Origin of the sequence: Paeniglutamicibacter sp. ORCA_105 (assembly GCF_045798545.1) — a bacterium.
Classification (GTDB): Bacteria; Actinomycetota; Actinomycetes; order Actinomycetales; family Micrococcaceae; genus Paeniglutamicibacter; species Paeniglutamicibacter sulfureus.
Window position 1 is genome coordinate 1 of sequence record NZ_JBIXLM010000013.1, and the last position, 56,200, is coordinate 56,200.

Here is a 56,200-nt window from a genome sequence, read left to right on the forward strand (position 1 = left end):
CCCGCGTCACGCTGACTTCTGAGCCAAACCTCAGTCCTGGTGGAACTTCCGGCCGTTGACCCGCTCGGAGGCGCCCACCTGGTCGAGGTACGGGGTGATGCCTCCCAGGTGCATGGGCCAGCCGGCTCCCATGACCATGCACAGGTCGATGTCCTCGGGTCCCGCGACCACGCCCTCGTCGAGCATCAGCCCGATTTCCCGGGCCAGTGCGTCCTGCGTGCGCACCAGCAGTTCCGCTTCAGTGCTCGGGCTGTTGCCGAACTCCAGCAACCGAAGCGTGGACTCCGGGATTTCCGCTCCGCCGTCCGCCGTGGGTGTCCAGAGCGAGGTGATGCCGTGGGAGATGAGCACCTGCTGGTTTTTGGAGACGTGGAAGCGCTCGCCGAAGGCCGCGTGCAGTGATTCGGAGACGTGGTGCGCCACCGGGATCCCGACCATGGCCAGCAGCGTGAACGGGGTCATCGGCAGGCCCATCGGATGCAGTGCGCCATCGGCGGTGGCCGCATCGGTCCCGTCGTCAAAGGCCTGGGCGATCTCGCCCATCAGGCGCAACAGGATGCGGTTCACCACGAAGGCGGCCTCGTCCTTGACCAGCACGCTGGTCTTGCGCAGTGCCTTGCCAGTGGCGAAGGCGGTGGCCAGGGCAGCCTCGCCCGTCTGCTCGGCCCGCACGATCTCCAGCAGCGGCATCAGCGCGACGGGGTTGAAGAAGTGGAAGCCGACCAGGCGCTCGGGGTGGGCCAGGTCCCGGCCCATCTCGGTCACCGAGAGCGAGGAGGTGTTGGTGGCCAGGATGCATTCGGGCGAGACCACGGCCTCGACCTCGGCAAATACCTGTTTCTTGACGGCCAGTTCCTCAAAGACCGCCTCGATCACGAAATCGGCATCCGCGAAGGCCTCCTTGGACACCGCGCCGGTGACCAGGGCCTTGGTGCGGTTGGCGGCATCGCCTGAGATCCTGTCCTTGGCCAGCTGTTTGTCGACCTCGCCGTAGATGTGGGCCAGGCCCTTGTCCACTCGTGCTTGGTCGATGTCGGTGATGACCACCGGCACCTTGAGGTTCTTGGCGAAGAGGAGGGCCAGCTGCCCGGCCATGAGCCCGGCGCCGACCACCCCGACCTTGGTGACGGGCCGCGCCAGCTTGGCGTCCGGGGCGCCGGCGGGGCGCTTGGAACGCTTCTGGACCAGGTCAAGGAATGCGTACACGGTGTTGTGGAAGGCGTTGGTCTGCATCAGTTCGGTCAGTGCCGCGATTTCCAGTGCTGCGGATTCCTTCTGGGTGATGGAGGCGCCGGCCTCGAAGACCTCGAGCACCTTGGCCGGCGCCGGGGCCGCGTTGGAGGTCTTGGCCTCCACGAAAGCCCGGGCCTTGGCCGCGGCGGCGGCCCAGCGTGCGGCAATGGCCGGGTTGCCGTTCGGTTCCACCGCGTTCGGGCGCTGCACCGTGGTCCCGCCGCCGAGCACGCCCTCGGCCCAGAGCAGGGATTGCTCCAGGAAATCGGCAGGCTCGAACAAGGCGTCGGCAATGCCGAGCTTCGCGGCCGCGATCCCGTCCAGCGAACGGTTGTTGTTCAGCGGGTTTTCGATCATGACCGTCATGGCGGCCTCGGGCCCGGTGAGCCGCGGGAGCCGGTAGACCCCGCCCCAGCCCGGGACCAGCCCGATGAAGGCCTCGGGCAGCCCGATGCCGTTGGCTCCGCTGGAGACGGTGCGGTAGGTGCAGGCCAGCGCGATTTCCAGTCCGCCGCCCAGTGCCACGCCGTTGATGAACGCGAACGTCGGTACCCCCAGGTCCGCGAGCAGGTCGTAGGCTGCGTGGCCCAGTTCCGCCATGGCGCGCCCGTGCACCGGCTCGGTGAGGTTCTTGACCCCGGAGAGGTCGGCGCCGGCGACCAGGAAGTGCGGCTTTCCGGTGACGGCCAGGGCCTGGATCTCCCCGGCGGCGGCGCGGCGCTTTTGCTCGGTGAGCGTGGCGTGCAGTTCCAGCAGGGTGTTGGGTCCGAGGGTGGTGGGCTTGGTGTGGTCGAAACCGTTGTCAAGGGTCACCAGCGCCATCCTGTGGCCGCCGGGCAGCTGGACGTCCTCCACGAGCGAGTGGGTGATGATCTCGTGGGGGACCAGCGAGGCAAGGGAAGCGAAATTTTCAATGGTGCTCTGGCTCATGGCCTTAGGCGTCCTTTCCGTAGTCTGCGTGGTGCGGGTTTTCCCAGATCACTGTGCCGCCCATGCCCAACCCGATGCACATGGTGGTCAGGCCGTAGCGCACCGTGGGATCCTGCCTGAATTGGCGGGCCAGCTGGGTCATCAAGCGCACGCCCGAGGAGGCCAGCGGGTGGCCCACGGCGATGGCGCCGCCGTAGCGGTTCACCCGGGGGTCGGTGTCCTCGATGCCGTAGTGGTCAAGGAACGAAAGAACCTGGACCGCGAAGGCCTCGTTGATCTCGAACAGCCCGATGTCGTCGATGGAAAGGCCTGCCTGGGCCAGGGCCTTCTCGGTGGCCGGGACCGGGCCGATGCCCATGACCGAGGGTTCGACACCGGCAAAGGCGTAGGAGACCAGGCGCATCTTGACGTCCAGGCCCAGTTCCGCCGCGGCCTCGGCGCTGGCCAGCACCGCGGCGGTGGCCCCGTCGTTCAGGCCTGCGGCGTTGCCGGCGGTGACCCGGCCGTGGGCGCGGAAGGGGGTGCGCAGCTCCGCCAGCGACTCGAGCGTGGTGCCCGGGCGGGGCGGCTCGTCGGACGTGTGCAGCTTGAAGCCCTCACCGGGGCGGCGCGCCGCGACCGGGACCAGATCCGGCTGGATGTCCCCGGCCGCGTAGGCCGTGGCGAGTTTTTGCTGGGAGGCCACCGCGTAGGCATCGGCGCGATCCTTGGTGATGGCGGGGAAGCGGTCGTGCAGGTTCTCGGCGGTGTTGCCCATGTTCAGGGCCGCCGGGTCAACGATGCGTTCGGCCAGGAAGCGGGGGTTCGGGTCGGCCCCGGCGCCCATGGGGTGGTTGCCCATGTGTTCGACGCCGCCGGCGATGACGACGTCGTAGGCCCCGAAGGCGATGGAACCGGCGGTGGATGTCACCGCGGCCATGGCCCCGGCGCACATGCGGTCGATGGCGAAACCGGGCACCGAGCGGGGCAGACCGGCCAGCAGCGCGGCGGTGCGCCCGATGGTCAGGCCCTGGTCACCTCTCTGCGTGGTGGCGGCGATTGCCACCTCGTCGATGCGCTCGGGTGGCAGTGAGGGGTTGCGGCGCACCAGCTCGCGGATGCACTTGACGACGAGGTCGTCGGCGCGGGTGCCGTGGTAGATTCCCTTGCCTCCGGCCTTGCCGAAGGGGGTGCGGACGCCGTCGACAAAGACCACGTCGCGGACCTGACGCGCGTTGCGCGTGTTCACTGGCTGGGGGCTCACCGGTACTCCTTGAGATGGATGATGGGGATGTGATCCACCCCATACGCTACTGGTGAGTAACTTAGAGTGCAAGCCGGGTGCACGAGGGCAAGAAAAAGCCGGGCAGGTAATTCCCGATCCCGGAAAAAACCTGCCCGGCCCTTCATCAGCGCTTGGCCAACTCGTCCGGGTCCAGCAGCGCCACGGTGAGCACCGGGCCCACCAGCTCGATCTGCCACTCGCGGGCGCCCAGGCCCCGCAGCGTCGCCGACACGGTGTCCGGATCGATCTCCGCCGGCGGGCTCCAGCACAGCCGGCGCAGCGTGTCGGGGGTGAGCAGGTTCTCGGTGGGAATGTTCATGGCCTCGGCGGTGCGGGCCACCCGCGCGCGGGCCGTCTGCAGCCGCGCGGCAGCCACCGGGTCCTTGTCGGCCCAGACCTTGGGCGGCGGGGGCGAGTTCGACGGCACCTGGTTGGGTGGTAGGTCGCTGGTCGCGGCCGCGTCCTGCAGGGCGCGCAGCCACTTGGGGGCGTCCTTGGCGGCCGAGCGGCCGTGGAAGCCGGGGGTCTTCAGCAGCGCGGGAACGCTCTTGGGCATGGCCTTGGCGGCGGCGACCAGCGCGGAATCCGGGATCAGCCGGCCCGGGGCCACGTCGCGGGTCTGGGCCAGGGACTCGCGGGTCTCCCACAGGGCGCGCACCGCGGCCAGGGTCCGGCGGTCGCGGATCTGGTGCAGGCCGGAGGTGCGGCGCCACGGGTCCACGCGGGGTGGTGCCGGGGGGGCCTTGCGCACCGCCTCGAACTCCTCCTCGGCGAACCCCAGCTTGCCGTCGGCCTGAAGGATCTTGATCAATTCCTCGCGCAACCGGTCAAGGACCTCGACGTCAAGGGCGGCATAGCGCAGCCACGGTTCAGGCAGCGGGCGGGTCGACCAATCGGCGGCCGAGTGTTCCTTGGCCAGCCGCAGCCCCAGCAGGGATTCCACCGCGGGGCCCAATCCCACGCGCGGCAACCCCGCGATGCGGGCTGCAAGTTCGGTGTCAAAGAGCCGAGCCGGGTCCATGCCCAGCTCGCGCAGGCAGGGCAGGTCCTGCGAGGCTGCATGCAGGATCCAGGTCTCGTCGCCGATGGCCTCCTGGATCGGGTCCAGGTTTTCGAAGGACACCGGGTCGATCAGCCAGCTGCCCGAACCCTCGCGGCGCAGCTGGACCAGGAAGGCCCGCTGGCCGTAGCGGAAGCCGGAGGCCCGCTCGGCGTCAACGGAGACCGGGCCGGTGCCTGCGGCAATGGCGCGCGCGGCACGGCGCAGGCCGGGGTCCGTGGTGACGACCTCGGGAACCCCGTCGCGCGGGGTGTCCAGCAAGACGGGTTCGGGGAGAACCTCCTGCGGCGCTTCGTCGGTTTCCGGGGCGTGCGCCGGGGCGGACGGATCGTCCTTCACGGTGCTGTGGCTGGGGTTCGAGGCATGGGGGGTGCTGGTCATGGTCTATCGATTCTAGTACCGATTGCGCCGGGACCGGGTTTGACGGGCCGCGGGCGGATGGATCTAGGAGAGCCTGCGGTGCGGAAGTGCCGTGACTCCGCTGGGCAGCGGGGGCAGGCCGGCAAAGGTGCAGACCATGTCGGCCCAGGCCTCAAGGTGGGTGGAGATGTGGTGGTCGCCGGGGGTCCAGGAGGCGCGCAGTTCGATGTCGATGGTCTCGCTGCGGTCCTCCAGGGTGCCGTAGCTCTCCGACAGCACGCGGGTCGCGGTGCCGCCGGCTTGTCGGTAGTCGGCGCCGGATTCGTTCAGTGCATCCAGCAGCCAGGTCCAGGCCACCGAGCCCAGCATGGCGTCGTTGCCCATTTCCGAATCCATGCGGGCCCTGATGTAGGTCACGATGCGGAAGGTGCCGTCCCAGAGGGCGGAACCGGCCGGATCGTGCAAGAGCACGAAGCGCCCGGTGGCCAGTTCCTCGGCGTGCACCGGTGCCGACTGGTCCGTCCTGCGCGGGACGCGTTCGAGGACATCGGCGGACAAGGCCAGGGCGTAGGGCGCCAGGCGTGCCGGTGCGGGAATTTCCTGGAGGTGGATCTCGCGCCGGCAGCTGGCACGGCGAACTGCGGCCAGGGCTTCGAGGAAGGCCGGCGGCACTGCTTGGACTGGTCCGTTTGAACTCACATGGCCACTCTAAAGTGTGGCCGTCGCCATGCCGCCTGCGGCACGCCGGGGAGCGGGACCCCGTTGCGCCCCGCCCTCCGGCGCCCGGTTGGGGACCACGCCCCCCTAGTTGGCGGCAAGTTCCTCGGAGAGTGCCGCGACGAAGGAATCGACGTCCGCCTCGGTGGTGTCGAAGGAGCACATCCAGCGCACCTGGCCCGCGGCGCGGTTCCAGTCGTAGAAGCGGAAGCGCTCGCGCAACCTGTCGGCAACGGCATTGGGCAGCTCGGCAAAAACGCCGTTGGATTGCGTCGGGTAGACCAGCTCCACGCCCTCGGTTGCCTCGACCGCCGCCGAAAGCCTGGCGGCCATCGCATTGGCGTGCGTGGCCGAGGTCAGCCACAGGTCGGAGCCGTAGAGGGCCAGCAGCTGGGCGGAGATGAAGCGCATCTTCGAGGCCAGCTGCATGTTCATCTTGCGCAGGTACTTCATCGACTCGGCAGGGCCATCGGAGAGCGTCACGATGCCCTCGCCGAACATGATGCCGTTCTTGGTGCCGCCCAGGGTCAGGATGTCGATTCCGGTGCCCGTGGCCATCTCGCCCAGCCCCACGCCCAGGGCGGCTGCGGCGTTGGAAATGCGTGCCCCGTCCATGTGCACGCGCATGCCCAGCGAGTGGGCGTGGTCGGTGATGGCCCGCAACTCCTCCAGGGTGTACAGGGTGCCCGTCTCGGTGGACTGTGTCAGCGAGACTGCCAGCGGTTGGGCTCTATGCTCGTCCCCCCAGCCCCAGGCCTCCATGTCGATCAATTCGGGGGTGAGCTTGCCGTCGGTGGACGGCACGGAGAGCAGCTTCATGCCGCCCATGCGCTCCGGGGCGCCGTTCTCGTCGACGTTGATGTGGGCGGTGGCGGCACAGATGACCGCTCCCCAGCGCGGCAGCAGGGACTGCAGCGCGATGACGTTGGCGCCGGTGCCGTTGAACACCGGGAAGATCGTGGCGCCCTCGCCGAAGTGCCCGGCGACGACGGAACCGAGTTCCTCGGTGTACTGGTCATCGCCGTAGGAGACCTGGTGCCCGCCGTTGGCCTGGGTCAGGGCCGAAAGGACCTCGGGGTGGACACCGGAGTAGTTGTCCGAGGCGAAGCCGCGCACAGAAGAATCATGAATCGAAGTAGTCACTGGCATTGCGTCCTAACAGGGTGGGATCGTGGGGGGAAGTTAGCGGGTGGGCAGGTGGATGCGCGCACCGTTGAGCGTGGCTGCCTCGCCGGAGAAAAGCTCAACTGCAGCCGCGCCCAGGGCCGCGACGTCGGTGTGTCCGGCGGTGTTGCGCTCCGGGTGCGCCGCGCGGGCCTGGGCGTCGGTGAACGCCTTGATGACCCAGATGGCGGCTGCGGCGCGCTGGGGAACCGGGTTGTCCTTGTTCCCCGCCTGCGCCGTGCGCAGCTCGGCGGCCACCGCGCGCATCCAGGCCTCGGCCCCGGCCTTGGCCGTGGTGTAGTTGGCATTGGAGCCGGCCGGCGCATCGACGGCGGTGGCCGAGACGATGGCCACGCGGCCGCGGCGCGAGGCAACCAGGTCGTCGCGGAAGACCCTGGTGGTGTTGCGCAGCGTGGTCACGACCTGCGTGTGCAGGAATTCGTAGTCGTCGTCGCTTTGCCCGGCCAGGCCCTTGCCGCCGCGCCAGCCGCCAACCAGGTGCAGCAACCCGTCGACGGGACCGCGCTCCACGTCGATGAGCTGGCGCAACTCGGTCACCGCAGCGTGGTTGGCCAGATCGACTTCGTAGCGCCCGTGCACGAAGGGCAGCCGTTCGGCAAGCCTTTCGGCGTTGGAACCTGCCGCCAGCACCGTGGCGCCGGCGGCGCACAGTGCATGGGCAGCCGCGACGCCCGAGGCTGAGGTGGCCCCGGCAATGAGTACCTTCAAATCAGTGAGGTCAGCCATGGAAGCGAGTCTAGCCTTTGCTGGTGGTTTCGGCGGCGGGATCAGATGGACGAGGTGCCGGTGATGCCGATGGTGGAGTCGATGACCGGGCGCAATTTCTTGGCCAGCGCCTCGTAGAACATCGAGTGCGGGAACTCGTCGTCGAGGACCTGGTTGGTCATCTCGCGCAGCGGGGAAGAGAGCGGCAGCGCGTCGGCCCCCTTGGCCCACACCGAGCCCGGGTGCGGGACCAGGGTCGCTGAGACCAGCTCGTAGGCGGCCAGCCAGTGGGCGATCTTCGGGCGGTCGATCGAGCGCCAGTACAACTCGTCGATGGCGTCTCCCAGGGCCGAGACCACCGCGGGGACCTGGTTCCAGTCGATGGACAGCTTGGTGTCGGTCCAGTGCAGCACGTGGTGCTGGTGCATCCAGGCGAAGAGCAGCTGGCCGCCCACGGCGTCGTAGTTGCGGGTGCGGGTGCCGGTCATGGCGAAGCGGAAGATCCGGTCGAAAATCACCGCGTACTGCACCAGCTGGGCACGGTGTCGCGTGGTGGGGTCGGCCGAGGTGTCGTGCTGGATCTTCACGCATTCACGGAAGGCGGTGAGGTCGCAGCGCAGCTCCTCGAGCGAGTAGAGGAAGTAGGGCATGCGCTGCTTGATCATGAACGGGTCGAAGGGCAGGTCCCCGCGCATGTGGGTGCGGTCGTGGATCAGGTCCCACATCACGAAGGTTTCCTCGGTGAGGGCCTGGTCCTCGAGCATTTCGGCGGCATCCGCGGGCAGCTCCAGGCTGGTGATCTGTGCGGCGGATTTCAGCACGCGGCGGAAGCGGGCCGCCTCGCGGTCCTGGAAGATCGCGCCCCAGGTGAAGGACGGGGTCTCGCGGATGGAGACGGACTCGGGGAAGAGCACCGCGGAGTTGGTGTCGTAGCCCGGGGTGAAATCCAGGAAGCGCAGCGGGACAAAGAGCTTGTTGGAATAGTCCCCGGCCTCAAGCCCGGCGATGAACTCGGGCCAGATGACCTCGACGAGGACCGCCTCGAGCAACCTGTCGGTGGATCCGTTTTGCGTGTACATCGGGAAAAGCACCAGGTGGCGCAGGCCATCCTCGCGCGCCAGCTGCGGGGCGAAGGCGCGCAGCGAGTCAAGGAAGTCGGGAATGCCGAAGCCCGAGGCACTCCAGGTGGCCAGGTCGGAGACGAGTCCCTCGAGGTAGGCAGCGTCGTGCGGGAATTGCGGGGCCAATGCGTGCAGCGATTCGGCGATGGCCACCGCCAGGGCCGCGGCGCGCGGCTTGTCGGCAGCCTCCGGCACCGAGCCGTCCTGCCCCTGGAGGCCCTGGAACTCGGTGGCCGCGGCCTTCAGCGCCAACCACGGCGCGGAATTGACGAGCTCTGAGTTGGACAGCGGCTTGGGAAGAGTTGCCTGTGACATGGTGGGAGACCCCTTTCGGTAAGGCTGGATGCGCCGCGCGGATGCTGCGGACCTTAGCTTGGTTCCAGCGTACTGAGGGGTCGTGGTTACTGATTGAAAAACGGTGTGAGCATCAGCAATGCTGTTGCATGTGCCATGCCGTGCTCACCAAGGCATGTGTGCAGGGAATGCTCGGCCCCGGGGGCACAACAGTGCCCCCGGACCCGGGGATCCGCACGTGTCGCCGGCTAGCTCGTCTTGAGCCGCAGCGAGACCGAATTCATGCAATAGCGCTGGTCGGTGGGGGTGTTGAAGCCCTCCCCCTCAAAGACGTGGCCCAGGTGCGAATCGCAGGCAGCACAACGCACCTCGATGCGGACCATGCCCATCGTGGAGTCGCGGATGTAGCGCACCCGGTCCTCGGCCAGTGGGGCGAAGAACGATGGCCACCCGCAGCCGGCATCGAACTTGGCGTTGGAGGTGAAGAGCTCATGGCCGCAGGCGCGGCATTCGTAGACGCCCTCGGTGGTGGTGTCCCAGTACTCGCCGGTATAGGGACGCTCGGTCCCGGCCTTGCGCAGGACCTGGTATTCCTCCGGGGTCAATTCGGTGCGCCACTGCTCGTCGGTCTTGGTGACGACTGGGGTGTCGGGGGTGCTGGATTCTTCTGGGGGCTGGATTTCACTCACACAACGCACAACACCGGCATGGTCCTGCCCATTCCCGGCACGATGCCGACCAGCCAATTCCCTTCGTGCCAAAACCACTGGGTGGCGGCTTTTATTTGCAATGATGGTAGGCATGAAGGAACAACATTCCCCGATGCCCCCGCGCGCCCGATCCGCAGGCAAGGGCCTGAGCTGGGCGCTGCTGGGCGTGGGCATCGGCGCGGCGGCGGGATCGGTGTTTGCCGGCAGCGTTTCGGCGCTGGCCGCCTACTTTGCCCGCCGCGTGGTGACGCCCGACGCGGAGCCGGACCAAAGCCTGGAGATCCTGGCATTGGTGCCCACCGCGGAGGGCAGCGACGTGATCCTCTCGGCGAACAAGGATTCCACGGCCCCGGGACGATACTCGCTGTTCTTCTCCGCAGACACCGGTCATGCACGCCTGGGCGAGCCCAAGGGCTACCGCCTGGGTGACGGCACCGTGACCCGGGCGGTGGAAAAAATCTACTTCGGAGACCTGTCCACCGCGGCCCGCGGACGGTTCTCCGGAATCGTCTACGATTCCCCCGAGGACCTGGACGTTGAATACGACGAGGTCGAGATCCCCATCCTGGGCGGTATGGCCCCGGCATGGTTCGTCGAAGGCAGCTCCGAGGCGGACACCTGGGCGATCTGCGTCCACGGCCGCGGCGCCAACCGCAAGGAGGGGCTGCGCGCGATCCCGACGCTGCAGCGGCTTGGGCTCAGCGCACTGCTGGTCTCCTACCGCAACGACGGGGTGGCCCCGGCAGCAGTTGACGGTCGCTACGGGCTGGGGGCCACCGAATGGCCCGACATCGAGGCGGCCATCGACTACGCGATTGCCCAGGGGGCGAAGGAAATCCTGCTCTTTGGCTGGTCCATGGGAGGGGCCATTGCCTTGCAGGTGGCGGACAGGTCGCGGCACGCACGCAGGATCGGCGCGCTGGTGCTGGACGGGCCGGTGATCAACTGGATCGACGTGCTCTCGCACCAGGCAAAGCGCAACCGCATCCCCGAGGCAGTGGGCAGGTTCGGCCAATGGCTGCTAGTCAACAAGGCGGGACGCTGGATCACCGGGCTTGCGGCGCCCCTGGACCTGAAGATCCTGAACTGGGTCGAGCGGCACGACCAGCTGCGCCTGCCCACCCTGATCCTGCACAGCGAGGACGACGACTTCGTCCCCATCGGCCCTTCCGAGCAGCTGGCGGAGCTGAACCCGGACATGGTGGGGCTGCGGCGCTTCAGCCGGGCGGGCCACACCCGCGAGTGGAACGTCGATCCGCAGCGCTGGGAGGCGGAGGTCGCCTCCTTCGTCCGGTCAGTGCTGGAGGCCCCGCGCCCGGGCGGCTGGGCAGCCACGGAAGACTAGTGGGAAATTGCGGCGACCTCTGCCTCGGTGAGGCGCTGCAGGTCCGCCGGGGCCAGCTCGAGGTCAAGCCCGCGGTGCCCGCCGGAGACATAGACGGTTTCATGGGCCAACGCGCTGGCATCAAGCAGCGTGCGCGAACGGTTGCGCTGGGCCAGCGGCGAGATGCCGCCCACCACGTATCCGGTGCGGCGCTCTGCCACCGACGGGTCGGCCATTTCCACCTTCTTCAGCCCCAGGGCCACGGCCATGGCCTTGAGGTCCAGCGACCGGTCGACCGGGACGATTCCGACCACCAACGCCGCGGGCCCCGGTTCCCCGGTGGACACCAACAAGGTCTTGAACACCCGGGACGCTGGGACGCCGATGGCCTCCGCCGCTTCCATCCCGTAGTTCTCCACGGACGGGTCGTGGACGTATGAGTGCACCGTGTAGGGGACCGACTCGCGGTCCAGCAGCGTGGTCGCGGGCGTGCCGGTCGAGTGTGTGTTCTTTTTCTTGGACATGGCTTTCCCCAATCCTCCGTTAACCGCGTTTGGGCGCCGGCACGTGCCGACGCCCAAACTTCTTCGATCGTTTCGGCCTACGAGCCGGCAGCGGCAACCCGCTCGCTGACCTGCCGCTTGATACGGGCAAGCATGGCACTCATGCCACGCAAACGCAACGGTGTCAGGGCCCGGGTCAACCCCAGCTGCTGCGGCATGTCGTCGGGGACGGCCAGAACCTCGGCGGCCGGCAGTCCGTCGAGCCCCTGGTGCAGGACGGAGGCAAACCCGCGGGTGGTCGGTGCCTGCGGGGGAGCGGAGAAGAACAGTGATACCCGGTGCTCGCCGGCGGGCTCGACCTCGATGTTCAGGAACAGCGGGGTCTGGCACTCAACGACCTGCTCCAGCAGGTCGGGGTGTTCGGCCAGGCGTTGGGGAAGCTCGGGGAGTTCCTCGGAGAAGTCCAGCAGCATCTCCAGGCGCTCGGGCTCGGTGACGGACTGGAAATCCTCGACGATCTCGGCCAGGGCCTGTGGCAATTCGCTCATGCTGCTACGCCCCCGTATCCCACAGGCACGGCACCGGGCTCGATGCCCTTCACGATGGGCACGCGCACGGCGTTGCCCCATTCGGTCCAGGAACCGTCGTAGTTGCGGACGTTCTCGAAGCCGAGCAGGAACTGCAGGGCAAACCAGGTGTGGCTGGAGCGCTCGCCGATGCGGCAGTAGGTGATGATGTCGTCGCCGGACGCCAGCCCGGCCTCGCCGAGGTAGATCGCCTCGAGCTCGGCGCGGGACTTGAACGTGCCGTTCTCCTGGGCGGCGCGGGCCCAGGGCACCGAAGCTGCCGTGGGGATGTGCCCGCCACGCAGCGTGCCCTCCTCGGGGTAGGCAGGCATGTGGGTGCGCTCGCCGGTGAACTCCTCGGTGGAGCGCACATCGATCATGGGCTTGCCGAAGTGCCCCAGTACCTCGGGCAGGAACGCGCGGATGACGGTGTCGTCGCGCTCGATGACCGGGTAGCTGCCCGGGATGACCGACGGCTTCTCGCGAGTGGTCTCCCGGCCCTCGGCGATCCACTTGTCGCGCCCGCCGTCGAGCAGGCGGACATCTTCGTGCCCGAAGAGGGTGAACACCCACAGGGCGTAGGCGGCCCACCAGTTGGACTTGTCCCCGTAGATGACCACGGTGGTGTCGCGGCTGATGCCCTTGGACGCCATCAGCGCGGCGAAGCGCTCACCATCGACGTAATCGCGCGTGTCTTCGTCGTTGAGCTCGGAGTGCCAGTCGATCTTCACGGCATTGGGGATGTGGCCCGTGTCGTAGAGCAGGATGTCCTCGTTGGATTCGACAACCACCAGGCCTTCGGTGGAAAGGTTGGCGGCCAGCCAGTCGGTGGACACCAGTCGTTCGGGATGGGCGTAGTCGGCGAATGACGGATTGGAGTCGATGGGAAGGCTCATGCTGAATTGACCTCGCAACAAAAAATCGTGGGATGGTGTTTCTCCAAGCCTAGCGATCCGGGGGGTCGCCGGCGGTGAAACAGGGTCATTCGACGCCATATTTCGCTCCAAGCGTCGGCCTTTGTGCCACCGGCAGCGAGGCGGTGGCACACGCGAACGAGCCCCGTTTTAGTGGTTGTCGATTCTGTGGGCGTAAAATGGCGGGGGCGTGTCTTCGCGCTGCGCACGCACACCATCATTCGAAGATTTAAGGACCGTTCCGCCGTATGGCCACGATTACGCATCTTTCCCAACGGACCCCCACGGTCTCCATCGACGACCTGCTCGCCGGTTTCCACCCGTCCTACCGCTTTGGCGAGGTGTCGTTTGACACCTACCGGCCGGACCCGGCCTGGCCCACCCAGGCCGAGGCGGTCACCAAGCTCAAGCACTTCGCCTCGACCATCGGCAATTCCAAGGGCGGCTTCCTGGGCAAGCTCTTTGGCAAGAAGAAGGTCGAGAAGTCGGGGATGTACCTGGACGGCGGCTTCGGCGTGGGCAAGACCCACCTGTTGGCTTCGCTGTGGCACCTGGCCCCGGGCCGGAAAGCGTTCGGCACCTTCGTGGAGTACACCAACCTCGTCGGGGCCCTGTCCTTCCGCCAGACCGTCGAGGTGCTGAGCACCTACTCGCTGGTCTGCATCGATGAATTCGAGCTCGATGACCCGGGGGACACCGTGCTGATGTCCCGGTTGATGCGCGAGCTTTCCGATGCCGGCGTGAAAATCGCAGCGACGTCCAACACGCTTCCGGGCGCACTGGGCGAGGGCCGCTTTGCCGCCGTGGACTTCCAGCGCGAGATCAAGGTGCTCTCCGAACAGTTCGACGTCCACCGCGTGGACGGCGTTGACTTCCGCCACCGCGGGCTCCCCGACGCCCCGGTGCCGCTGGAGGACGCGGGCATCCAGGAGTTCGCCGTCGAGCGCTACGGGGACAAGACCTTTGCCGTTGACGAGTTCGCGGACCTGGTCGGGCACATGTCCAAGGTCCACCCCAGCCGATACCGTGCCTTGCTGGCCGAGACCGACGTGCTGGTGCTGCACAACGTCGAAACCATCACCGAGCAGGCGGTGGCGCTGCGCTTCGTGGTGCTGGCCGATCGCCTGTACGACAAGGACGTGCCGATCATCGCCTCGGGCAAGCCGTTCAGTGAGTTGTTCACCCCGGAAATGATGGCCGGCGGATACCAGAAGAAGTACTTCCGTGCCGTTTCGCGCCTCACCGCACTGGCCCGCGAAGGCCAGACGGGGGAACCGGCGCTGTAAACCCAACGCACGAAGGCCGTGACGGCCGCCATCCGCAACCACCTCGTTTCCGAGGTGGGAGCGGGGGACGGGCCTCACGGCCTTTTTCGTGCGCCAAGGGGTCCGCAAACCCAGGTCGCCGACCCGCGGGTTGGAGCTGTGCTGGGTCAGTGGCGTTTGCGCTCGATGAGCAGGCGAAGGGTCAATCCGGCGACCAGCGCCCAGAATGCCCCGCCGATTCCGGCGAAGCTCAGGCCCGAACCGGCAATCAGGAACGCGACCAGGGAACTCATCCGGCTGGAGGGATCGGACAGCGCGGAGGACGCGGAGGAGCCGAGGGTTGCCAGCAACGCCAGGCCCGCCGCGGCTTCCAGCAGGCCCTCGGGACTCGCGGTGGCCAGCGCCGTGATTGCGGCAGACGCCAATCCGAGCAGGATGTAGAAGCCGCCGGAGGAAACTGCCGCGATCCACCGCCTGGAGCGGTCTTCCCCGGCCTCGTCCCCGGCGGCGAGGGCGGCGGAAATCGCCGCAAGGTTGATGGCATGCCCGCCGAGGAACGCCGCCGCCGAGCTGCCGAGCCCGGTGGCCAACATGGAGGCGCGCCACGGTGTTTCGTAATTGAAACTGGCCAGTACCGCAACGCCCGGAACGTTCTGCGAGGCCATGGTGACAACGAAGAGCGGCAGGGTGATTGCGGTGAAGGCCGCGAGGCTGAATGCCGGTGCCGTGAATTCGAGACTCGGCAGCAACTGTCCCATCACTCCCGCGGCGTCGGCCCGTCCCATGGAAAAGCCTGCGATGCCCAAGGCCGCGGCCATCGCGGCCGGAACCGCCCAGCGGGGACTGAAGCGCAGGAAGAGCAACCAGACCACGATAACCGGGGCGACATGCAACGGGATAGTGGACAACGCCACGAAGGGCGCTAGGCAGAGTTTGAGCAGTACTCCGGCCAGCATGGCTTGGGCCAGGGGGACGGGGATTGCTGCAAGCGTCCGGCCCAGCCAGGGGATGGCACCGGTTGCGGCAATCAGAACTCCGGTCATGATGAAGGCACCGACCGCTTCGTTCCAGCCGAAGTTCACTGCTGCCGCTCCGGCCAGCAACGCTGCACCGGGTGTCGACCATGCGGTGGTGATGGGTCGCTTGGTGAACCACGCCAGGCCAACTGCGCAAATGGCCAGTGCAATGGTGAGGGCGAAAAGCCCGGAGGCGGCCTGGGCGTCAGTCGCCCCGACGGCCCTGAGTCCTGTCAACACCACGGCAAAGGACGAGGTGTATCCGACCAACGCGGTGACAAGACCGGCCATGATCGGCTGTGCGAATGTCGATCGCCGTGGAGCGCTGGGGATGGCGGTGGAGGTCAAATCATTTCTTTCCGTGCAAACGACAGGTGCCGGTTCCGCCTCACGGCGGTACCGGCACCCGTTTGTCGTGCCTAGGGCAAGAGTCCTAGTGAACCAGGCAGGAACCTAGACGGTCGGCGTGCCGCCGTCTTCCTTGTTGAGGAGGCCCTTTGCGCCATCCTGAACCTTGTCGACGTGCTCGGAGAACTTTCCCCCGGTCTTTTCGTCGATGAAGTTGCCGGCGTTGTCGATGGCACCGCCGATCTTGTCCGAGTTTTCGTGAATCAACCCGGCCGCCTTCTCCTTCAGTCCTTCAGCCTTGCCCTTCAGCTCGTCAAAAATAGACAAAAGGCACCTCCTCTCAGTAATGGGGGCCCGAAAAGCCCCGTCTAGGAATCATCCTATGCTCAGTCGCGATCGAATCAAGGGCATTTGGATCAATTTCTTCTCCGATGCGACTCTGACTTGTATGTACATACTGGCAGCTGTGACAGCGCTGCCATCAGTGGTATCGCAGGAGTGGGCCCGCTTTCCGCGATCTGAACCGAAACACGGGGCACCGTTGGGCGTTGGGGGCCAACGGTGCCGGGGGATTGTTCGGCCCGTAATTCGGGCCTTGGTCCGGGCCTGGTACAAGAGGCGTTAAACAAGTAGATCGTGTGATTTGGAGTAATCACACGATCTACTATTTGGAGTGGACAACGAGGTTCGAACTCGCGACCTCAACCTTGGCAAGGTTGCGCTCTACCAGCTGAGCTATGTCCACATGAACAATCAATACCTAAAGTATAGACTCTTCGTGGGCGATACTGGGTTCGAACCAGTGACCTCTTCCGTGTCAGGGAAGCGCGCTACCGCTGCGCCAATCGCCCATAGGGGGGTGCTGCACCTGAACTATAGCTTGGATTCACGATCTGCAAAATGGCAATCCAACTTTTCATGCGGGTGCTGCGTGTTCTTACCCGGGGGTAAAAGAACAAAGAACAAGGCCTCTCTTCGAAAAGGAATTGAGGCCCGATCTTCAGAGTGGACAACGAGGTTCGAACTCGCGACCTCGACCTTGGCAAGGTCGCGCTCTACCAGCTGAGCTATGTCCACGTGAAAAACCAACACACCAGGTGTGGATTCTTCGTGGGCGATACTGGGTTCGAACCAGTGACCTCTTCCGTGTCAGGGAAGCGCGCTACCGCTGCGCCAATCGCCCATACTGCTTGCAATGTTCCTACGAGGTGGGGACGGGATTCGAACCCGCGTAAACGGCTTTGCAGGCCGGTGCCTCGCCTCTCGGCCACCCCACCATAACCACTTGGTAAAATACCTCGTGGTTAGGTCGGCAAGCCGACCCGGTGATTCAAATGCGAGTGGACAACGAGGTTCGAACTCGCGACCTCGACCTTGGCAAGGTCGCGCTCTACCAGCTGAGCTATGTCCACATGAAAGAATCGCAATCCGCCCGGAATGTTTCGTTCCGTTTGGCTGCGTTCCAACGAGTAAAAACTCTATACGACGTTTCACCAAAGTTCCAAATCGACACATTCCCGCGCCGACATGCGGCAAAGATCCTTGTGATCCCGCGGTTTTTGACTGGCCCGAAAACGCCCGAAAACAGCAAAACGTCCCCTGGACGTGGAAAAATCTTCCTATGACTTCACCAGCGTTGGCCCAACAGACCTCTTTTGGGCGCATGTATGCCAGAAAAATCGGCGCCCTTCCGGAGGTTCCATCCATCACCACAGTCATTGGGCAGGAAAAAATGGACATGGACGGTTGGATAGGTCACATGGCGGCCACGGCCGTGGTCCAGGATGCCAGGCTGGGTGAGTCCGTAGGGAATTCCGCCAAGCTCAAGGCGCTAGCGCGCCAGGCATCCAACGCGGCTGCGGAATATCGTGACTTGGCCGCGGCCCGCGGGGACCGGGTGCACCAATACTGCGAGCAAATAGCATTGCGCGCCATGGGAAAGCCGCACCAGGCGGCCCAGGCCCGTGAAGCGCTCATCGCCAACAACGAAGAAGCCTTTGCCGGGCGCTTCGACGAGTGGTGGGAGACCTACCAGGTGCAACCACTTGCCGCGGAGGTGACTGTCTGGAACTCGAGCATCGGGTACGCCGGCACCCTTGACCTGGTTGCCACCATTGGCGGCCGGCTCTGCCTGATCGACTACAAGACCCGTGGCACCAATCGCGACGGCCGGGTCAAGCCACTTGACCCCAAGGTGGTCATGCAGTTGGCTGCAGGCGCAAAAGCCGAGGAAATGGTCATTGATCCAGCCGCCGGAACCTGGGAACCGTGGAAATACTCACAAGACCCGATGCTGTTGGGCGTGGCAATTGGCGAAACCGAAGTCCAGACCGTGATGGCCAATCCTGAGGTCCTGCCCGCGTACTGGTCGAAGTTCTGGTCGCTTCGCCAGGTATGGGGAGCCACCCAGAAGGTCGGTGATGCAGGGATGCCCCTGCGCGAGGTGGGCCCACCACCGCCACCGGCGGCATGAGGCGGTCGGTAGACTGGTGGGCAGGGGATAGGCGCGCAGCATTAGCTTGGCCGCGCCCGTCCGCCTCCATCCACAGCACATTGCCGGAACCCAGCCGGCCGAAGGGAGACCGGACCGCATGGCCGTCTTAGGCATTCGCATCGTTGGCGACCCAATCCTCCGAACCCGCGCAGACGAGGTCACCGAATTCGGGCCCGAACTGCGCAAGCTCGTCGCGGACATGGACGAGACCATGGAAAACGTTGAGGGTGCAGGCCTCGCCGCACCCCAGGTGGGAGTCTCGCTTCGGGTCTTCACCTACCAAATCGGCGGGAACCGCGGGCACCTGATCAACCCGGTGCTGGAACTCGGCGAGGAATTCCAGGACGACGTGACAGAAGGCTGCCTGTCCATCCCCGGACTCGGCTACCCGGTGCGCCGCCGCCAATGGACCCGGGCCACCGGGGTTGACGTTGACGGCAACCCCGTGGTCGTGGAAGGCGAGGGATTCCTCGCCCGCTGCCTGCAACACGAGACCGACCACCTCGACGGAATCCTCTACATCGACCGGCTTGAGGGCGAACTGAAGAAGGACGCCTTCCGCAAGCTGCGCGACTCCAGCTACAACTCGGTTGCCGCAAACACCGTGACCAAGCGCAGCTCGGCGCTGGGATCCAGCTTCGGCGCCGGTTCGAGCTTCGGGAACCTGGCATGAGGGTCCTGTTCGCCGGGACCCCGCAGGTCGCCGTTGCCTCCCTCGACCAGCTCGTGAAAGACGGGTTCGACGTGGTTGCCGTGCTCACCCGCGAAGACGCCCCGGTGGGGCGCAAACGCGTCATGACCCCGTCCCCTGTAGCCGCACGGGCCGCGGAGCTCGGCATCGACATCATCCATGCCAACCGGATCAACGAGCCAACCCAGGAACGCCTGGCGGCCCTTGACCTGGATATCGCCGCAATCGTCGCCTACGGGGGACTCGTTCCGGAAAAGGCGCTGACGATCCCGCGCCTTGGTTGGATCAACCTCCACTTTTCGTTGCTCCCCGCCTGGCGGGGAGCGGCCCCCGTGCAGCACTCGATCATGGCCGGGGACGACATCACCGGTGCCGTGACCTTCCAGCTCGAAAAGGGACTGGACACAGGCCCCGTCTTCGGCACGCTCACCGAAACCATCGACGTTGCCGACACGGCCGGCGAGTTGCTGGGCCGCCTGGCAATCTCCGGTGCGGTGTTGCTCTCGCAGACCCTTTCCGGCCTTGAGGCCGGCAAACTCGTGGGTGTCGAGCAGCAGGGGGACACCTCCTACGCGCACAAGCTCACGCTCGTTGACGGTCAGGTTGATTGGTCGCTTCCGGCCCTGGTGATTCGCCGCCGCATCAACGGAACCAGCCCGGATCCCGGGGCCTGGACCGAACTCGATGGCCAGCGTTTCAAACTCGGGACCTTGGTTCCGCAGGCAGATGTCACGGATCTTGCACCCGGCGAGGTTCGCATCGAACCAGGCAAGAAACCGCGAGTCCTGGTGGGGACGGGCTCGTACGCCGTTGAACTCGGCCTGGTGCAACCACCGGGCAAAAAGATGATGAATGCAGCAGATTGGGCGCGGGGCATTCTCGCGTCCGGAACCGTGGATGAGGTGAAATTCGCATGAGCGAATTCGGACAGGGACGTTCCGACCGTCCGCGACGCAGCGAACCGAACCGCGGCGGAGGCCAGGAACGCCGCAGCGACGCCGGCCGCACCCGCAACCGCGGGGGAGCGGGACCACGCCAATTCAGTGCCTCCGCACCCTCGGCCCGCAACCGCAGGGCCGACCAGGCCCGGCTGACCGCCTTCGAGGTGCTGCGGGCCGTGGCCGAAAACGACGCCTACGCCAACCTGGTGCTCCCGGCCCGGATCCGCGAACACCGCCTGGATCGCCGCGATGCCGGATTTGCCACAGAACTGACCTACGGCGCCTTGCGCGGGCAGGGCCTGTACGACGCGATCCTGGCCCGTTGCGTCGACCGCCCCCTGGACCAATTGGACCCGGCTGTCCTTGACGCGTTGCGCCTGGGCGCCCACCAGCTGCTGGCCATGCGAGTGCCAAGCCACGCGGCACTCGACGAAACCGTGTCGCTGGCCCGCATGGTGATCGGCGCCGGCGCGTCCGGCCTGATCAACGCGGTGCTGCGCAAGGTCTCGCTGAAGGACCTGGAGACCTGGAGCGAGGAACTGGTCGCCGGGATCGCCGATGAAAATGCGGCAGCCGCACTGGTGCATTCCCACCCCGAATGGATCGTTCGCGCCCTGCGCCAGGCGCTGGTGGCCCACGGCCGCGACGCCGCCGAAATCACCGACCTGCTGGTCGCCGACAACCTGGCCCCGGTCGTCAACCTCGTGGCACTGCCCGGCGTCGGTTCGCTGGACGAGGCGCTTGACGCGGGCGCCGAACCCGGAACCCTCGTGGCCGATTCGGCCTATTACCAAGGCGGGGACATCGCCCGGCTGTCCTCCGTGCGCGCGGGCAGCACCCGCGTCCAGGACGCCGGTTCCCAGCTGGTCGCCCGGGCCCTGGCCCAGGTGGCGCTGCCCGAGGACGGCGATGACACCTACTGGCTGGACCTCTGCGCCGGCCCCGGCGGCAAGGCTGCATTGCTGGCAGCCTTGGCTGCCGAACAGGGCGCGAAGCTTACCGCCAACGAACCCGCCCAGCACCGCGCCGAACTGGTGAACAACGCCTTGGTGGCCATCGATCCCGAGACCTGGATGATCTCGGTTCGCGACGGCCGCGAATACGGTGAAAGCGAATACGCCGGGGGCTATGACCGGGTCATGGTCGATGCACCGTGCTCGGGCCTGGGCGCGCTGCGCCGCCGCCCCGAGTCCCGGTGGCGCAAGAGCCCCCGCGACGTCGCCGAGCTGACGATCCTGCAGGGCGAGCTCCTGGACGCGGCGCTCAGCGCGGTGCGCGTGGGCGGCGTGGTCGCCTACGTGACCTGCTCGCCGCACCCGGCCGAAACCGTTGCAGTGGTCGATGACCTGCTGTCCCGGAACAAGAATGCGAGGCTGCTGGACACCGGGGCGGCACTGGAATCCGCAGCCCTGCCGGGACTGGCATCGGCCGCCCGCCCCGTGGGCGAAGGAAGCACCATCCAGCTGTGGCCGCACATCCACCGCACCGATGCCATGTTCATGGCGCTGTTCACCCGCACCGCCTAAACCCGCCGGTCCACCCAGTCGGACCGTCGGCCAGCAGCCAGAAGGAAACCATGCGTACCTGCCAGATCAATCCGTCGATCCTCTCGGCGGACTTCACCAACCTCGAACGCGAACTCACACGGATCCACACCGCCGACGCCGTCCATGTCGATGTCATGGATAACCACTTCGTGCCCAACCTGACCATCGGCTTGCCGGTGGTTCAGCGATTGAACGAAGTCAGTGAGCTGCCGCTGGACGTGCACCTGATGATCAGCGACGTGGATCGGTGGGGACCGGGCTACGCCGAGGCCGGAGCCGCCTCGGTCACCTTCCATGCCGAGGCCTCGGCCGCCCCGATCAAGCTGGCCCGGGACCTGCGCGCCGCCGGTGCCAAATCGTCGATGGCGCTGCGCCCGGCCACGCCGATCGAGCCGTACCTGGACATGCTCCCGGAGCTGGACATGGTGCTGCTGATGACGGTGGAGCCGGGCTTTGGCGGACAGGCCTTCCTGGACATCGTGTTGCCGAAGATCCGCAGGGCCCGAAAGGCCATTGACGGGACCGGCCTGCCCATCGCACTGCAGGTCGATGGCGGGGTCACCCGCGAAACGATCCTGCGGGCGGCCGAGGCCGGGGCCGACGTCTTCGTGGCCGGTTCTTCGGTTTACGGAACAGCGGATCCCGCCGAGGCAGTAGTCACATTGCGAAATCTCGCAGCCCGGACACCCGTTTCCATGTAATACTGAGAGCTACAACTACACAACGTGCTCCGGGGTCGGTGTAAGTCCGAACCGGCGGTCAAAGTCCGCGACCCAAGCCAAAGGGATCCCTCCGGGGATCTTGAAGCCTGGTTGAACTGGTGAAATTCCGGTACCGACAGTTAAAGTCTGGATGGGAGAAGCACGTACACGCAACACCAGCGCTCTCGCGAGTGCGCAAGGCACGGCCAGGTGGGAATCCACGAGATTTTCCTGGTTCCGGATCCTTCGCCAGCGGGTCGGCCGCAAAGGTGGAACCGTCGTATCGAACCCCCGGAGCCATCGCGGCTTGACAGGAGGACGATGGATTTTCTGCGGTGGCTCATTGAAGCTTTCAATTCTTACATCACGGTAGGCAGCAGCGCACTGCTGGTACGCGAAGTGGTGGGCAACGTCTTCGGACTTGCCTCCGCCCTGGGCGGCATCCGCCGCAAGGTCTGGGCTTGGCCCGTTGGCATCGTCGGCAACATCCTGCTCCTGACGGTCTTCCTGGGCAGCATCTTCGGCAACGACCAAACAGCCAACCTGCTCGGCCAGGCCGGACGCCAGATCATGTTCATCGCCGTGTCTTTCTATGGCTGGAAGCGCTGGAAATCCAGCCGCGAATCCGGCGGAAGTGCAGTCACCCCGCGCTGGGCCACCGGCACAGAACGCCTGTCGCTCGCTGCAATCATGATCATCGGCACTGTCGCACTGACCCCGCTCTTTGGCGCACTGGGATCCTACGCACCTGTCTGGGCCGATGCCTGGACCTTCGTCGGCTCCTTGCTGGCCACCTACGGCATGGCCAAGGGACTGGTCGAGTTCTGGCTGATCTGGGTCCTTGTCGACGTGGTCGGGGTCCCGCTGCTCTTCGGCGCCGGATACTACGCCAGCGCGTTCATGTACCTCTTTTACGGGTGCTTCACGCTGGTCGGGTTCTTCATATGGTGGAAGGCCAAGAACGACGCCAAGCCAAGCATCCAAACCGAGATGCCCGACCCGACGGTGCAGGTGCACAGCTGATGCAACCCTCACGAACGCTGGCCGCCATGCGGCTTTCCCTCGAGCTGGCCCGCCGCGGCACCCGCGGAGCCAACCCCCTGGTTGGGGCCGTCATCATCGACCCGGACGGCACGATCCTGGCCACCGGTTACCATCGCGGCGCCGGCACCCCGCACGCCGAGGCCGACGCGCTGAACCGCCTGGGCTCCATCGATCCGGTCGCGGCACGCGCCGCGACAATGCTGGTCACCCTCGAACCCTGCAACCACACCGGCCGCACCGGCCCCTGTTCCCGCGCCATCATCGACGCCGGAATCGGCAACGTAATCTTCGCTGTCGCCGACGGCGGCGCGGTGGCCGGCGGGGGAGCGGAGACGCTGCGTGCGGCCGGAGTCAACGTGGAACAGGGGCTGCTGGAGGACCAGGCAGCCGAGCTGAACCACCGCTGGTTCGCAGCCCGCGCCGCCGGCCGGCCCTTCACCACGTTGCACCTGGCCCAAACCCTTGACGGACGGATCGCCGCCAAGGACGGAACCAGCCAATGGATCACCTCGCCGCGCTCGCTGCTCCACGCCCATGAGGTTCGTGCCCGCGTGGGCGCCATAGTCGTGGGTACCGGCACCGTCATGGCCGATGACCCGCGGCTGAACGCACGCGACGAACACGGCGAACCCTTCGCCTCCCAACCCCGGCGCATCGTCATGGGGCAACGGGACATTCCCGGGGACGCAGCACTGAAGGCCGACGGCAACTGGGAGCAGGTCCGCACCCGCGACCCGCACGAGGTCCTGGCGCGGATCGCATCCCGGGACATCGGACACGTGCTCATCGAAGGCGGTGCGTCGGTGGCCACCGCGTTCCTGGCGGCGGACCTGGTCGACGAGATCTTCCTCTACCAGGCACCGATCTTCCTGGGCTCCGGGCGTGGAAGCGTGGGGGAGCTGGGAATCGACACCCTTGCCTCCGCCCGGCATTTCCGCCTGGACGCCGTCGACGGAGACGCAGTGCGCATCCTGGGGCCCGACACCCTTACACATCTTGAACCCATGCCAACCGGCACCGGCACACCCTAAGGAATCGAAGCATGTTCACCGGAATCATCAGCGGCATGGGCCGCATCGAAGCAATGGACGCGACACCGGAATCCGACTCTGTCGTCTTGCACATCAGTGCGCCGAACCATACCGAGGACCTGGAACTGGGCGGCTCCATCGCCGTCAACGGCGTCTGCCTGACCGCCACGTCCATCGTCGGGGACATCCTGTCCCTGGACGTCATGGGCGAGACCCTGCGCCACACCACCATCGGCGACCTCGCCCAGGGCGAGGGCATCAACCTCGAGCGCTGCGTGCAGGCCGGCGGCCGGCTTGACGGGCACGTCGTGCAGGGCCACGTCGACGGTGTCGGGCACCTCTTGGAGCACGAATCGCTCGGTGCCTGGGACCGCTTCCGCTTCTCCATCCCCTTCGAACTGGCCAGATACGTGGCAAAGAAGGGTTCGATCGCCATCGACGGGATCTCGCTGACCGTCACCGAGGTCTCGGAGGCCCACGAAAAAGAGCAGTGGTTCGAAGTCGGGATCATCCCCACCACCCTGCGCGAGACCACCCTGGGCCAACGCGTTCCCGGTTCCGCGGTCAACCTGGAAGTCGATGTCATGGCCAAGTACGCCGAACGCCTTGCCTCATTCAACAACATCGAAAGCAGCGCATCATGATCACCGATACCATTCGCCTGGACTCCATTGACGCCGCGATCAGCGCCATGGCTGCCGGCCAGGCCGTCGTGGTCGTCGACGACGCTGACCGCGAAAACGAGGGCGACATCATCTTCGCCGCCGAGTTCGCCACCCCGGAGCTGATGGGCTGGACCATCCGCCATTCCTCGGGCGTCGTGTGCACGCCGATGGACGGGGACCGCGCCGACGCGATGGGCCTGCCGCCCATGGTGGAAAACAACCAGGACGCCAAGGGCACCGCGTACACCGTCTCCTGCGACGCCGCCCACGGGGTCAGCACCGGAATCAGCGCCGCCGACCGCGCCCTGACTTCCCGCATCCTGGCCGATCCGGCCTCCGGCCCCGAGCTGATCACCCGCCCGGGCCACATCTTCCCGCTGCGCGCGGTCGACGGCGGGGTGCTGGTGCGCCGCGGGCACACCGAAGCCAGCGTCGATTTGTGCAAGGCAGCGGGCCTTGAGCCTGTGGGGGTCATTGCCGAGATCGTCCATGACGACGGATCGATGATGCGCTTGCCTGCGCTGCGCGAATTCGCGGACCTGTGGAACATCCCGCTGATCAGCATCGAGGACCTGGCCGCCTGGCGGGCCACCACCGATGCCGAGCCGGCCGTGGGCACCAGCGCCGCCGCGGTGCAGGGCGGGCCGGAGGTCCGGGTTCCCACCCCCTACGGTGAATTCATGGTCCGCGCCTGGCGCGAACGCGGCACCGGCACCGAGCACCTGTCGCTCAGCTCCACCGGCCCCGACGGCACCATGCCGGCCGAGCCGCTGGTGCGCGTGCACTCCGAGTGCCTCACCGGCGACGTGTTCGGTTCCTACCGCTGCGACTGCGGGGAGCAGCTGGCCGCCGGTCTGGAGGCAATCAACGAATACGGCGGCGTGCTGGTCTACCTGCGCGGCCACGAGGGTCGCGGCATCGGGCTGGCCAACAAGATCCGCGCATACGCGCTGCAGGACGGCGGCGCCAACACCGTAGCCGCCAACGAGCAGCTGGGCCTTCCCGTCGACGCGCGAAACTACGACGCCGCCGCGGCCATCCTCCACGCGCTGTCCATCCGCCGGATCCGGTTGATCACCAACAACCCGTTGAAGGAAGAATGGCTGGAGCAGGCGGGAATCGCGGTTTCCGAGCGCGTCCCCACCCGGATTGCGGCGCGTCCCGAAAACCTTGAGTACCTGCGCACCAAGCAGAACCTGATGAATCATTCATTGCAATTGCCATCCATCGAAAACACCAACCCAGGAGTCAAATCATGAGCGGACACGGAGCTCCCCTCGTCGGGGCCAGCGAATTGGCAGCGGCAGGCGAAGCCGGAATGCGGGCAGTCATCGTCGCGGCCAGCTGGCACACCCAGATCATGGACGGCCTGCTGGACGGCGCCCTGCGCGCCGCCGCCGACGCCGGGATCAGCACCCCCGAGGTCATCCGCGTTCCGGGCACCTTCGAGCTCCCGGTGGCCGCGGCACGCTTGGCCCATGCCTATGACACCGTCATCGCGCTGGGCGTGGTCATTCGAGGCGGCACCCCGCACTTCGACTTCGTCTGCCAGGGAGCGACCATGGGCCTGACCGACGTTACGGTGCGCACCGGCGTTCCCGTGGGCTTCGGCGTGTTGACCTGTGACACCGAGGAGCAGGCAATAGCCCGCGCAGGTCTGGAAGGTTCTGTCGAGGACAAGGGATACGAGGCCATGAGCGCGGGGCTGCAGACAGCCGTCGCACTGGCGCGCCGCTAGCAAATTCGGCGATCCGTCACCGCACTGCCGCCCGCACCACCGGTACCCGCTTCCAGGGATCGATGCCGAGGGAGCGGGCGGCGCTGTTCTATGTTCCATTGATTGCACGATTGCCTCATTCAGAGGGTCGGCCTTCGCCGGGCCAGCCGCCCAGGTGCGATGTCGCCCCGTCTGCGTCCGTCTCCCGCGAGATGGCTTCAGTAGGGGCATCGAGCCCGGCCCAGGGCCGACGGCAAACTTGACGTCGAGGCGGGCTACCCGGTGCGGGCGGAAGACGAAGTAACAAATGCCGGTGCCGTCGTATCCGCGAGTGCCGGTGCTTTGCCCGATGTGCGCGGCGATGCCGTCCACACCAACAACGGCGCCTTGTCCCTCGGCGAATATCCCGGCCGGCCGGTAGACTTCGCCTGATGAAAGATCGTGGAGAAGCATTGACCGGGAGCACACCCGTAACGTCCCCCTTGGATTCACGACTGACCGCCTTGCACGCCACGTTTCTGGCGGAGCGTCCGCCGGGGGCCGACGAAGACGTGCACATGCTCTCGGCCATCGTGGATCACGTCATTGAACGGTGCAGCGCACCGGGCGACGTGGTGTTCGACCCCTTCGCGGGGTTCGGCACCACCATCAAACGGGCAGTTGCACTGGGACGGGAAGCCCTCGGTATCGAGCTGCTACCCGAGCGGGCGGAGTACCTACGGGATCAGGTGCCCGGCGCCCGCATCATCGAGGGAGACGCAAGGGAGCTGCTTAGGCTTGTCCGCGGCATTGCACCTACCGAACCCGACGCAGGTGTCGATCTCATTCTCACCTCTCCGCCATACATGACCGCCGAGAACCATGACGCCGACCCCCTCACGGCCTACGAGGAAGACAACGGGGACTACGGCCGCTACTTGGCCGAGCTCGGGCTTGTCGCCGCCCAATGTGCGCGCACCGTTGTGCCCGGCGGCTTCGTGGTGTGGAATCTGGCGGACATCCACCACATGGACCGCACCACCCATTTGATCCGCGATTGCACCCGCGTGCTCGAGCAGCACCTCACGCCCGTGGGGACCACCGAGATTGTCTGGGATCGCTACCCCCACGATTTGGTGTCCGACGCGCTCCTTGTATTTCAACGGCCTCCCATTGAGCGGCGCGTTTAGTCAAACCACATCAACAGGTTGATGCCCTCGCACGGCAGCCCGGCACCGCGGGAAACGATCGCGCAAAAATACACTTCCCAGCCGTGACGGCGAGCATCGTCAGTGGTTGTGGTGCAATTTGGCGGCACGCCCGCGACCTGTGCCAGGGCCGCGTCATGTTGAGCCGAGCGGGGGAGTGCTTCGTCACATTGGGGGTGCGGTAGTGAATGCGGCCAACGGGCCAAGATACCCTGACTATGTGAAAACTTTTGACACCCTCTTCGCCGAGCTCTCCGAGAAGGCCAAGACCCGCCCCGAAGGTTCGCGTACGATCGCCGAACTGGATTCCGGCGTGCACGGCATCGGAAAGAAAGTCGTGGAGGAAGCCGCCGAAGTGTGGATGGCTGCCGAGTACGAAACCAACGAGGCCGCCGCCGAAGAAATCTCCCAGTTGCTTTATCACCTTCAGGTGATGATGCTGGCCAAGGGCCTGACTCTGCAGGACGTTTACAAGCATCTCTAGCCGCCGCTTTCGGGACGCCCTGTCCTCCCGTGCCGCGGTGGCCAACAGGCACCATTTGTTGTCCTACATGCCGTAATACCCCCCCAGAGCCTGAAAAGAGAACCGCATCATGTTGCGAGTAGCCCTTCCCAACAAGGGAGCCCTGTCCGAAATCGCCTCGACCATGTTGTTGGAGGCTGGATACGTCCAGCGCCGCGACAACCGCGAACTGGTCATGGTCGACCCCGACAACGACGTGGAATTCTTCTACCTCCGTCCCCGTGACATCGCCGTGTACGTCGGCGGCGGCATCCTCGATGTCGGAATCACCGGACGAGACCTTTACCTGGACGCCGAGGTCAACGACCACGTCGACGAGGTCCTGCCGCTGGGGATCGGTGCCTCCACCTTCCGCTTCGCCGGCCCCGCCGGGACCTTCACAACCCAGCAGGAGCTCCAGGGCAAGCGCATCGCGACCAGCTACGACGCGCTGCTGCGCCAGTACCTGGAAACCAACAACATCGCCGCAGACGTGGTCCGCCTCGATGGTGCCGTCGAGTCCTCTGTGCGCCTCGGCGTGGCCGACGCCATCGCCGACGTCGTGGAGACCGGCAACACGCTCAAGGCAGCCGGCATGGCGGTCTTCGGCGATCCCATCCTGCAGTCCGAGGCAGTGCTCATCGGTCGCACCGGCCGCACCCCCGCCGGGCTCGAAGTCCTCAAGCGCCGGCTCACCGGCGTGCTGGTGGCCCGCCGCTACGTCATGCTCGACTACGACGTGCGCCGGGACCTGGTCGACGAGGCCACCCGGTTGACCCCGGGACTCGAGTCGCCGACGGTTTCCCCGCTGCAGGACTCGGACTGGGTCGCCGTGCGCGCCATGGTCAAGAAGAGCCACACCAACAACATCATGGACGAGCTGTACAACATCGGCGCCCGCGCCATTCTTGTCACCAACATCCACGCCTGCCGCATCTAGCGCCCCGCCCGCATCCCGGGCCCCGGAACATTTCCCCTTTATTGCTTTTCTAGGAGTTGATCCCCTCATGGCCGTTGCGATCCGCGTGATCCCATGCCTCGATGTCGATGCCGGACGAGTCGTCAAGGGAGTGAACTTCGAGGGGCTCCGGGATGCCGGGGACCCGGTGGAACTGGCCAAGCGCTACAACGCCGCCGGTGCCGATGAAATCACGTTCCTCGATGTGACGGCCTCCTCGGCCAAGCGCGAAACCACTTATGACGTGGTGGCCCACACGGCCGAGGAAATTTTCATTCCGCTTACTGTCGGCGGAGGAGTGCGAGCCGCCGAGGACGTCGATCGCCTGCTGCGTGCCGGGGCGGACAAGGCCTCGATCAACACGGCTGCCGTCGACCGCCCCGAGGTCATCAACGAAATCACCCAACGCTTCGGATCCCAGGTGCTGGTGCTCTCGCTCGATGCCCGGCGCACCACGAACCCTGACGTCGAATCCGGTTTCGAGGTCACTACCCACGGAGGGCGCACCGGCACCGGCCGCTGTGCCGTGGCCTGGGCCAGGGAAGCCGCCGAACGGGGCGTGGGGGAAATCCTGCTGAACTCGATTGACGCCGACGGCACCAAGGACGGCTTCGACCTGGAGATGATCCGTGCGGTCCGCGCGGCCGTCACCGTGCCGCTGATTGCCTCCGGCGGCGCCGGGGCACCGGAGCACTTCCCGCCGGCGATTGCCGCCGGTGCCGACGCGGTGCTGGCCGCCTCGATCTTCCACTTCGGCCCGGACGACATGATCAAGCAGGTCAAGGACGCCATCCGTGAAGCCGGTTTCCCGGTTCGCTAGTCCTGCGTCACTGGACGCCGTGATGTCCCGGGGCTGGCAGGCACTTGAGGAGGAAGACCTCTCCGGGTGGGTGTGCCGCTTTTCCTCGGGTGTCACCCGCCGCGCCAACTCGGTGCTTCCGCTGTTCGGTCCGCCCAACACCAATGGCGCCATCGACGAGGTCGAAGCCGCCTATCGGCGCCGCGGGCTGCCGCCGGTCTTCCAGATCAGTCCCGAATCCCTGCCGCACGACCTGGACTCGATGCTTGGTGCCCGCGGTTACTCAATTGATTCCCCGACCCTGGTGCAGGCGCTGAAACGGGAGGACTTTGCGCGGGCCGTTGCCGGCGAGCCCGATCCGGGGATCGTCCTCCAGGATGCACCCTCCGAGGCATGGCTGAAGGCCCTGTGGGAATCCGAGGGACCGCATTCGCCCGCCGCGCAGGCAGCCAGTGGCCGGATCCTGGGCAATACGCCGTCCGTCTACGCCTCACTGGTCATTGAGGGGAATGTCCATGCCATTGCACGCATGGCGCTGGTGGAAGACCTGGGCGGCATCTATGCCGTGGCCACCCGCGAGGAATCGCGTTCCCGGGGATACGGCCGGGCCGTGATGCGGGCCCTGGTGGCCGAGGCGGCCCGCCGGGATCTGGCAGGCCTCTGGCTGCAGGTCGTCGAGGAGAACTCGATCGCAGCCGGACTCTATGCATCCCTGGGATTTGAAACGGTGTCGCGCTACCACTACCGCCAGTTGCCGGCCTAGGCCGTCGCCGGCAGGAGTGCCTCCAGCCCGCGTTCGAGGGCCGCACGTGCCGCAGCGGTGTCCAGCTGGTTCGATAGCCAGCGGCCGGAAATGCCTTCAACCAGGGCGGTGAGCAATAGTGCCGTATCCCGGCACTGCCCGGTCCCCGCCCCGGTGTGCAGCTTCACCAGCTCCGCGACGTGGGACTGCCACGCGGCAGTGGACGTGGACAGATGCCCGGCCAGCGGCGGCTCAAAGACCGCGATTGCCCTGATCTCGTTCCACACGATCGACTTGGCGCGCACCGATTCGTCGTCCTGGATCTCGGCCAGCAGCAAGTCCCGCAGCAAGCCGCGGGGCCTGCCCCCGCCGTCCGCTTGTTCCCCGCGTTGGGCCAGCGAGTCTGCGTTTACGTACTCCAGGGTTGCCGCCAGCAGTCCATCCCTGTCGGTGAAATGGTAGTAAACCAGCCCCGTGGACACGCCGGCCTGTTTGCAGACGTCTTGCACGCGCATGCCGCGGACCCCGTCACGGGCGATGCAGATGCTGCACGCCTCGAGTATCCGCTGCCTGGTGTCATTGGCCATGGCCGGTGCCGCATCTTTCCCTTGGTGGCCCGGGGTCTTCCCGAACTGTTGATCACACGCTATCTTTAACTGAATATCCAGTCAATTTTTTGCATGCTCCTCCCCGTCGGACATCTCGGCCGCGCAGGGCGGGAGCACCACCTGTGAGGGGAACCCGCCCATGGACCTGCCGTTCAGCATCCACGAAGCTTCCATCGAGGGCGTGCTGCGTGCGCTCGATGACGGCACCGTCACCGCCGTCGAACTGATTGCCGCCCACCTTGCCCGGGTGGGACGCTTCGACAGGTCCACGGTGTGCCTCAACGCCATGGCCGTGCTGAACCCCACCGTCTTCGCCGAGGCCGCGGAATCCGACCGCCGCCGCAGTGCCGGCCGGGGCGGTTCCCTTGAGGGGGTGCCGTTTACCGTCAAGGACAGTTACATGGTCGCCGGGCTCACCGTGGCTGCCGGTTCGCCGGCGTTCAAGGACCTGGTGGCCAAGCACGACGCGTTCACTGTCGCACGCATCCGCGAGGCCGGGGGAGTGCTGGTGGGCAAGACGAACATGCCGCCCATGGCCGACGGCGGCATGCAGCGCGGTGTCTACGGGCGCGCCGAAAGCCCCTACAACGCCGACTACCTGGCGGCTGCCTACGCCTCGGGGTCCTCCAATGGATCGGGCGTCGCCACCGCGGCCAGCATGGGGGTCTTCGGCATGGGCGAGGAAACCGTCTCCTCGGGCCGCAGCCCGGCCTCCAACAACGGCCTATGCGCCTACACCCCCTCGCGCGGTGTCATCTCCATCCGCGGCAACTGGCCGCTCTTTCCCACCCGCGACGTCGTGGTCCCGCATACCAGGAGCATGGATGACATGTTCCGGTTGCTGGACGTGATCGTCGCCGACGATCCGGAAACCACGGGAGACTTCTGGCGCCACCAAAAGGCGGTGCCGCTGCCCGCGGCCTCGGCCATCCGGCCCGGGAGCTACGCGGAGCTGGCCGATCCGCAGGCCCTGTCCGGCAAGCGCTTCGGCGTGCCCCGCATGTATTTGGGCCAGGACCCGAGATTCCCGGTCAACCCGCGCCCCAGCGTCCTGGAACTCTGGGACGCCGCGCGCGCCCGCTTGGAGGACCTGGGCGCCACCGTCGTCGATGTCGACTTCCCGCTGATCGAAACGTACGAGGGGAAGACCCCGGGTGGCGAACAGCTCGGCGCGCTGGGCATCCTGCCCGAGGGGTGGATGGAGATGGAATTCAACGAGCTCCTCGCCCATGGATGGGACACGTTCCTGCGGGAAAACAACGACCCCGCGCTGAACCGGCTGGCCGATGTCGAGCATCTGCAGATCTTCCCGGCCCCTGACGGATCGCTCCCGGACCGCTATGAAGAGGTCGAGGACTACGAGAATCGCTACCGCGACGTGGTGAAGATGGCGGCCCACGGGCTGCCGGACCCGGCCACGCTGCCAGGGTTCGAAGCCGGGCTCAAGGCTCTGGAAAAGCTGCGCAAGGAGCTCTTCGAAAATTGGCTCGCCGAGCATCGGCTCGACGGGGTCGTCTTCCCTGCCAACGCAGACGTCGGGGCCGCGGATGCGGACACCAACCCGGAATCGGCGGACAGGGCTTGGGAGAACGGTGTCTTCTTTTCCAACGGGAACTACGCCCTGCGCCATCTCGGCATCCCCTCGGTCACCGTGGCCATGGGGTTGATGCAAGACACCGGCATGCCGGTGGGACTGACCTTCGCCGGTCCCGCTTATTCCGACAACGCGATCATGGGCTGGGGGTGGGCGTTCGAGGGCGCCGGCACGTTGCGTCCGGTTCCGCGGCTGGCGCCCGAGCTTCCAGGGGACCGCCACGGGGCAGCTTCCCGGGGACGGCCAGGTGGGCAACCGCCGGAAATTTCCATCGAGGGTCGCCTCGATTCCGGAAACCGCATAGGCGGCACCCTGCGTCTGCTGCTGGAGGGTGAAATCCGTGCGGGGGCGGACGCGGTGATTCGGCTGACGGTCAACGGCGAGCCGACCACGGCGTTGCGCACGGGCAGCACCTGGAATGCCACGGTAATCCTCCCGGCGGCCGAGGAACCGGCGGCCACTGCATCAAACCCAGCAGGCAGGATCCTTGCCGTTGTGCACGTGGTGGAAGGCCGGGGAATGGCGGCGGGAGACTTCGTGGAGGTCTAGTCCCGACTGCCCGAAGTGGTGGCTAGAGCGAGACCGAGAGCAGTGCGATGGCCTCTTCTGCGCCCTCGAACGTCACCAGTGCTTCCTCGCGGCGTCCCGAGGCGTGCAGCAGGAGTTCGCCCGGGCGACCGGTGATGGCCACCGAGGTGCTGGCCTTGCGGGCCACGTGGCGTTGCCCGTCGGGGCGGACCAGGATGATGCCGACATCCACGCCGCGGTAGTAGTGCGCGGCCCGGCGCACCAAGTCCTCCCACAGGAGATCCTCGTACTTGGCGTCAAGCGCACGCGGGACCCAGCGGTCGGATGCGCGGCGCACGTCCTCGGTATGGATGAAGAACTCGGAGAGGTTCGCCGAATGTTCCACCCGCGGGTGGGCCAGGGGCGAAAACCTGGGTGCGCCGCGCAGGAATTCGTTGACGAGGCTGGCGTAGGCCTCGCGGTCCCCGGCCGCGTCCGCACGCCTGTCCAGCTCGGCCTCCATGCGGTGCGCCAGTGGTTTGATGACCAGTCCCGCAGCAAGCAGGGACTGCTCCCGAATGATCAGGTGCGCGGCGAGGTGGCGGGTCTGCCATCCGGCGCACAATGTGGGAGCCGTCGGCCCTGCTGCCAGCAGGACTTCGGCCAATACTTCACGCGAGGCTGGGACGAAATGCATCACTTCGAAACTAACACGTTCGGGAGCGCTTGGAGCTTCTATTTCGCTCCGCGCCCAAGCCGCGTCAGAACGGGCCGTCGCGAATGGACCGTTAAGCACGGCATTGGTGTCGATTGCCACGTTCCCGGAGACGGAACGCAGGAGGAGTGCCTGCCCGTTGTCCTCCTTGACGCGGGGACCGGGCCCGGGCGTGACGCGCGGGTGAACACGAGTGGACGAGACGGCAGGGGCAGGAGGGCGATTTTGTCCTCTACCTGGCCACCGCAGGCGCGCTCGGGGCCTTGCTCACTTTCGGGCTGGCGCAGCGCTGGGGGAGGTCTTTCCCCGCTGGATGATGGGCTTGCGCGGCCGGAGGGTTCCGATCCTGTTCGCTGTCATCCCCGCGGGACCTGTCGCGGTCATCATCACCGTGGCAGCTTTGACCTTCATCCGCATGGCCCTCGCCGGGCACGCTGGCCCACCACCTGCGCAGGCGCAACGGCCGAGCCCCGTTCCCGGATGCGCGGTGAGGCCAACGGGCGTGAAACGTGTTTCGGGACGGGTTTCACCGCACGTGGCACTAGACTGGTACTGATGTCGCAGAACCCAGCCTTCGCCGCCCCCGCCTCCGTTGACGGGAAACTGTCCGCCCAGATTTCCGCCGCCCTGAAGAAGGACGGGACCGGATTGGTCGCCGCCATCATTCAGCAGCATGGCAGCGGCGAGGTGCTGATGCTCGGATGGATGGACGAGGAGGCGCTGCGTCGCACCCTGACCACCGGGAGGGTGACCTTCTGGTCCCGGTCCCGCAACGAATACTGGCGCAAGGGCGACACCTCCGGCCACTCCCAGCTGGTCCGCTCCGTGGCCCTTGACTGCGACGGCGACGCCTTGCTGGTCATTGTCGACCAGATCGGCGCGGCCTGCCACACCGGGACGCGCACCTGCTTCGACGGACGCGAACTGCCCGCCGTCGTGGGCCGACGCGTTTCCTGACCTTTCCACCCGCTCCATCCGCACACGCAAGGACCATTCTTCGCTTATGCAAGCTCTCGGCGCCCTGACACCCACCCGCGAGGAATTCCGCGCCCTCGCCGCGGATCGCCGCGTCATTCCCGTGACCATGAGGGTGCTGGCCGACGCACTGACACCCATTTCCGTCTACCGCCGGCTGGCCGGCGGACGCCCCGGCACCTTCCTGATGGAATCGGCCGCGGCCGGGGGAGTGTGGTCCCGCTATTCCTTCATCGGCGTGAATTCGCCCGCGACCCTGACCACCCTTGACGGCCTGGCCCACTGGCAGGGCACCCCGCCGGCGGGCATGCCCACCGAAGGCAACCCGGTCGAGGTCCTGCGCGACACCGTCCGCGCCCTGCGCACCGAACCCCTGGACGGGCTGCCGCCGCTGACCAGCGGCATGGTCGGCTTCATCGGGTGGGAGGCGGTGCGCCACTGGGAGAAGCTGCCCAACCCGCCGGCGGACGACCTGCACCTGCCCGAGCTGGCCATGAACCTGGTCGGCGACATGGCAGTGCACGACAACACCGACGGCACGCTGACGCTCATCGCCAACGCCATCAACTTCAACGGCACCGCCGAGGGCGTCGACGGCGCTTACGACCACGCGGTCCAGCGCCTCTCCGGGATGCTTGACGCGCTTGGCGAAGCCGCGGAAAACCCCGTCTCGGTCCTTTCCGGAACCGATGTGCCGGCCGATACGCTGATGAACGCCGTCACCCACTCCTGGGATGAGGATTCCTACCGCAGGGCGGTGTTGCGCGGCAAGGAGGCCATCGTCGAGGGCGAGGTCTTCCAGGTCGTGGTCTCGCGCCGCTTCGAGCTGGAGACCCACGCCGATCCTTTGGATGTCTACCGGATCCTGCGCGGCACCAACCCCAGCCCGTACATGTACCTCTTCACGCTGCAGGACGCCCACGGCAAGGCCTATTCCATCGTCGGCTCCTCGCCCGAGGCGCTGGTCACGGTCAACGACGACCACGTGGTCACCCACCCGATCGCCGGCTCGCGCCCGCGCGGGGCCAACTACGAGGATGACCAGCAGCACGAGAAGAACCTGTTGGCCGACGAAAAGGAACGCGCCGAGCACCTGATGCTGGTGGACCTCTCGCGCAACGACCTTTCCAAGGTCTGCGTGCCCGGTTCCGTCGAGGTCACCCAGTTCATGGAGGTCGAGCGCTTCAGCCACATCATGCACCTGGTCTCCAACGTGGTCGGCAAGCTGAAACCGGGCACCGACGGCTACGACGTGCTCGCCGCGACCTTCCCCGCGGGGACCCTCTCGGGGGCGCCCAAGCCGCGGGCGCTGTCGCTGCTCGATGAACTCGAGCCCTACCGCCGCGGCATCTACGGCGGCGTGGTCGGCTACCTGGACTTCACCGGGGACATGGACATGGCCATCGCCATCCGCTCCGCGCTGATCAAGGGCAACCGGGCGTACGTGCAGGCCGGCGGCGGCATCGTCGCGGACTCCGACCTCGACGCCGAGGCCTTGGAAACCATCAACAAGTCGGCAGCCCCCCTGCGGGCCGTCTGGGCCGCAGGGACCATGGCGCCGGCACAAGTGGACGGCACCCAGGCATGAGCGAGGAAACCAAGCCGCGCAGGGGATCCAAGCGCAACGTCATGCTTCTGGGCCTTTTCGGCGCGGTCCTCGCGCTGGCCACCAGCACCCGGACCTGGATCAACGTCCAGCCGGAGGTCGGCTCGGTAAAGATTCCGCTCATCGAAGTGGCGGGATCCGACGCCGCGGCCGCAGTGGCGGCACTGGCAGTGGTGGCCCTGGCCGGCTCGCTGGCAGCAATGATCGCCGGCAAGGTGGCCCGCTGGATCATCGCAGCGATCCTGCTGCTGGTCGGCGGAGGAATCATCGCCTCGGCAGTCGCGGTGCTTGCCGACCCGGTGCTGGCTGCAACGACCAAGGTCGGGGAAGCCACCGGGCTGAACGCCTCCGGCGGCGCCTACGACGTGACCTTCTGGCCCTGGGCCGCTGCGCTGGCCGGCGCGGTTCTCGTGGCCGACGCGGTGCTGCTGGCTGTGGCCGGACGACACTGGGCCGGGTCCCGCAAATATTCCCGCGACGCCGCGGCAACCGCCGCGGGGCTGCCGGGCGCAGCGTCAAACGGCCCAATCGACGAGATCTCCGGCTGGGACTCGCTGTCCCGCGGGGACGATCCCACCGGTTAACGCGCACACGACGCAACATGGCATGCCATCGCTGCAAAGAATGGCAGAATGGAAGCCAAGAGATTCATCGGGAAAAATCCCGATTCGCACGAGGTGAGTAGGAGTATCCCACCATGGCTAACGCCAACCCCCAGATCGATCCAATGCACGCCGAGGAAATCGGACACGGCAACTCCAAGGCCGCATGGTCAATGGTCTTCGTCATGATGATCGGCTTCGTCGTCGGCTGCATCGCCTTCGCCGGACACAACCCGACGTTCGTCTACGTTGGCTGCGCCATCGTGGTCGTCGGCCTGATTGTCGGCTGGGTCATGAAGAAGGCCGGCTTCGGCGTCAACGGTTCCAGGTCTGGCGACGCGCACTAGCCGTGAGTGTACTGACAGATATCATCGCGGGCGTTCAGATCGATCTGGACGCCCGTCGGTCCATCATCGGCCAGGAGCAAATCGAGGCTGCGGCCGCGGCGGCCGTTCCCGCGCTCGACGCCTACGCTGCCCTGGGCGGACACCTTGATGCGTCCCAACGCGGAAACACGCTGCACGTGATCTCCGAGGTGAAGCGAAAGTCTCCCTCCAAGGGCGCACTTGCAGACATCGGCGAGCCAGCCGAACTGGCCGCCTCCTACGAGGCCGGCGGTGCCTCCGTGATCTCGGTGCTGACCGAGGAGCGCCGATTCGGCGGATCGCTGGCCGACTTCGACGCCGTGCGCGCCGCGGTGAAGATCCCGCTGCTGCGCAAGGACTTCACCGTCGATCCGTACCAAATCCACGAGGCCCGTGCCCACGGCGCCGACCTGGTGTTGCTGATCGTTGCGGCCCTGGACGACGCGCAATTGCGCGAGTTCCTGGACCTGACCCATGCCCTGGGCATGAACGCCCTGGTCGAAACGCACACCGAGGAGGAGATCGCCCGCGCGGTGGCTCTGGGTTCGCGGATCATCGGGGTGAACGTGCGCAACCTCAAGACGCTGGACGTGGACCGCGAAAACTTCTCCCGGCTTGCCGCCCACATCCCCTCCGGCGTCGTCATCGTGGCCGAATCCGGCGTGCGCGACGTTGCCGACGTCGAGCACTATGCAAGCCACGGAGCAGACGCGATCCTGGTGGGCGAGGCGTTGGTCAAGGACAACGACCCGCGCGCGGCGATCGAGCGCTTCATTGCCTCCGGGACCGCCGCCAAGCCAGCCCGCGCCAGCTGACACACCCCCCCACACACCCCTCGAAGAATTCCTGAGCAAGAGAAGGATGCGCCAGATGAACCCGATGACAGGTGACCAGGACACGGGCGAAAGCCAGTCCGAGTCCGCCCCCTCCCACTCGTTGCGGCATGCCGCGGGCCCGTACTTCGGCGCCTACGGCGGACGCTGGATGCCCGAGTCGCTGATTGCCGCCATGGACGAGCTCAACGAGACGTTCGAGGCAGCCAAGGCCGACCCGGAATTCATTGCGCAGGTCAAGGACCTGAACAAGAACTACACGGGCCGTCCCTCCCTGCTCACCGAGGCCAAGCGCTTCTCCGAAGCCGCGGGCGGAGTGCGAGTCTTCCTCAAGCGCGAGGACCTGAACCACACCGGCAGCCACAAGATCAACAACGTGTTGGGCCAGGCATTGCTGGCCAAGCGCATGGGCAAGACCCGCATCATCGCCGAGACCGGAGCGGGCCAGCACGGCGTTGCCTCGGCCACCGCAGCTGCCCTCATGGGCCTGGAATGCGTGGTCTACATGGGCGCGGAGGACACCCGCCGGCAGGCGCTGAACGTGGCGCGCATGCGGCTGCTCGGTGCCACCGTCATCCCGGTGACGGCAGGCTCGCAGACGCTCAAGGACGCCATCAACGAGGCCTTGCGCGACTGGGTCGCCAACGTGCACAACACCCATTACCTGCTGGGCACCGTCGCCGGCGGACACCCGTTCCCCGCCATGGTCCGCTACTTCCACGAGGTCATCGGCGAGGAAGCCCGCGAGCAGATCATCGCCCAGGCCGGACGCCTGCCCGACGCCGTGGCTGCCTGCATCGGCGGCGGCTCGAACGCCATCGGCCTTTTCCACGGTTTCCTGGATGACCCCTCGGTTGAGCTTTACGGCTTCGAGGCCGGCGGCGACGGCGTCGACACCGGCCGCCACGCAGCGGCCATTACGCTGGGCCTGCCGGGCGTGCTGCACGGTGCCAAGAGCTACCTGATGCAGGACGACGACGGCCAGACCGTCGATTCCCACTCCATCTCCGCAGGCCTTGACTACCCGAGTGTCGGCCCGGAACACGCCTACCTGGCGGACATCGGACGCGTGAACTACGAACCGGTCACCGACACCGAGGCCATGGACGCCTTCTCGCTGCTCTGCCGCACCGAGGGCATCATCCCGGCCATCGAGTCCTCCCACGCCCTGGCCGGCGTGCTGAAGATCGCGCAGCGCAAGATCGCCGCCGGCGCGGTGCCGGAGGAAACCATCATCATCGCCAACCTTTCGGGCCGCGGCGACAAGGACGTGGGAACCGCAGCGGAATGGTTCAACCTCATCGACACCGAAAAGGACGCCAAGTGAGCCCCGTATCCAAGAGTGCCGCGGCGATCGCCGCAGCCCGCGCCGAAGGCCGCCCGGCGCTGATCTGCTACCTGCCCGCCGGCTTCCCCGACGTGCAGGGCACCATTGACGCAGCTGTCGCGATGGCCGAGAACGGCGCCGACATCATCGAGGTCGGCATCCCGTATTCGGACCCCGTCATGGACGGTTCCGTCATCCAGGCCGCCACCGTGCAATCCCTGGCCCAGGGCTTCAAGGTCGCCCAGGTCTTCGACATCGTCAAGGGCATCACCTCCCGCTGCTCGGCCACCGTCATGATCATGACGTACTGGAACCCTGTGCTGCGCATGGGCGTGGACGAGTTCTCCCGCCGCCTGGCAGAGGCCGGCGGCGCCGGGCTGATCACCCCGGACCTGGTTCCGGACGAGGCAGCCGAATGGATGGAGGCCTCCGACAAGTACGGACTTGACCGCGTCTTCCTGGTCGCACCGTCCTCCACCGAGGCCCGCATGAAAGCCACCGTGGAAGCCAGCCGAGGCTTCGTCTACTGCGTCTCCGTCATGGGCGTCACCGGCGCCCGCGCCGAGGTCTCCGACGCCGCAGCGGCCGTGGTCACCGCGGCCCACGCCGCCGGTGCCGAAAACGCCTGCGTCGGGCTCGGCGTCTCGCAGCGCAAGCACGTCGAAGAGATCGGGGCCTACTCCGACGGAGTCATCGTGGGCACCGCACTGGTTGCAGCCCTGCGCGACGGGGGAGTGAAGGCTGTAGCCGAGCTCACCGCGGAACTCAGCGGTCGGACAGTGAAGGCATGATGCAGCTGGCTGCGGCGGGAACCAACGTGCTCGCCTCGATCCCGAGCCCTCCGGCGGAGTTCTCGAAGTTCTCCCTCGGCCCGCTGACCATCCATGCCTACGCCATCTGCATCATGTTCGGCATCATCGCCGCCATGTGGATCACCGCCCGCCGCTGGCGCGGCAAGGGCGGACCGGAAGACGTGGTCTGGGACATCTGCATCTGGGCGATCCCCTTCGGGATCGTGGGCGGGCGGCTGTACCACGTGCTGGTCACCGATCCCGACTACTACTTCGGCTTCAACGGGCAGAGTGCGCACCTGGCCGAGATCCCGCAGATCTGGGCCGGCGGCCTGGGCATCATGGGGGCCATCAGCCTCGGCACCGTGGGTGCACTGATCGCCTGCCGCCGTGCCGGAGTGCGCCTCTCGGCGTTCCTGGACGCGGCTGCTCCCGGCGTGCTGCTCGCCCAGGCCTTCGGGCGCTGGGGCAACTGGTTCAACCAGGAGCTCTTCGGTGCGCCCACCACGTTGCCGTGGGGCCTGGAAATTGATCCGAACAGCTTCAACTTCCCCCCGGGAATCCCGGCCGGAACGCTGTTCCATCCCACGTTCCTCTACGAATCACTGTGGAACGTGGCTGGGGTCCTGCTGCTCATTGCGCTGGATCGCAAGTTCAAGCTCCGCCGCGGGGCCATGTTCTGGTCCTACCTCATCTGGTACGGCATCGGCCGCATCATCATGGAAACCATGCGCATCGACGCCGCAGACACCATCTACATCCTGGGCATCGGGCTGCGCGTGCACATGTGGCTGGCCATTGCCATGGTTGTCCTGGGCGCCACCGGACTGGTCTTCGTGTTCCGCAAGCTGCGCCCGCAGCCGGATCCGGGTGTCTATCTTCCTGGCCGCGAGCCCAAGGCCGAGGTCACGGAATCCGCCAAGCCCGCAGATGCCGCCAAGCCAACGGGCGCCGCGAAGCCAGCCGATCAGGAGAACGGCAGCGCCGCCAAGGACACCGGCGAGGCCGGACCCGAAGCGGGAAACAAGTAGCACCTCGGCACCCGCCGAATCCCGATCCGCGATAACCGCGCAAAGACCGGTCCCCTCCTTCCTACCTGGAAGGAGGGGACCGGTCTTTGCCGTCCGGGCGCCTGGTCACCCTGAGGGGCATCACTCGGCGTCGAAGCCCGGAGTCGGGTTCGCCGCGGGGCCCTTGTCCGGTGTTCCCCTCGGAAAGCACCCGCCGTCGCGAGGACATCCAACCCTTGATACCTGCCGCGGAGACGAGGAAGATGAAGGGATTCATATCGCATTGAGACGAAACTTTGCGGAAACTTTATTGATCCAAGTCAGCAACGGTTTGGTAGCAGGTACGAAAACTGTTGGAAACATAAGTGGGTGCAAATCCGAAACATGCCGGTGCTACTCTTTTTTCACCGTGGCAGCAGTGACGGGCGCGGAATACCCAGACTCCGCCACCCATGCTGTCGGCGACCACAATGATGTGGAAGCACCCAGTCCGCGCTCCGCCCACCAGGGGAGCGCGCGGATGACGTCCACGTATCGCAGGTGTCACCCCCCACCCCACCGCACGGCCCCCGATTCGGGGTGCCGATTAGCGAGCCCCCTAGCCTTTCCTCGGCCAGCGTCGCCCGAAGATCCAGAACCTCTGCCCACACACCGAGAAAGGGACCACTCATGAGCATGACCGGAGTCCAACTCAATGCCTCACCGCATCCAGGCGAGGAGGTTTTCTCGCCCTACACCCGGTTTGCCGATGTACCGGAAGCCCAAGGGCTCTATGACCCGGCAAACGAAAAAGACGCGTGTGGCCTGGCGGTCATCGCCACGCTGACGCAGGAGGCCAGCCACGAGATCGTGGAGCAGGCCCTCGAGGCGCTGCGCCGCCTCGAACACCGCGGTGCCGTGGGTGCCGACGCAGGCACCGGCGACGGTGCAGGCATCCTCACGCAGATCCCCGACGCATTCTTCCGCGCCGTCACCGGCATCGACCTGCCCGCCCCCGGCCGCTACGCCGCCGGCACCGCGTTCCTCCCGCAGGAACCGGCACAGCGCGCCGCCGCAGTCACCGCCCTCGAAGAGCTGGCCGCCGAGGAAGGCCTGTCCGTGCTCGGCTGGCGCGACGTCCCGGTGAACACCGAGGCCATCGGCGCCACCGCCCTGGGCTGCATGCCGCATTTCTCCCAGCTCTTCCTGGGTGCCGCCCAGGAGCACGACAAGGACCTTGACGCCCGGGTCTTCCGCATCCGCAAGCGCGCACAAAACAAGTTCGGCGTGTATTTCCCGTCGCTCTCCTCGGCCACCATGGTCTACAAGGGCATGCTCTCCACCGAGCAGCTCACCGAGTTCTACCCGGACCTGGGCGATAGCCGCTTCGCCTCGCGTCTCGGGATCGTCCACTCGCGCTTTTCCACCAATACCTTCCCCTCCTGGCCGCTGGCCCAGCCCTTCCGCACCATCGCCCACAACGGCGAGATCAACACGGTGAAGGGCAACCGCAACTGGATGCGAGCCCGCCAGTCTCAGCTCGCCTCGTCCCTGCTGGGTGAGGTCCCCGAGGAACTCTTCCCCATCTGCAGCCCCGGCGCCTCCGACTCGGCATCCTTCGACGAGGTCGCCGAACTGCTCATGCTCTCCGGGCGCCCCGTCGCCCAGGCCATCATGATGATGATCCCGGAGGCGTGGGAAAACCACGCAGCCATGGATGCCGACCGCCGCGCCTTCTACGAGTACAACTCGATGCTCATGGAGCCCTGGGACGGGCCCGCAGCCGTGTCCTTCACCGACGGCAAGCAGGTCGGAGCCGTGCTTGACCGCAACGGCTTGCGCCCGGCACGCTACTGGGTCACCACCGACGGGCTGGTGGTGTTGGCCAGCGAGGTCGGCGTCATCGACCTTGATCCGGCGCTCATCGCCGCCAAGGGCCGCGTCGCCCCGGGCAAGATGTTCCTGGTGGACACCGAAGCCGGACGCATCATCACGGATGAGGAAATCAAGTCGCAGGTTGCTGCCTCGGCGCCGTGGGCCCAGTGGGTCAACGAAAACAAGATCAGCCTGACCGACCTGCCGGACCTGGAGCACGTCAAGCACAACTCCGCCTCCGTGCAGATCCGCCAGCGCACCTTCGGCTACACCACCGAGGAGCTGCGGATCCTGTTGGCCCCCATGGCCTCCGCCGGCGCCGAGCCGCTGGGCGCCATGGGCTCCGACACCCCCGTCGCGGTTCTCTCGGACCGCTCCCGGCTGCTCTTCGACTACTTCACCCAGTCCTTCGCCCAGGTCACCAATCCGCCGCTGGACTCGATCCGCGAGGAGCTTGTCACCTCGCTGGGCACCAGCATCGGCCCGGACGGAAACCTGCTGGCCACCGGCAAGGTCGATGCCCAGCAGGTGTCCCTTGACTACCCGGTGATCACCAACGACGACCTGGCCAAGATCGCGAACATCCGCGATGCCAACGGCGCCAAGGTCGCGTTGCGCGTCCGCGGTCTCTACCGTCCCGAGGGCGGCGAGTCCGAGCTGCGCTCCCGCTTGCAGGAAATCTGCGAAAAGGTTTCCGCCGCCATCAACCGCGGCGTGAAGTTCATTGTCCTATCGGACAGGGACTCCAACGCCCAGTGGGCGCCGATCCCGTCGCTGCTGCTCACCTCCGCGGTGCACCACCACCTGCTCAAGAGCGCCAACCGCACCAAGACCTCCCTGGTCATCGAGGCCGGCGACGTACGCGAGGTGCACCACATTGCCGTGCTCGTGGGTTACGGCGCCTCCGCCATCAACCCCTACCTGGCACTGGAATCGGTCGAGGAAATGGCACTGCAGAACGAACTCGGCTCCGTGACCCCGGCCAAGGCGCAGACCAACCTGATCAAGGCGTTGGGCAAGGGCCTGCTGAAGATCATGAGCAAGATGGGCATCTCCACCGTCGCCTCATACTGCGGCGCCCAGACCTTCGAGGCGCTGGGTCTGTCCCAGCGCGTGGTCGACCAGTACTTTACCGGCACCTCCTCGCAGCTCGGAGGCGTGGGCCTTGACGTCATCGCCACCGAAACCGCGATGCGCCACGCCGGTGCCTACCCCGCCGACCTGAACCCGGAGCCGCACCGCGTGCTGGAGACCGGCGGCGAATACCAGTGGCGCCGCGAGGGCCCGCCGCACCTCTTCAACCCCGAAACGGTCTTCCGGCTGCAGCACGCAACCCGCGAACGCCGCTACGACATCTTCAAGAAGTACACCCAGGGCGTGGACGACCAGGCCAAGGGCCTGATGACGCTGCGCGGGCTGCTGGACTTCAAGCTGGACGAGCGCACGCCCATCGACATCGATGCCGTGGAGCCCGTCTCCGAGATCGTCAAGCGTTTCGCCACCGGTGCGATGAGCTACGGCTCGATCTCCGCCGAGGCGCACGAGACGCTGGCCATTGCGATGAACCGCCTGGGCGGGAAGTCCAACACCGGCGAGGGCGGCGAGGACGTGGACAGGCTGCTGGACCCCGAGCGCCGCAGCGCTGTCAAACAGATCGCCTCGGGCCGCTTCGGCGTCACCAGCATGTACCTCACGCATGCCGATGACCTGCAGATCAAGATGGCGCAGGGCGCCAAGCCCGGCGAGGGTGGCCAGCTCATGGCGCAGAAGGTCTACCCCTGGGTTGCCCGCACGCGTCACTCGACCCCCGGCGTCGGGCTGATTTCCCCGCCGCCGCACCACGACATCTATTCGATCGAGGACCTGGCCCAGCTGATCCACGACGCGAAGTGCTCCAACCCGGGTGCCCGCGTCCATGTGAAGCTGGTCTCCGAGGTCGGCATCGGCACCGTCGCGGCGGGCGTCACCAAGGCCAAGGCCGACGTGGTGCTGGTTTCCGGCCACGACGGCGGCACCGGTGCCTCCCCGCTGAACTCGCTGAAGCATGCGGGCGTGCCCTGGGAGCTTGGCCTGGCCGAGACCCAGCAGACCCTGATGCTCAACGGGCTGCGCGAACGCGTCACCGTCCAGGTCGACGGCCAGCTGAAGACCGGCCGGGACGTCGTCATCGCCGCCCTGCTGGGCGCCGAGGAATTCGGTTTTGCCACCGCACCGCTGGTGGTCGCCGGCTGCATCATGATGCGCGTCTGCCACCTGGACACCTGCCCGGTCGGCGTTGCCACGCAGAACCCGGAACTGCGCCAGCGCTTCACCGGCCAGGCCGACCACGTGGTGAACTTCTTCGAGTTCCTCGCCCAGGAAGTCCGCGAGCTGCTGGCGGAACTCGGTTTCGCGAGCCTCGAGGAAGCCATCGGCCAGGCCGAGCTGCTGGACACCCGCGCCGCCGTGGGCCACTGGAAGACCCAGGGCCTGCACCTGGAGCGGATCTTCGCCACCGCCGGTTCCAAGGAAGGTGCGCCGCGCAGGCGCACCGGGTCCCAGGACCACGGCCTGGACAAGCACTTCGACAACCAGCTCATCGCCGCGGCCGCCCCTGCCCTGGAGCGCCGCGAGCACGTTGTTCTTGACCTCCCAATCAAGAACACCGACCGCTCGGTGGGGACCATGCTGGGCCACCACGTCACCCGCACCTTCGGGATCGACGAGCTGGCACCGGGCACCATCAAGGTGACGCTGCGCGGGCATGCCGGCCAGTCGCTGGGTGCCTTCCTGCCCGCCGGCGTGGAACTGCACCTGGTCGGCGACTCCAACGACTACGTCGGCAAGGGCCTTTCCGGCGGACGGATCACCGTCCAGGCGGATGCGCGCAGCGCTTTCAACCCCGCGGAGCAGGTCATTGCCGGAAACGTCATCGGCTACGGCGCCACCAGCGGCGAGCTGTTCATCGGCGGCATGGTGGGCGAACGCTTCTGCGTGCGCAACTCCGGCGCCACCGCGGTGGTCGAGGGCATCGGAGACCACGGCTGCGAGTACATGACCGGTGGAACCGCGCTGATCCTTGGCGCCACCGGGCGCAACTTCGCCGCAGGCATGTCCGGCGGCGTGGCCTACGTCCTGGACCTGGACGTGGCGGCGCTGAACCCGCTCGCCGTGGCCAACGACGACCTGCTCCTGTCCGGTCCGGACGAAGCCGACCTTGCGTTGATCAAGGACCTGCTGACGCAGCAGGTGGAGTACACCGGTTCGGCGCTGGCAGCCAGCCTGCTGGCCGACTGGCCGGTGGCCGCCGCCCGCATCACCAAGGTGCTGCCGCGCGACTACGCAGCCGTCTCACAGGCACGCAACGATGCCGCCAATGAAGGATTCGACCCGGATTCAGCCACTGTCTGGAACCGGATTCTGGAGGTGACCCGTGGCTAATCCACGTGGATTCTTAGAGGTACGCGACCGGACAACCCCGCCAAAGCGCCCCGTGTCGGTGCGCATCATGGACTACAAGGAAGTCACCGAGCGGCAAAACGCCACGGTGCTTACCGCGCAGGCCGGACGGTGCATGGATTGCGGCATCGCGTTCTGCCACAACGGCTGCCCGCTGGGCAACCTCATCCCGGAATGGAACTCGCTGGTCCACCAGGGCCGGATGGACGATGCGGCCGAGCGCCTGCATGCCACCAACAACTTCCCGGAATTCACCGGGCGGCTGTGCCCGGCACCCTGCGAGTCCTCCTGCGTGCTGGGCATCAACCAGCCGGCCGTAACAATCAAGCAGGTCGAGGTCGAAATCGCCGACACCCTGATTGCCTCGGGCGGACTGGACCCGGTCCTTGCCGTGCGCCACACCGACATGCGCATTGCCGTGGTCGGTTCCGGCCCCGCCGGCCTGGCAGCTGCCCAGCAGCTGACCCGCGCCGGGCACACCGTCGCGGTGTACGAGCGTGACGAGAAGATCGGGGGACTGCTGCGCTACGGCATCCCCGACTTCAAGATGGGCAAGGACGTCCTGGAGACCCGCCTGGCCCAGATGGAGGCCGAGGGAACGGTGTTCCGCACCGGGGTTTCCGTGGGTACGGACATTGAGTTCGAGCAGCTGAACCGGCTCTACGACGCGGTCATCGTGGCCACCGGTGCAACCGTTCCGCGGGACCTTCCGGTTCCGGGGCGCGAGCTTTCGGGGGTCCATTTCGCCATGGACTACCTCGTGGATTCCAACGAGGTGGTTGCGGGCGAGCGCGATACGCTGCGCATCGACGCCAAGGGCAAGCACGTGGTCATCCTCGGCGGCGGCGACACCGGGGCGGACTGCCTGGGCACCGCCATACGCCAGGGCGCCGCTTCCGTGACCACCCTCGCCATCGGGGCCCAGCCCTCGATCGAGCGCCCGGGGCACCAGCCCTGGCCCATGACGCCGACCCTCTTTGAGGTCCAGTCGGCGCACGAGGAAGGCGGTGAGCGGTCGTACCTGGCCGCCACGGTCAACTTCACGGGAGAGCACGGAAGCGTGATGGGTGTTACAGTGGCAGAGACCGAATTTATTGACGGTCAGCGCCTTCCGAAGCTTGGCACGGAGCGGGTCATACCCGCCGACCTCGTCTTCCTGGCACTCGGGTTCACCGGACCCGAGACTGCCGGTCTCATGGAACAGGCCAACACCGAGTTTGATGACCGGGGCAGCGTCGCCCGTGATGGTTACTACATGACCAACACCCCCGGGGTGTTCGTGGCTGGCGACGCCGGACGCGGACAATCCCTGATTGTGTGGGCCATCGCCGAGGGACGATCCTGTGCCGCGGCGGTGGACAAATACCTGATGGGCGAAACCCGCCTTCCAGCCCCCGTTGCACCAACGGATCGGGCTATCAGCATGTTGTGAGACGGATGCACCTCGTTATGCGGTGTTTTCCCGACCTGAGAAATGGAAAGGCAGATAGGCTAACCGTATGAGACGCGCAAAGATTGTGGCCACTTGGGGCCCGGCGATCGGCACCTACGACAAGACATTGGCAGTGCTCAAGGCGGGTGTTGACGTCGCACGCTTGAACATGAGCCACGGCGACCACTCGATGCACGCGGAGAACCTCGGCAACGTGCGGGCAGCGGCCGAGGAGCTCGGCCGGCCGGTCGGCATCTTTGCCGACCTCCAGGGCCCCAAGATCCGGCTGGGCCGTTTCGTGGGCGACGCCAAGCACATGCTGCACGTGGGGGACACCTTCACCATCGTGATCGCCGACGAGCTTGGCGACGGCACCTTCTGCTCCACGACGTTCAAGGGCTTGCCCCAGGACGTCAACGTCGGAGACGTCCTCTTGATCAACGACGGCAAGGTCGCCCTGCGCGCCACCGCCGTCGATGACGAGAAGGTCGTCACCGAGGTAGTGGTGGGCGGGGAGGTGTCCAATAACAAGGGCATCAACCTCCCCGGGGTCGCTGTCAACGTTCCCGCCTTGAGCGAGAAGGACGAGGACGACCTGCGCTGGGCCATCCGGGCCGGCGTCGACATGGTCGCCCTGTCCTTCGTGCGCAACGCCTCGGACATCCAGCGCGTGCACGAGATCATGGACGAGGAAGGCCGTCGCCTTCCGGTGATCGCGAAGATCGAGAAGCCCCAGGCTGTCGACGCGATCGAGGAAATCATCGACGCCTTCGATGCGATCATGGTTGCCCGTGGCGACCTGGGTGTGGAGCTTCCCCTCGAGGAGGTCCCGCTGGTGCAGAAGCGTGCCATTGAACTGGCCCGCCGCTGGGCCAAGCCGGTCATCGTTGCCACGCAGGTGCTCGAATCCATGATCGAGTCCCCGACGCCCACCCGCGCCGAGGCCTCCGACTGCGCCAACGCCGTCATTGACGGTGCGGATGCCGTCATGCTTTCCGGCGAAACCTCGGTGGGCGAATACCCCATCGAGACCGTCGAGACCATGTCCCGGATCATTGCCTCCACGGAAACTCACGGGTTGGACCGCATCCCGCGCCTGGGCTCGAAGCCCAAGACGCGCGGCGGTGCGATCACCCGCGCTGCCGTGGAGATCGCCGACCAGCTGGACGCCAAGTACATTGTGGCGTTCACCCAGTCCGGCGACTCGGCCCGACGCCTGTCCCGGTTGCGCCCCAAGCGCCCGGTGCTGGCGTTTACGCCGCTGCCACAGACCTACAACATCATGACCCTGATGTGGGGCATCCAGCCGCGCCTGGTGGAATACGCAGACCACACGGACAAGATGACCGCGCAGGTGGACCGCGCACTGCTGGCCGAAGGGCTTGCCGAGATCAACGACATTGTCTGCATCGCGGCCGGTTCCCCTCCAGGCCAGGCGGGCTCCACCAACTCGCTGCGCATCCACAAGGTCGGCGACCTCGCAGATGCAGGCCAGCTCGGTGACGGCAAGCCGATGCCGGCACGCGAGAAAGTCGGGCCGTGGGACTCCGAGAACGTAGCGGGCTCCGAAGCCATCTCCATCTAGTACAGGCAAGCCAAGGCCGGATTTTCATCGCGGTTCCCGTTAGGGGATCGAGGTGGGAGTCCGGCCTTCGTGCTTTGCGCCCGTATCAGTCCAGCACGGCGGCGACCGCCTCGATTTCCACGAGCTGGTGGTCGTATCCGAGGACGGTGGTGCCCATCAGGGTGCTGGGAACCTCGTGGTTTCCAAATGCGGCACGAACGACCTCCCACGCCGCCACGAGGTCCTTTTGCCTTGAGGAGGCAACCAGCACGCGCGTGGAGATGACATCGGGCAGGCCTGCTCCGGCCGCTTCCAAGGCGATTTTCATGTTCTCGATGCATTTGGCCGTCTGGGCCGCGTAGTCCCCGATTCCGGCGGTGCTTCCATCGTGGTTGAGCGGGCAAGAACCTGCCAGGAAAATCAGTCGTGCATTGGCCGGCGCCGTCGCGGCGTAGGCATATTGCGCAACATTGCTGAGCTGCTGGGAGCGAATCAAGATGACTGCGCTGGGCATCGTGGTCCTATCGGTGCGTGGGGGCGAATTGGGCGTGAACGATTCAAGCCTAACCATCGGGTGTTTCGCCGTGACAACCTCATCGTCGATGCGCAGTTTGGCCTCGAGCGCTCCTGGCTGCGGCAGGTTTCGGGCCGCGATCGCAGGACATGTCTCCAGCAGGCTCCACAGGCGTCCCGAGGAGCACCGCCGTGACGAACACCTGGGCGACGTGTTCACGCATGGCTCCGGAGCCATGCGGCGAAAGGGGGAAATGCATTTGGGATTGCATTTTTACTGAACTCCCGGCAGGAAAGGGGAGTTCGGAGGAGCCGGGCCCGGGCCAAAGAAAAAGACCCCGATCCCTTATGACATAAGGGATCGGGGTCGTCCTGTGCCCGAGGTGGGACTCGAACCCACACACCTTTCGATACTGCATTTTGAGTGCAGCGCGTCTACCATTCCGCCACTCGGGCGGGCACAATTCGAAGCAGCGAGAATAAGCGTAACTGATAATTGCTTTGCGCTGAAATCCTCGCGTCCTTGCGGTTATCCACTGTACATGCAGATAGGCTTAACGACGAAACCGAGTACTGATGATGCCCCCGGTCACGCCGGGATTGAAGGAGCACGATGAGCGACCTGCCCGAAGTTACCCGAATTGCGGCCGAACCCAACACCGGCGCACCCCGCCGCGTCATCGTAGCCGAGGACGAGACCCTGATCCGCTTGGACATTGTCGAGATACTTCGCGGGGAAGGATACGAGGTGGTTGCCGAGGCTGACAACGGCGAAAAGGCCATCGAGCTGGCTCGGGAGCACAAGCCGGACCTCGTGCTGATGGACGTCAAGATGCCGGTCATGGACGGCATCACCGCTGCCGAGACCATCGTCAAGGAACGGATTGCCCCAGTGGTGCTGTTGACCGCCTTCAGCCAAAAGGAGCTGGTGGAACGTGCCCGCGAGGCAGGTGCCATGGCCTACGTCGTCAAGCCGTTCACCCCGGCAGACCTGGTCCCCGCCATCGAGATCGCTATTTCCCGCCACGAGGAAATCCGTGCCCTTGAAAAGGAAGTCGGAGACCTCACCGAGCAGTTCGCGACCCGCAAGCTGGTCGAGCGCGCCAAGAGCCTGCTGACGACCAAGATGGGTCTGACCGAGCCGGAGGCATTCCGCTGGATCCAGAAAACCTCAATGGATCGCCGCCTGTCCATGCGTGAAGTGGCAGAGACCGTCATCGACCAGGTCAAGTAGCCGTTCCCAAGCGACGCACCATACGGGGCCGCGAGAACCACTTGATGGTTCCCACGGCCCCGTTTTCGTTGCCCCCCGGACGCCGAAATCAGGTTGCATCGATAGGCCGCACTCCAGAAGCAATGGCAGCAAGCTGTCACGACGAAAGGGCAACCGTGCCAAACCCGGATTCCCCGATGGGTGAACAATTCGAACTCTCCGGCATCATTGACGGCAACAGCCAGCGGGCCGTGGTGAACCAGATTGGTGCGTCGCTGCGCAGGCTGGTCGTCAACGGGGTTGAACTCGTCCAGGACTATCCGCAGGAGATCTCGGCCCCCTCGGCTGCCGGCATTGTGCTGGTGCCGTGGCCCAACCGGGTGGCCGGGGGTGCATGGTCCTACCGGGGACATGATGAGCAGCTTGCGATCACGGAGCCGGCCCGCGGCAACGCCATCCACGGCCTATTGCGGCATCACAGCTACCGTCAGATCGAACGCACCGAAGGCAGTGTGCTGCTGGCGGCGGTTATTTCGCCCGCGCCGGGGTACCCCTTCGAACTGGCCACGTCGGTGCACTACGAGTTGGTGGCATCCGGACTCCACGTCACCCACAGACTGGAAAACGTCGGTGACCGCCCGGCACCGGCGGCCGTGGGCGCCCACCCCTACCTGCGTCTTGGGGATACGCCGGCCGGCGACCTGAAGCTAATCGTCAACGCCGAACGGCATTTGGAAGTCGACGGCTCGATGATTCCCACCGGCGAACAGGTGCCGGTCCCCGGGACCAGGCTTGACTACCGGGACGGACGTCTGCTGAATGACGACTTCCTTGACGACACGTGGACAGGGTTGCGCTTCGAAGCCGACGGAAGCAGCAAGCACGGCCTGCAGGCACCCGACGGGAGCCGGGTGGAACTGCACATGGACGCGAATTTCGAGTTCATCCAGGTGTTCACCGCCCCGGCGTTCCCGGGTACCGGGGGACCGGTGCGTGCCGTCGCCCTGGAGCCGATGACCGCGCCGGCAAATGCCTTCAACAACGGGATGGGCCTGCGCTGGCTGGCTCCGGGCGAGACCTGGGAAGCCTCGTGGGGGATTGTGCACAGGTCCCCGCAGTCCTTCCGATGAATAATGGACTCGAGAACAGTTAAGCCGCGTGGAAGGAAACCGAAACCCGATGAAAACCCAAGGTGTAGTCCTGAGCCTGGCCGTGGCGGATGCCGGGCGTTCGCTGGCCTTTTACCGCGACGTTGTGGGTATTGAGGGCGCGAAGCCGGCCATGGGCATGGTTTGCCTGGAAATGCCGGGGATGACGATCTTCCTGGCCGAGACCGAGGCGTTCACGAAGTACTCGCGTGAAGCCATGCGCACGCCGTTGCTTCCTGTTCCTGCCACCGACGCCTTCCTTAGCTGTGCCATCAGCACCGTGGCAGAGGTCGACGACATCCTTGCCGCCGTTGCCGGATCGGCCGGGAAGTCATTTGCTCCCCATGAGATCAAGCACGTCAGTGGCCGGATGCAGTATGTTGGCACCTTTGCCGATCCCGACGGCCACCTCTGGCAGTTGGTTTGCAATCTCACCGATGTGCACGGGAACGCCGTCTAGCGACGCCCAGACTCCTCGTTATTCGAAGCGAGAGGGATCGCCCAGTCCCACGCGGGCAATGACGGCCTCGCCGCTGGAGTAGTCGACCACGGTGGTCGGCTCGATGCCGCATTCCCCCGAATCAATGACGCCTTCGACCACGTGGTCCAGCGCTTCCTTGATTTCCCATCCCTGGGTCATCGGATCCTCATCGCCCGGAAGCAACAGCGTGCTGGAGAGAATTGGCTCGCCGAGCTCCTCCAGCAAGGCGCGCACCACCGGATTATCGGGGATGCGCACGCCAATCGTTTTTTTCTTGGCATGCATGAGGCGCCGCGGCACCTCCTTGGTCGCCGGGAGGATGAACGTATAGCTGCCCGGGGTGACCGCCTTGATGTTGCGGAACACCTGGTTGTTTACCTCCACGTACTGGCCCAGCTGGGCAAAGTCCTTGCAGACCAGCGTGAAGTGGTGCTTGTCGCCGACTTGGCGAATCGTCCGGATCCGGTCCAGCGCCGCGTGGTTGCCGATCTGGGCTCCCAACGCATAGCAGGAATCGGTCGGGTAGGCGATCAGCCCGCCATCGCGTATCAGCTCCACGGCCTGTGCAATCGCACGTGGCTGCGGGTTATCGGGGTGTACGTCAAAGAATCTGGCCATTGAACGAGCTTACGGCTCCGCGCCGATTCGCGCACCAAAACACCTGAACCATCTCCATCGCTCTTCGTCATTGCCGGTGTGGGCCCGAAGGCTCCGTGCCCACACCGGGCCGGGACACGCCGCGCGTGAAGTCGCTCACGTTGAAGCGGCACTGCCCCCGCGCAGTGCCTAACCACGGGCGCCTGTGGTGTGCCGAACCCCTCCCGGGGAAATTGACTAGATCGGAGCAGGCCATATGATGAATCTGCGACTTAGGTGAACGGAACCCCAACATTGGGCAAACAATGCGGGACTTCGGAGTAGCCAGCGCGACTCGGCCCTCGCCCGCAATCCCACGATTGGTTTATACATGGATCTGACGCTTATCGTCGTCCTGGTCATTGCACTTGCCCTGTTCTTTGATTTCACCAACGGCTTCCACGACACCGCGAATGCGATGGCCACGCCGATCGCAACCGGTGCAATCAAGCCCAAGGCCGCGGTCGCGCTAGCAGCGGTCCTCAACCTTGTTGGTGCTTTCCTTTCAACAGAAGTCGCCAAGACCATCTCCGGCGGCATCATCAAGGAGGGCGGGGAGACCGGCGTGCAAATCATGCCGGCCATGATCTTCGCCGGCCTGATGGGCGCCGTCGTCTGGAACATGGTCACCTGGCTGCTGGGTCTCCCGTCCAGCTCCTCCCATGCACTCTTTGGTGGACTGATTGGTGCAGCGATCGTCGGTGCCGGCTTCGGTGCCATTGACTACAACGTGCTGATGTCCAAGGTCTTGCTCCCGGCACTGGTCGCTCCCGTGATCGCGGGAACCTCGGCGTATCTGTGCACCAAGCTTGCCTACTCGGCGACCAAGCGCCAATCCGGCCTCGCTTCCCCGAAGCGCGGAGGATTCCGCTACGGACAGATCTTCTCCTCCTCGCTCGTGGCCCTGGCACACGGCACCAACGACGCCCAGAAGACCATGGGTGTCATCACCCTGACCCTGGTGGCCTCGGGCCTGCAGGATGCAGGCACCGGCCCGCACTTCTGGGTCATCGCGACCTGTGCACTGGCCATCGCGCTGGGCACCTACATGGGCGGCTGGCGCATCATCCGCACCATGGGTTCGGGCCTGACCGACGTCAAGCCCGCCCAGGGCTTTGCCGCCGAGACCTCCACCGCCGCAGCCATCCTGACCTCTTCGCACCTGGGCTTCGCCCTGTCGACGACGCAGGTCGCCTCCGGATCCGTGATCGGTTCCGGACTGGGCCGCAAGGGAGCGGAAGTCCGTTGGGGAACAGCTGGACGCATCGCAGTGGGCTGGCTCTTCACGCTCCCCGCGGCCGGGATCATCGGCGCCGCTGCCGCCGGGCTTGCCCACTTCGGCACCGGCGGACTGGTCATCGTGACCGTTTTGGGAGTTGGCTCCCTGTTGGTGATCTGGGTCCTTTCGCGCCGTGAACTCGTGGGCCACCACAACGCGATCAGCGATGTTGATGTCTCCGGCGCGGCAGTGAACATCCCCACCAAGAAGGAGCGTCGCAAGATGGAGCGCGCCAAGATCAAGCAGGAGGTCAAGTAATGGCAATTCAGTGGGATGCATTCCTGATCGTCGCCGTCATCACGTGGGCCTCTGCGCTTTTCATCGTCGGCGCCTACTCGCTGGGCGTGCGCATGCTCGCCGTGGGCGAGGACGCCCAACGCTCCGCCATGCCGGCCAGGCTTGCGGCCTACGGCTGCTTTGCGCTGTGCGGCCTGGTCGTCATCTTCGGCATCATTCTCATCGTGCCCTCGCTCAGCGCAAGGATCCTCGGCGCCTAGGCAAAACCGCATCGCACTTTCGCCCTCCCGGAACCAATGATCCGAGAGGGCGAAAGCCGTTTAAGCCCACTGACTCGGCTTCCGGACCACACCGACCCGGTGCGGATTCCTTCGGCGGCGGGCCGTTGCGTGGTTAGGATGGGCATCATGACGCAATTTAGGTATTTCGTGGCGGCCTCGACGGATGGCTACATCGCCGATGAAAACGAACGACTCGACTGGCTCATGGACTTTGACGGATTCGCCGGGCAAGCCGAAAGCTACGATGCATTCATGCAGGAGATCGGCGCAATCGCCATGGGGGCGGACACCTATTCCTGGATGCTCAACGAAGTGCGCGACAAGTGGCCCTACGAGGGGCTTCCGGTGTGGGTCTTCGCTCACCGGGAACTGGCTGCGTTCCCGGGCGCGGACCTGACCTTTGTGCGCGGGGACGTGACCGAATGGGCGGGGGACATCGCACGCAGTGCCAACGGAAAGGACGTCTGGGTGGTGGGCGGCGGCTCGCTGGCCGGGCAATTCGTTGACGAGGGGCTCCTGGACGAGATATTGCTCTACTCCATGCCCGTCCTGCTCGGCGGCGGGCGCCCGCTCTTTGCCATGCGTGGCACCGCCAAGCTCGATCCCACGTACACGTGCGAGTATCCGGGCGGGATCCGCGAGACCAGGTTCATGGTG

General features: G+C 66.1%; 52 protein-coding genes, 7 tRNA genes and 1 riboswitch (1 of these 60 cut by a window edge). Of the genes, 35 read left to right on the plus strand and 24 right to left on the minus strand.

What is annotated here, in order from left to right:
* Positions 1-30: 30 nt before the first annotated feature.
* The 8 genes from ACIPUB_RS08300 to msrB all read right to left on the minus strand — a co-directional run bounded on the left by ACIPUB_RS08300 (position 31) and on the right by msrB (position 9,549).
* Positions 31-2,163 (minus strand): 3-hydroxyacyl-CoA dehydrogenase NAD-binding domain-containing protein, encoded by a 2,133-nt coding sequence (locus tag ACIPUB_RS08300; RefSeq protein ID WP_407606958.1) that lies wholly within the window; start codon positions 2,161-2,163, stop codon positions 31-33.
* 4 nt (positions 2,164-2,167) lie between these two features.
* On the minus strand, positions 2,168-3,406 hold the full coding sequence (locus ACIPUB_RS08305) for a thiolase family protein (RefSeq protein WP_407606959.1): 1,239 nt from the start codon (positions 3,404-3,406) through the stop codon (positions 2,168-2,170).
* A gap of 145 nt (positions 3,407-3,551) precedes the next feature.
* Positions 3,552-4,868 carry an HRDC domain-containing protein gene (locus tag ACIPUB_RS08310; protein ID WP_407606960.1) on the minus strand — a complete coding sequence of 439 codons (1,317 nt, stop codon included), beginning with the start codon at positions 4,866-4,868 and terminating at the stop codon, positions 3,552-3,554.
* 63 nt (positions 4,869-4,931) lie between these two features.
* Positions 4,932-5,546, minus strand: a complete 615-nt coding sequence (locus tag ACIPUB_RS08315) for a DUF3000 domain-containing protein (protein WP_407606961.1) — start codon at positions 5,544-5,546, stop codon at positions 4,932-4,934.
* A gap of 105 nt (positions 5,547-5,651) precedes the next feature.
* Positions 5,652-6,713 carry a threonine aldolase family protein gene (locus tag ACIPUB_RS08320; RefSeq protein WP_407606962.1) on the minus strand — a complete coding sequence of 354 codons (1,062 nt, stop codon included), beginning with the start codon at positions 6,711-6,713 and terminating at the stop codon, positions 5,652-5,654.
* 33 nt (positions 6,714-6,746) lie between these two features.
* The gene (locus ACIPUB_RS08325) at positions 6,747-7,475 is read right to left on the minus strand and encodes an SDR family NAD(P)-dependent oxidoreductase (protein ID WP_264270678.1); all 729 of its coding nucleotides are present in this window, start codon (positions 7,473-7,475) and stop codon (positions 6,747-6,749) included.
* A gap of 41 nt (positions 7,476-7,516) precedes the next feature.
* On the minus strand, positions 7,517-8,890 hold the full coding sequence (locus ACIPUB_RS08330; RefSeq protein WP_407606963.1) for a DUF6421 family protein: 1,374 nt from the start codon (positions 8,888-8,890) through the stop codon (positions 7,517-7,519).
* A gap of 227 nt (positions 8,891-9,117) precedes the next feature.
* Positions 9,118-9,549 (minus strand): peptide-methionine (R)-S-oxide reductase MsrB, encoded by a 432-nt coding sequence (gene msrB, locus ACIPUB_RS08335; protein ID WP_377700384.1) that lies wholly within the window; start codon positions 9,547-9,549, stop codon positions 9,118-9,120.
* Positions 9,550-9,670: 121 nt separating this feature from the next.
* On the opposite strand from msrB, the gene ACIPUB_RS08340 reads away from it, so the two are divergent.
* Entirely contained in the window at positions 9,671-10,924 is a 1,254-nt protein-coding gene (locus ACIPUB_RS08340; RefSeq protein ID WP_310287975.1) for an alpha/beta fold hydrolase, read from the plus strand.
* On the opposite strand, the gene ybaK is transcribed toward ACIPUB_RS08340, so the two are convergent.
* From ybaK to ACIPUB_RS08355, 3 genes are all read right to left on the minus strand, one after another.
* A complete protein-coding gene (gene ybaK, locus ACIPUB_RS08345) occupies positions 10,921-11,427 on the minus strand; it encodes a Cys-tRNA(Pro) deacylase (RefSeq protein ID WP_407606964.1) in 507 nt (168 codons plus the stop codon). The two genes, ACIPUB_RS08340 and ybaK, sit on opposite strands and share 4 nt — an antisense overlap.
* A gap of 77 nt (positions 11,428-11,504) precedes the next feature.
* Entirely contained in the window at positions 11,505-11,954 is a 450-nt protein-coding gene (locus ACIPUB_RS08350) for a SufE family protein (protein ID WP_310287969.1), read from the minus strand.
* Positions 11,951-12,868 (minus strand): sulfurtransferase, encoded by a 918-nt coding sequence (locus ACIPUB_RS08355; protein ID WP_407606965.1) that lies wholly within the window; start codon positions 12,866-12,868, stop codon positions 11,951-11,953. Before ACIPUB_RS08355 ends, ACIPUB_RS08350 begins: the two co-directional genes overlap by 4 nt.
* Positions 12,869-13,134: 266 nt before the next feature.
* On the opposite strand from ACIPUB_RS08355, the gene zapE reads away from it, so the two are divergent.
* Positions 13,135-14,172 (plus strand): cell division protein ZapE, encoded by a 1,038-nt coding sequence (gene zapE, locus ACIPUB_RS08360; protein WP_310287966.1) that lies wholly within the window; start codon positions 13,135-13,137, stop codon positions 14,170-14,172.
* A gap of 146 nt (positions 14,173-14,318) precedes the next feature.
* Here the strand turns inward: zapE and ACIPUB_RS08365 are convergent, their stop codons facing one another.
* The 8 genes from ACIPUB_RS08365 to ACIPUB_RS08400 all read right to left on the minus strand — a co-directional run bounded on the left by ACIPUB_RS08365 (position 14,319) and on the right by ACIPUB_RS08400 (position 16,927).
* Positions 14,319-15,515 carry a benzoate/H(+) symporter BenE family transporter gene (locus tag ACIPUB_RS08365; RefSeq protein WP_310287963.1) on the minus strand — a complete coding sequence of 399 codons (1,197 nt, stop codon included), beginning with the start codon at positions 15,513-15,515 and terminating at the stop codon, positions 14,319-14,321.
* Between the two features lie 105 nt (positions 15,516-15,620).
* A complete protein-coding gene (locus ACIPUB_RS08370) occupies positions 15,621-15,842 on the minus strand; it encodes an antitoxin (protein ID WP_310287960.1) in 222 nt (73 codons plus the stop codon).
* Positions 15,843-16,184: 342 nt separating this feature from the next.
* Positions 16,185-16,260 (minus strand) — tRNA-Gly (locus ACIPUB_RS08375).
* 34 nt (positions 16,261-16,294) lie between these two features.
* Positions 16,295-16,366: transfer RNA gene (locus ACIPUB_RS08380), tRNA-Val, on the minus strand.
* 153 nt (positions 16,367-16,519) lie between these two features.
* A tRNA-Gly gene (locus ACIPUB_RS08385) sits at positions 16,520-16,592 on the minus strand.
* A gap of 34 nt (positions 16,593-16,626) precedes the next feature.
* Positions 16,627-16,698 (minus strand) — tRNA-Val (locus ACIPUB_RS08390).
* A 23-nt stretch (positions 16,699-16,721) separates the two neighbouring features.
* Positions 16,722-16,792, minus strand: a tRNA-Cys gene (locus ACIPUB_RS08395).
* A 62-nt stretch (positions 16,793-16,854) separates the two neighbouring features.
* Positions 16,855-16,927 (minus strand) — tRNA-Gly (locus tag ACIPUB_RS08400).
* Between the two features lie 209 nt (positions 16,928-17,136).
* Here ACIPUB_RS08400 and ACIPUB_RS08405 point away from each other — a divergent pair.
* The 15 genes from ACIPUB_RS08405 to ACIPUB_RS08475 all read left to right on the plus strand — a co-directional run bounded on the left by ACIPUB_RS08405 (position 17,137) and on the right by ACIPUB_RS08475 (position 30,555).
* Positions 17,137-17,988 (plus strand): cytochrome, encoded by an 852-nt coding sequence (locus tag ACIPUB_RS08405; RefSeq protein WP_310287957.1) that lies wholly within the window; start codon positions 17,137-17,139, stop codon positions 17,986-17,988.
* Between the two features lie 118 nt (positions 17,989-18,106).
* The gene (def, locus tag ACIPUB_RS08410; RefSeq protein ID WP_310287956.1) at positions 18,107-18,682 is read left to right on the plus strand and encodes a peptide deformylase; all 576 of its coding nucleotides are present in this window, start codon (positions 18,107-18,109) and stop codon (positions 18,680-18,682) included.
* Positions 18,679-19,617, plus strand: coding sequence for a methionyl-tRNA formyltransferase (fmt, locus tag ACIPUB_RS08415; RefSeq protein ID WP_407606966.1), 939 nt, complete (start codon positions 18,679-18,681; stop codon positions 19,615-19,617). The genes def and fmt overlap by 4 nt, the downstream gene beginning before the upstream one ends.
* Complete coding sequence (locus tag ACIPUB_RS08420) at positions 19,614-21,167, plus strand: transcription antitermination factor NusB (protein WP_310287952.1); 1,554 nt, start codon at positions 19,614-19,616, stop codon at positions 21,165-21,167. Before fmt ends, ACIPUB_RS08420 begins: the two co-directional genes overlap by 4 nt.
* Positions 21,168-21,217: 50 nt before the next feature.
* The gene (gene rpe, locus ACIPUB_RS08425; protein WP_310287950.1) at positions 21,218-21,889 is read left to right on the plus strand and encodes a ribulose-phosphate 3-epimerase; all 672 of its coding nucleotides are present in this window, start codon (positions 21,218-21,220) and stop codon (positions 21,887-21,889) included.
* Between the two features lie 20 nt (positions 21,890-21,909).
* Positions 21,910-22,057: riboswitch (FMN riboswitch) on the plus strand.
* A gap of 153 nt (positions 22,058-22,210) precedes the next feature.
* Entirely contained in the window at positions 22,211-22,912 is a 702-nt protein-coding gene (gene pnuC / locus ACIPUB_RS08430) for a nicotinamide riboside transporter PnuC (RefSeq protein WP_264271826.1), read from the plus strand.
* Complete coding sequence (gene ribD / locus ACIPUB_RS08435) at positions 22,912-23,964, plus strand: bifunctional diaminohydroxyphosphoribosylaminopyrimidine deaminase/5-amino-6-(5-phosphoribosylamino)uracil reductase RibD (protein WP_310287947.1); 1,053 nt, start codon at positions 22,912-22,914, stop codon at positions 23,962-23,964. Before pnuC ends, ribD begins: the two co-directional genes overlap by 1 nt.
* An 11-nt stretch (positions 23,965-23,975) precedes the next feature.
* Positions 23,976-24,608 (plus strand): riboflavin synthase, encoded by a 633-nt coding sequence (locus ACIPUB_RS08440; protein ID WP_310287946.1) that lies wholly within the window; start codon positions 23,976-23,978, stop codon positions 24,606-24,608.
* Positions 24,605-25,888: a 3,4-dihydroxy-2-butanone-4-phosphate synthase gene (gene ribB / locus ACIPUB_RS08445; RefSeq protein WP_407606967.1), complete on the plus strand. Its 1,284-nt coding sequence runs from the start codon at positions 24,605-24,607 to the stop codon at positions 25,886-25,888. Before ACIPUB_RS08440 ends, ribB begins: the two co-directional genes overlap by 4 nt.
* Entirely contained in the window at positions 25,885-26,367 is a 483-nt protein-coding gene (gene ribH / locus ACIPUB_RS08450) for a 6,7-dimethyl-8-ribityllumazine synthase (RefSeq protein WP_407606968.1), read from the plus strand. The genes ribB and ribH overlap by 4 nt, the downstream gene beginning before the upstream one ends.
* 410 nt (positions 26,368-26,777) lie before the next feature.
* Positions 26,778-27,515, plus strand: a complete 738-nt coding sequence (locus ACIPUB_RS08455) for a DNA methyltransferase (RefSeq protein ID WP_407606969.1) — start codon at positions 26,778-26,780, stop codon at positions 27,513-27,515.
* A gap of 238 nt (positions 27,516-27,753) precedes the next feature.
* Entirely contained in the window at positions 27,754-28,017 is a 264-nt protein-coding gene (locus ACIPUB_RS08460) for a phosphoribosyl-ATP diphosphatase (protein WP_264269195.1), read from the plus strand.
* A gap of 109 nt (positions 28,018-28,126) precedes the next feature.
* Positions 28,127-28,975, plus strand: coding sequence for an ATP phosphoribosyltransferase (gene hisG / locus ACIPUB_RS08465; protein ID WP_264269194.1), 849 nt, complete (start codon positions 28,127-28,129; stop codon positions 28,973-28,975).
* Between the two features lie 67 nt (positions 28,976-29,042).
* Positions 29,043-29,813 carry an imidazole glycerol phosphate synthase subunit HisF gene (hisF, locus tag ACIPUB_RS08470; RefSeq protein WP_264269193.1) on the plus strand — a complete coding sequence of 257 codons (771 nt, stop codon included), beginning with the start codon at positions 29,043-29,045 and terminating at the stop codon, positions 29,811-29,813.
* Complete coding sequence (locus ACIPUB_RS08475; RefSeq protein ID WP_407606970.1) at positions 29,788-30,555, plus strand: GNAT family N-acetyltransferase; 768 nt, start codon at positions 29,788-29,790, stop codon at positions 30,553-30,555. Before hisF ends, ACIPUB_RS08475 begins: the two co-directional genes overlap by 26 nt.
* On the opposite strand, the gene ACIPUB_RS08480 is transcribed toward ACIPUB_RS08475, so the two are convergent.
* Positions 30,552-31,121, minus strand: a complete 570-nt coding sequence (locus ACIPUB_RS08480) for a TetR/AcrR family transcriptional regulator (protein WP_310287933.1) — start codon at positions 31,119-31,121, stop codon at positions 30,552-30,554. The genes ACIPUB_RS08475 and ACIPUB_RS08480 overlap by 4 nt on opposite strands.
* A 160-nt stretch (positions 31,122-31,281) precedes the next feature.
* On the opposite strand from ACIPUB_RS08480, the gene ACIPUB_RS08485 reads away from it, so the two are divergent.
* Positions 31,282-33,285 (plus strand): amidase, encoded by a 2,004-nt coding sequence (locus ACIPUB_RS08485; RefSeq protein ID WP_407606971.1) that lies wholly within the window; start codon positions 31,282-31,284, stop codon positions 33,283-33,285.
* A gap of 22 nt (positions 33,286-33,307) precedes the next feature.
* Here ACIPUB_RS08485 and ACIPUB_RS08490 read toward each other — a convergent pair whose 3' ends face one another.
* Positions 33,308-33,940, minus strand: coding sequence for a TIGR03085 family metal-binding protein (locus ACIPUB_RS08490; protein ID WP_407606972.1), 633 nt, complete (start codon positions 33,938-33,940; stop codon positions 33,308-33,310).
* A 573-nt stretch (positions 33,941-34,513) separates the two neighbouring features.
* On the opposite strand from ACIPUB_RS08490, the gene hisI reads away from it, so the two are divergent.
* The 11 genes from hisI (at position 34,514) to pyk (ending at position 49,776) form a co-directional block, all read left to right on the plus strand.
* On the plus strand, positions 34,514-34,915 hold the full coding sequence (hisI, locus tag ACIPUB_RS08495) for a phosphoribosyl-AMP cyclohydrolase (protein WP_407606973.1): 402 nt from the start codon (positions 34,514-34,516) through the stop codon (positions 34,913-34,915).
* 46 nt (positions 34,916-34,961) lie between these two features.
* Positions 34,962-36,521, plus strand: coding sequence for an anthranilate synthase component I (locus tag ACIPUB_RS08500; protein ID WP_407606974.1), 1,560 nt, complete (start codon positions 34,962-34,964; stop codon positions 36,519-36,521).
* Entirely contained in the window at positions 36,518-37,123 is a 606-nt protein-coding gene (locus tag ACIPUB_RS08505) for a Trp biosynthesis-associated membrane protein (protein WP_407606975.1), read from the plus strand. Before ACIPUB_RS08500 ends, ACIPUB_RS08505 begins: the two co-directional genes overlap by 4 nt.
* Positions 37,124-37,236: 113 nt before the next feature.
* Positions 37,237-37,488 (plus strand): HGxxPAAW family protein, encoded by a 252-nt coding sequence (locus ACIPUB_RS08510; RefSeq protein ID WP_407606976.1) that lies wholly within the window; start codon positions 37,237-37,239, stop codon positions 37,486-37,488.
* A gap of 2 nt (positions 37,489-37,490) precedes the next feature.
* A complete protein-coding gene (trpC, locus tag ACIPUB_RS08515) occupies positions 37,491-38,321 on the plus strand; it encodes an indole-3-glycerol phosphate synthase TrpC (protein ID WP_407606977.1) in 831 nt (276 codons plus the stop codon).
* Positions 38,322-38,385: 64 nt separating this feature from the next.
* Positions 38,386-39,666, plus strand: a complete 1,281-nt coding sequence (trpB, locus tag ACIPUB_RS08520; protein WP_407607019.1) for a tryptophan synthase subunit beta — start codon at positions 38,386-38,388, stop codon at positions 39,664-39,666.
* Complete coding sequence (gene trpA / locus ACIPUB_RS08525; protein WP_372342875.1) at positions 39,663-40,457, plus strand: tryptophan synthase subunit alpha; 795 nt, start codon at positions 39,663-39,665, stop codon at positions 40,455-40,457. Before trpB ends, trpA begins: the two co-directional genes overlap by 4 nt.
* Positions 40,454-41,488 (plus strand): prolipoprotein diacylglyceryl transferase, encoded by a 1,035-nt coding sequence (gene lgt, locus ACIPUB_RS08530; RefSeq protein ID WP_407606978.1) that lies wholly within the window; start codon positions 40,454-40,456, stop codon positions 41,486-41,488. Before trpA ends, lgt begins: the two co-directional genes overlap by 4 nt.
* A 648-nt stretch (positions 41,489-42,136) precedes the next feature.
* Positions 42,137-46,741 (plus strand): glutamate synthase large subunit, encoded by a 4,605-nt coding sequence (gene gltB, locus ACIPUB_RS08535; RefSeq protein WP_407606979.1) that lies wholly within the window; start codon positions 42,137-42,139, stop codon positions 46,739-46,741.
* Positions 46,734-48,191, plus strand: a complete 1,458-nt coding sequence (locus ACIPUB_RS08540) for a glutamate synthase subunit beta (protein WP_407606980.1) — start codon at positions 46,734-46,736, stop codon at positions 48,189-48,191. The genes gltB and ACIPUB_RS08540 overlap by 8 nt, the downstream gene beginning before the upstream one ends.
* A 67-nt stretch (positions 48,192-48,258) precedes the next feature.
* Complete coding sequence (gene pyk / locus ACIPUB_RS08545; RefSeq protein ID WP_407606981.1) at positions 48,259-49,776, plus strand: pyruvate kinase; 1,518 nt, start codon at positions 48,259-48,261, stop codon at positions 49,774-49,776.
* Between the two features lie 85 nt (positions 49,777-49,861).
* On the opposite strand, the gene ACIPUB_RS08550 is transcribed toward pyk, so the two are convergent.
* Both ACIPUB_RS08550 and ACIPUB_RS08555 read right to left on the minus strand, forming a co-directional pair.
* Positions 49,862-50,269, minus strand: a complete 408-nt coding sequence (locus ACIPUB_RS08550) for a RidA family protein (RefSeq protein ID WP_407606982.1) — start codon at positions 50,267-50,269, stop codon at positions 49,862-49,864.
* A gap of 374 nt (positions 50,270-50,643) precedes the next feature.
* A tRNA-Leu gene (locus tag ACIPUB_RS08555) sits at positions 50,644-50,724 on the minus strand.
* 157 nt (positions 50,725-50,881) lie between these two features.
* Between ACIPUB_RS08555 and ACIPUB_RS08560 the strand changes: the two genes are divergently transcribed.
* From ACIPUB_RS08560 to ACIPUB_RS08570, 3 genes are all read left to right on the plus strand, one after another.
* Complete coding sequence (locus tag ACIPUB_RS08560; RefSeq protein WP_264269177.1) at positions 50,882-51,502, plus strand: ANTAR domain-containing response regulator; 621 nt, start codon at positions 50,882-50,884, stop codon at positions 51,500-51,502.
* A gap of 176 nt (positions 51,503-51,678) precedes the next feature.
* Positions 51,679-52,611 carry an aldose 1-epimerase family protein gene (locus ACIPUB_RS08565; protein WP_407606983.1) on the plus strand — a complete coding sequence of 311 codons (933 nt, stop codon included), beginning with the start codon at positions 51,679-51,681 and terminating at the stop codon, positions 52,609-52,611.
* A 49-nt stretch (positions 52,612-52,660) separates the two neighbouring features.
* On the plus strand, positions 52,661-53,089 hold the full coding sequence (locus ACIPUB_RS08570) for a VOC family protein (protein ID WP_407606984.1): 429 nt from the start codon (positions 52,661-52,663) through the stop codon (positions 53,087-53,089).
* An 18-nt stretch (positions 53,090-53,107) separates the two neighbouring features.
* Here ACIPUB_RS08570 and ACIPUB_RS08575 read toward each other — a convergent pair whose 3' ends face one another.
* A complete protein-coding gene (locus ACIPUB_RS08575; RefSeq protein WP_407606985.1) occupies positions 53,108-53,728 on the minus strand; it encodes an L-threonylcarbamoyladenylate synthase in 621 nt (206 codons plus the stop codon).
* Between the two features lie 349 nt (positions 53,729-54,077).
* Between ACIPUB_RS08575 and ACIPUB_RS08580 the strand changes: the two genes are divergently transcribed.
* The 3 genes from ACIPUB_RS08580 to ACIPUB_RS08590 all read left to right on the plus strand — a co-directional run.
* Positions 54,078-55,283 (plus strand): inorganic phosphate transporter, encoded by a 1,206-nt coding sequence (locus ACIPUB_RS08580; RefSeq protein WP_407606986.1) that lies wholly within the window; start codon positions 54,078-54,080, stop codon positions 55,281-55,283.
* Complete coding sequence (locus ACIPUB_RS08585) at positions 55,283-55,522, plus strand: hypothetical protein (RefSeq protein ID WP_407606987.1); 240 nt, start codon at positions 55,283-55,285, stop codon at positions 55,520-55,522. Before ACIPUB_RS08580 ends, ACIPUB_RS08585 begins: the two co-directional genes overlap by 1 nt.
* A 147-nt stretch (positions 55,523-55,669) precedes the next feature.
* Positions 55,670-56,200 carry the 5' portion of a dihydrofolate reductase family protein gene (locus ACIPUB_RS08590; protein WP_407606988.1) on the plus strand. Its footprint extends 33 nt past the window's final position, so 531 of the gene's 564 nt are visible here — the first part of the coding sequence; its start codon is at positions 55,670-55,672; the stop codon falls past the right edge of the window.

Coding starts and splice junctions, on each gene's coding strand:
- ACIPUB_RS08300 (WP_407606958.1), bottom strand. CDS start 2,163: ATGAGCCAGAGCACCATTGAAAATTTCGCTTCCCTTGCCTCGCTGGTC.
- ACIPUB_RS08310 (WP_407606960.1), bottom strand. CDS start 4,868: ATGACCAGCACCCCCCATGCCTCGAACCCCAGCCACAGCACCGTGAAG.
- ACIPUB_RS08320 (WP_407606962.1), bottom strand. CDS start 6,713: ATGCCAGTGACTACTTCGATTCATGATTCTTCTGTGCGCGGCTTCGCC.
- ACIPUB_RS08325 (WP_264270678.1), bottom strand. CDS start 7,475: ATGGCTGACCTCACTGATTTGAAGGTACTCATTGCCGGGGCCACCTCA.
- ACIPUB_RS08330 (WP_407606963.1), bottom strand. CDS start 8,890: ATGTCACAGGCAACTCTTCCCAAGCCGCTGTCCAACTCAGAGCTCGTC.
- ACIPUB_RS08340 (WP_310287975.1), top strand. CDS start 9,671: ATGAAGGAACAACATTCCCCGATGCCCCCGCGCGCCCGATCCGCAGGC.
- ybaK (WP_407606964.1), bottom strand. CDS start 11,427: ATGTCCAAGAAAAAGAACACACACTCGACCGGCACGCCCGCGACCACG.
- ACIPUB_RS08350 (WP_310287969.1), bottom strand. CDS start 11,954: ATGAGCGAATTGCCACAGGCCCTGGCCGAGATCGTCGAGGATTTCCAG.
- ACIPUB_RS08355 (WP_407606965.1), bottom strand. CDS start 12,868: ATGAGCCTTCCCATCGACTCCAATCCGTCATTCGCCGACTACGCCCAT.
- zapE (WP_310287966.1), top strand. CDS start 13,135: ATGGCCACGATTACGCATCTTTCCCAACGGACCCCCACGGTCTCCATC.
- ACIPUB_RS08405 (WP_310287957.1), top strand. CDS start 17,137: ATGACTTCACCAGCGTTGGCCCAACAGACCTCTTTTGGGCGCATGTAT.
- def (WP_310287956.1), top strand. CDS start 18,107: ATGGCCGTCTTAGGCATTCGCATCGTTGGCGACCCAATCCTCCGAACC.
- fmt (WP_407606966.1), top strand. CDS start 18,679: ATGAGGGTCCTGTTCGCCGGGACCCCGCAGGTCGCCGTTGCCTCCCTC.
- ACIPUB_RS08420 (WP_310287952.1), top strand. CDS start 19,614: ATGAGCGAATTCGGACAGGGACGTTCCGACCGTCCGCGACGCAGCGAA.
- rpe (WP_310287950.1), top strand. CDS start 21,218: ATGCGTACCTGCCAGATCAATCCGTCGATCCTCTCGGCGGACTTCACC.
- pnuC (WP_264271826.1), top strand. CDS start 22,211: ATGGATTTTCTGCGGTGGCTCATTGAAGCTTTCAATTCTTACATCACG.
- ribD (WP_310287947.1), top strand. CDS start 22,912: ATGCAACCCTCACGAACGCTGGCCGCCATGCGGCTTTCCCTCGAGCTG.
- ACIPUB_RS08440 (WP_310287946.1), top strand. CDS start 23,976: ATGTTCACCGGAATCATCAGCGGCATGGGCCGCATCGAAGCAATGGAC.
- ribB (WP_407606967.1), top strand. CDS start 24,605: ATGATCACCGATACCATTCGCCTGGACTCCATTGACGCCGCGATCAGC.
- ribH (WP_407606968.1), top strand. CDS start 25,885: ATGAGCGGACACGGAGCTCCCCTCGTCGGGGCCAGCGAATTGGCAGCG.
- ACIPUB_RS08455 (WP_407606969.1), top strand. CDS start 26,778: ATGAAAGATCGTGGAGAAGCATTGACCGGGAGCACACCCGTAACGTCC.
- hisG (WP_264269194.1), top strand. CDS start 28,127: ATGTTGCGAGTAGCCCTTCCCAACAAGGGAGCCCTGTCCGAAATCGCC.
- hisF (WP_264269193.1), top strand. CDS start 29,043: ATGGCCGTTGCGATCCGCGTGATCCCATGCCTCGATGTCGATGCCGGA.
- ACIPUB_RS08480 (WP_310287933.1), bottom strand. CDS start 31,121: ATGGCCAATGACACCAGGCAGCGGATACTCGAGGCGTGCAGCATCTGC.
- ACIPUB_RS08485 (WP_407606971.1), top strand. CDS start 31,282: ATGGACCTGCCGTTCAGCATCCACGAAGCTTCCATCGAGGGCGTGCTG.
- ACIPUB_RS08490 (WP_407606972.1), bottom strand. CDS start 33,940: ATGCATTTCGTCCCAGCCTCGCGTGAAGTATTGGCCGAAGTCCTGCTG.
- hisI (WP_407606973.1), top strand. CDS start 34,514: ATGTCGCAGAACCCAGCCTTCGCCGCCCCCGCCTCCGTTGACGGGAAA.
- ACIPUB_RS08500 (WP_407606974.1), top strand. CDS start 34,962: ATGCAAGCTCTCGGCGCCCTGACACCCACCCGCGAGGAATTCCGCGCC.
- ACIPUB_RS08505 (WP_407606975.1), top strand. CDS start 36,518: ATGAGCGAGGAAACCAAGCCGCGCAGGGGATCCAAGCGCAACGTCATG.
- ACIPUB_RS08510 (WP_407606976.1), top strand. CDS start 37,237: ATGGCTAACGCCAACCCCCAGATCGATCCAATGCACGCCGAGGAAATC.
- trpB (WP_407607019.1), top strand. CDS start 38,386: ATGACAGGTGACCAGGACACGGGCGAAAGCCAGTCCGAGTCCGCCCCC.
- lgt (WP_407606978.1), top strand. CDS start 40,454: ATGATGCAGCTGGCTGCGGCGGGAACCAACGTGCTCGCCTCGATCCCG.
- gltB (WP_407606979.1), top strand. CDS start 42,137: ATGAGCATGACCGGAGTCCAACTCAATGCCTCACCGCATCCAGGCGAG.
- pyk (WP_407606981.1), top strand. CDS start 48,259: ATGAGACGCGCAAAGATTGTGGCCACTTGGGGCCCGGCGATCGGCACC.
- ACIPUB_RS08550 (WP_407606982.1), bottom strand. CDS start 50,269: ATGCCCAGCGCAGTCATCTTGATTCGCTCCCAGCAGCTCAGCAATGTT.
- ACIPUB_RS08560 (WP_264269177.1), top strand. CDS start 50,882: ATGAGCGACCTGCCCGAAGTTACCCGAATTGCGGCCGAACCCAACACC.
- ACIPUB_RS08565 (WP_407606983.1), top strand. CDS start 51,679: ATGGGTGAACAATTCGAACTCTCCGGCATCATTGACGGCAACAGCCAG.
- ACIPUB_RS08570 (WP_407606984.1), top strand. CDS start 52,661: ATGAAAACCCAAGGTGTAGTCCTGAGCCTGGCCGTGGCGGATGCCGGG.
- ACIPUB_RS08575 (WP_407606985.1), bottom strand. CDS start 53,728: ATGGCCAGATTCTTTGACGTACACCCCGATAACCCGCAGCCACGTGCG.
- ACIPUB_RS08580 (WP_407606986.1), top strand. CDS start 54,078: ATGGATCTGACGCTTATCGTCGTCCTGGTCATTGCACTTGCCCTGTTC.
- ACIPUB_RS08585 (WP_407606987.1), top strand. CDS start 55,283: ATGGCAATTCAGTGGGATGCATTCCTGATCGTCGCCGTCATCACGTGG.